Origin of the sequence: Thioclava sp. F36-6, from assembly GCF_002020305.1 — a bacterium.
Taxonomy (GTDB): Bacteria; Pseudomonadota; Alphaproteobacteria; order Rhodobacterales; family Rhodobacteraceae; genus Thioclava; species Thioclava sediminum.
On the sequence record NZ_MPZX01000001.1, the window covers coordinates 1250924 to 1308366 of the forward strand.

Here is a 57443-nt window from a genome sequence, read left to right on the forward strand (position 1 = left end):
GGCGAGCCTCCTTTTGCCCTAGCGTAAGGCCAAAAAGCGATTCCGGTCCATGCCCTTGCGCCCCACGTGGCCTTCCCTTCGCGGCGCTTTGGGGCTATCAGCCGGGCCGAAGGAGAGCCCCCAGATGACCAAGTTCAGCTTCACCCTCAAGGCTACCGATGGTGCTGCGCGCACCGGGACGATCTCGACGCCCCGCGGCGAGATCCGCACGCCGGCCTTCATGCCCGTGGGCACCGCCGCGACCGTGAAGGCGATGATGCCCGAAAGCGTCGCCGCGACCGGCGCGGATATCCTGCTGGGCAATACCTATCACCTGATGCTGCGCCCCGGCGCGGAGCGGGTGGCGCGTCTGGGCGGGCTCCACAAGTTCATGAACTGGGACAAGCCGATCCTGACCGACTCGGGTGGCTTTCAGGTGATGAGCCTCGCGAGCCTGCGCAAGCTGACCGAGGAAGGCGTGACCTTTGCCTCCCATGTCGACGGCTCGAAACATATGCTCTCGCCCGAACGCTCGATGGAGATCCAGAAGTTGCTGGGTTCGGATATCGTGATGTGCTTCGACGAGTGCCCGGCGCTGCCCGCGACCGAGGAAGAAGTGGCGAAGTCCATGCGCCTCTCGATGCGATGGGCGCAACGCTCGCGCGATGCCTTCGGCGACCGTCCCGGCCATGCGCTGTTCGGCATCCAGCAGGGCGGCGTGACGCGTGAGCTTCGCGAGGAAAGTGCCGAGAAACTCAAGGAAATCGGCTTCGAGGGCTATGCGGTCGGCGGCCTCGCCGTGGGCGAGGGGCAAGAGGCGATGTTCGGCGTGCTCGACTACGCGCCGGGCATGCTGCCGCAGGACAAACCGCGCTACCTGATGGGCGTCGGCAAGCCCGACGATATCGTGGGCGCGGTCGAGCGCGGCATCGACATGATGGATTGCGTGCTGCCGTCGCGCTCGGGGCGCACGGGTCAAGCCTGGACCCGCCGCGGTCAGGTGAACATCAAGAACGCCCGCCATGCCGATGATCCGCGCCCGCTGGACGAGGCCTGCACCTGTCCGGCCTGCCAAAACTACTCGCGCGCCTATCTGCACCACGTCTTCCGCTCCGGCGAGATGATCTCGGGGATGCTGCTGACCTGGCACAACCTGCATTACTATCAAGAGCTGATGGCGGGCCTGCGCGCGGCGATCGACGAGGGCGCGCTGGCGCGCTTCGTCTCGGAGTTCCACGAGACCCGCGCAATGGGCGATATCGAGCCGCTCTGACCCCCGCTCAGTGCGAGATCACGATCACCGCGGCGTAATGCGTCGCGGCCGCGGCCAGCACATGGCCGTGCCAGATCGCGCGCGAGAAGGGGATGCGCTCGGTCTGGTAGAAGATCACGCCGACCGTATAGGTCAGCCCGCCCACGACCAGCAGGATCAGCGCGGGCAGTGGAAGGGACACGATCAACGGCCACATCGCGATCATCCCGAGCCAGCCCATCGCCAGATAGAGCCAGAACCCCGTGCGCTCCGCACGGTGGAAGAATCCGAGCTTCATCACGATGCCGAAGGTCGCAAGCGCCCAGACCGTCGCGGTCAGCGCCCAGCCTGCGACGCCGCCAAGGCCGATGAGCGCCATCGGCGTGTAAGTTCCCGCAATCAGAAGATAAATCGCGGCGTGATCGAAGCGCCGAAGCACCGCGCGCGTCGGCGCATGCAGGGTGAGGTTATAGGCGGCCGAGAGCGAGAAAGAGGCGATCAGCCCCACCGAATAGACCGCAAGGGGCCAGACCCGGCCTTCCGGAGCCGCCAACGATGCCCAGACGATCAGCGCGCTGACGCCTGCCACGGCGAAAACGACGCCCAGCACATGGACGACGCCATCGGCGACATGTTCGCGAAAGCTATGGCTCAATTGGTGGCGCGTCATCGTGGTGATCCCCTCAGTCATGCCTTTAAGATAGCAACGATGAGGCGATCTCCCAAGTCGCGGCGGAAAAAACGCTGGGTCACAAGGGGGCTCTGCCCCCGGGCGCTGCCGCGCGCCCCCCGGGATATTTGAAAAGAGCGAAGACAGGACAGACGCCCATCTTCGCTCTTGAGAAATATCCCGGGGGTGAGGGCGAAGCCCGAGGGGGCAGAGCCCCCTGACCCAGATTAGATACCGTCGCCGACGAAGGCCTTCTCGACCACATATTCGCGCGGCTCGGAATTCGCGCCTTCGCGCAGCCCGAACCCTTCGAGCACCGCCATCACGTCCTTGTTGAAGGCGAGCGAACCGCAGACCATCGCGCGGTCGGTCTCGGGGTTCATCGGCTCGAGGCCGAGATCCTTGAACACCTTGCCGTTCTCAAGATTGTCGGTGATCCGGCCCATATGGGGGGATTCCTCACGGGTCGTGGTCGGGTAGTATTTCAGCTTGCCGTCCACCATCTCGCCGATCAGCGGGTCATTGATCAGGTTCTCGACCAGCTGGCGGCCATATTCCAGTTCCTCGACCGTCCGGCAGGTATGCATCATGATGACCTCGTCGAACTTGTCGTAGGTCTCGGGGTCGCGCATCAGCGAGGCGAACGGTGCGATTCCGGTGCCGGTGGCGAGGAACCACACCCGCTTGCCCGGCAGCAGCGCGTCGTGGACCAGCGTGCCCACGGGCTTCGGGCGCAGGATGATCTGGTCGCCCACATTGATATGCTGCAGCTTCGAGGTCAGCGGGCCGTCCGGCACCTTGATCGAGTAGAATTCCAGCTCCTCATCCCAGTTCGGCGAGGCGATGGAATAGGCGCGCAACAGCGGTTTACCATTGTCGCCCATTAGCCCGATCATCACGAACTCGCCCGAGCGGAAACGCAGGGATTGCGGGCGGCTCACGCGGAAGGAAAACAGCCGGTCCGTCCAATGGGTCACTTCGGTCACGGTCTGCGCGTCGGGCAGGGTCTTCACCTTGGGGATCTCGGTCACGGCGCTCTCGTTCATTGTCACATCTCTCTCGGGCCGGGGCAGGCGCCTCGGTCTGGCAAATATACAGATCGGATACAGCTTGCGTGAGCGCTGGCCCTTGATCTGGCTCAATTGCCGGTTTCGTTATGGTCTATCGGATATCGCGGACGGGTGAAAGCCTCAGCCGGCGAGCCGCGCGCGGTAGTCATGCGCGGCCCAATCGGCGCGGAACAGCCATTGCGCCTGTGGCTGGCGCTCGGCCAGTTCCGGCGGAATCTCGACCTCGTCGAAGCCCACGCGCCGCGCCATCGCATATTGATCCGCGATCAGCGGGCCCGCTGCGCGCAGACGCCCGGTATAGCCGAGCGCGCGGATGCGGCGCGCCAGCGAGAAGCCGCGCCCGTCCGAGAAGGTCGGGAACAGGACGCGGATCATCTCGGCGCCTTCGATCAGCGCAGGCAGGTAGCCCGCATCGGTCTCCGGCGCGATGTCGAGGCTCGCCCCGGTGAAGTCGTCATTGTGGAAGCCGTCGTCGCGAACGATCACGCTCATGCCACATTCTCCTTGTTCTCAATCACTTGGCCTTCACTGTTCACACGGACGGCCTTGCCGCCGATGAAGTGGATGCCGCATTCGGTCTTGGCAGCGCCGCGCCAGCGGCCCGCACGTTCGTCTTCGCCCGGTTTCACAGGCGAGGTGCAGGGTGCGCAGCCGATCGAAGGGTAGCCTTGCGCCACCAGCGGATGGCGAGGCAGGCGGTTCTCGACCATGTAATCCTGCACGTCCTGCTTGTCCCAATGGGCGAGCGGGTTGATCTTCATCCGGCTGTCGGTCTCGATCTCGAAGAAATCGAGCGCCGCGCGCTGGCCGCCCTGAAAGCGTTTGCGCCCGGTGATCCACGCGTCATAGCCCGACAGCGCATTTTCCAGCGGCACCGTCTTGCGCAGGGTGCAGCAGGCGTCGGTGCTGTACTGGTGCAGCGTGCCGTCCGGGTCGTCGCGGGCAATCGCGGCCTCATCGGCCTGGATCACCTGCACATTGGTCAGGCCCAGCTTGGCCGCGACGTCGCGCTGATAGGCGAGCGTCTCGGGAAACAGCATCTGCGTGTCGATGAACAGCACCGGCGTGCCGGGCGCGATCACCGAAACCATGTGCAGCAACACCACCGATTCCGCCCCGAAGGAGGAGACCAGCGCGACATTGCCCACATCCGGGTCACGCAACGCCCGCTCCATCACCGCGGTCGCGGCGTGGTGGCGGTAGCGTTCGTTCAGCCCGGCGACGCGGGGGGCGATATCCGTTCCATCACTGAGCGGCATGGCGTTGAGCCTCTGCATAGAGCGCTTCCTTGAACGGGGCGGGGCCGAGGCGGCGCAGCGCGTCGAGGAAGCTCTCGGTGGCGCTTTCACGCACCTCGAGATAGGCGCGCAGCAGACGCTCCAGCGCGGGGATCACCTCCGTATAGGCAAAGCCGGGGCCGGCACGTTCGCCCAGTGCCATCGTCTCGGTCGCGTCGCCGCCCAGCGTGATCTGGTAGTTCTCCACGCCCGCACGGTCGAGGCCGAGAATGCCGATATGGCCCAGATGGTGGTGACCGCAGGCGTTGATGCAGCCCGAGATCTTGATCTTGAGCGCACCGATCTCCTGCTCCAGCCCGAGATCGCGGAAATGGGTCGAAATCTGCTGCGCCAGCGGGATCGAGCGGGCCGTGGCCAGCGCGCAGTAATCCATGCCGGGGCAGGCGATGATATCCGAGGTCAGCCCGATATTCGCCGTGGCGAGGCCGCCCTTGCGCAGAGCTTCGAACAGCGCGGGCAAATCGGCCTTCGCGATATGCGGCAGGATCACGTTCTGCTCGTGGCTGATGCGCAGCTCCGACTGGCCGTAGCGTTCGGCCAGATCGGCGAGCAGGCGCATCTGGTCGGACGTGGCATCGCCCGGAGGCGCGCCGTGATCCTTGAGGCTGACCGTGACCACCGCGTAATCGGGGTTGTGATGGGGCGAGACCGAGCGCGCGGCCCAATCGCGCAGAAGCGCGTCGACACTCCGGGCGGTCTCGAAGCTCTCGCTCTCCCGCACAGGCAGCGCGGGCGGGGCGAATTGTGCCTTGAGATCGGCGAGGATCGCCTGATCTGCGCCCTTGAAGGCTGCGCGCCGGGCCGGGAATTCAGCCTCGACCATCTCGGAAAACGTATCAATTCCAAGCTCGTGCACGGTGATCTTGATGCGCGCTTTATACTTGTTGTCGCGCCGTCCGGCGAGGTTCCACGCCGCCACGATCGATTCCAGATAGGGCAGCAGATCGACCGCGGGCAGGAAGCTGCGGATTTCCTTGCCGATCATCGGGGTGCGGCCGAGACCGCCGCCCACGAAGACCTGGAACCCGATCTCGCTATCACGCTCGACCAGTTGCAGCCCCACGTCATGGGCGCGGATCGCGGCGCGGTCGGCCTGAGCGCCGTTGATCGCGATCTTGAACTTGCGCGGCAGGAACTGGAATTCCGGATGGTCGGTGGACCACTGACGGATCAGTTCCGCGTAAGGGCGCGGATCGGCGATCTCATCGGCGGCGGCACCTGCGAAGGCATCCGTCGTCGTGTTGCGGATCGCGTTGCCCGAGGTCTGGATCGCGTGCATGCCAACATCGGCGAGCGCGTCGATCATATCCGGCACATCGATCAGCTTCGGCCAGTTGAACTGGATATTCTGACGCGTGGTGAAATGCCCGTAGCCGCGATCCCAAGCATCGGCGATCTTGGCGAGCTGGCGCATCTGCCGGGCTTCGATCGTGCCATAAGGGATCGCCACGCGCAGCATGTACGCGTGCAGCTGCAGATAGAGCCCGTTCATCAGGCGCAGCGGCTTGAACTCGTCCTCGGTCAGGCTGCCGTCGAGGCGGCGCGCGACCTGATGGCGAAACTGCTCGGCGCGCGCGCGGACGGCGGCGCGGTCGAAATCGCTGGGTTGGAACATGGATCAGCTCCCGGGTAGCTCGATGGAGGGACCAGAGGCGCGGAAGGCCTCGCGGAAATGCGCGGGCTCGGGGCCGTCAGGACCGAGCGTGGCGGGCGCGAGATAGGCGCCCACGACTTTCTCGGGCTGAGCATTGGCCAGATCGAGCCACATGTCCGCGATAACCGGATCGTCGAGGAAAGCCGCGTCTTTCAGGCGCAGTACCCATTGGCCCGCGTCATTCATGTAGACGACATGGCCTTCGCGCAGGTCATTGGCACTGATCACGCCGGGGTTGAATTTCTTGCTCATAGCACGGCCTCCTTGAGGGCGGTGCGGGCGTCGCGCGGGGCGAGCCCGAGAAGGATCACGGCGGGGCCTTTGGCCTCCGCAGTCACGGTGGGCAGGGTGGCGAGCGTCGCGGGGCGGATCACCTGATCGGCGCGCGAGGCGTTCTCGACCACACAGGCGGGGGTCGCGGGGGAGGCGCCGTGCATCATCAGGCGTCCTTGCACGTAGCGCGCAGCACGCTTGCCCATATAGATCGCAGCGACCGCGCCGGGGCGGGCCAGCGCCGACCAATCCTGTTCTGCCAGCCCGTCTGCGTCATGCCCAGTGAGCAGGCGCAGCTCGCGATTGCGGCCACGTTCGGTCAGGCTCTGGCCAAGCGAGGCGGCCGCGGCGGAAGCAGCGGTGATGCCCGGCAGTACGCGATAGGCGATCCCAGCCGCGTCGAGCGCGTCCAGTTCCTCGCCCAGCCGACCGAACACGCCCGGATCGCCCGATTTCAGGCGCAGCACGCGCTGGCCTTCCTGCGCGAGGCGGACGATCAGGGACGAGATGTCGCCTTGCTTCATCGAGGGGCCGAAACCGGTCTTGCCGGTCTCGATCAGCTGTGCCTGCGGACCTGCGAGCGCGAGCACCTCGGCGCTCACCAGCGTGTCGTGCAGGATCACGTTGGCGCACATCATCTCGCGCAGCACCGCAACGGTCAGCAGGTCCGGGTCGCCCGGACCGGCGCCAGCAAGGGTCACCTGGGTCTGAGTTTCGAGAGTTTCCATGTCACGCTCCTCGTCTGCGTCTTGAGTGTGAATATAGGAAATTGTTCTGGTTTTTGGCTATATGCCCTTGCCAATAAGGACGTTCGTTCCTTATGGATTTGGAGGGAGTGACAATCTCCTGTCTATCGAAGGGAAATCGGAATGACGGTTCAGATCGACGAGTTGGATCGGAAAATCCTTGCGGAGCTTCAGGACGATGCGAGTCAGTCGCTCGACGAAATCGCGCGAAAAACAGGGTCTTCCAAGACCCCGGTCTGGAACCGGATTCGTAAATTGCGCGCGGCGGGGGTGATCGGGAAGCAGACCGCGATCCTCGATCCCGAGGCGCTTGGCTTCGATGCCTGCTTCTTCGTGTTGATCCGCACGTCGGAGCATGAGGCCGAGTGGCAGGACAAGTTCCTCGCCACTCTGCGCGCGCGCCCCGAAGTGATGGAGGCGCACCGTCTGGCGGGCGATATCGACTACATCCTGAAAGTGCGGGTCGAGAATGCGCGCGCCTATGATCGCTTCTATCAGGCGCTGATCTCGGAAGTGAAAATCCACAACGTGACCGCGCTTCTCTCGATGGAGGAGCTGAAATCCACCACCGCGCTGCCGCTTTGAAGGCTCAGCGCTTGGTATAGGTGACCTGCAGCTTCTCCAGCCCGTGGAAGTGATAGAGATCCGCGTAATAGGGGCGGCGCGGCAGATCGAGCCCCTGTAGCCGCTCCATCAGCATCGGCAGGGCGAGTTTCAGCTCCAGACGCGCCAGCGGCGCGCCGATGCAGAAATGCGCCCCCGCGCCGAAGCCGAAATTCGTGCGCACGGGGCGCGACGGATCGAAGACGCTCGCATCGTCCCAAGCCGACGGATCGCGGTTCGCACCGGCGAGCAACAGCCCGATCCGCTCGCCCTTGCGCAGCACCTGTCCCTGAAACTCCATGTCCTCATAGAGCCAGCGCGTGAACAGATGCAGCGGAGGATCGAAGCGCAGTAGCTCCTCGATCGTGCCGTCGATCCGCGCGGGCTCCAGCCAATGCGGTGCGACGGTCTGCTCGATCAGGGTTTTCACGCTGTTGCCGATCTGGTGGACGGTCGCCTCATGGCCCGCGTTCAACAGCAGGATCACGGTGGAGATCAGCTCGTCGCGGGTCAGATGGGTGCCTTCTTCCTCGACCGCGATCAGCTCCGAGATCAGATCTTCCCCGGGCGCTTTGCGGCGGGTCTCGATCAGATCGCCCAGATAGGCCGCGAAGTCCGCCGAAGCGCGCGCCGCGTCTTCCTCACGGCTGATGTCGCGGCGCGCCTGATACATCTGCACCATCGCGTTCGACCACGCCAAGAGCTTGTCCGCATCGCTTTCGGGCACGCCCAGAAGCCGTGCGATCACGATCACCGGCAGGGGCTTGGCGAAATGCTCTAGCATGTCGCAGCCACCCTCGGGCATCTCGTCGATCAGCCGATGGCAGAGCACCGTGATCTCGTCCTCCATGCCCGCGATCCGGCGCGGGGTGAAGGCCTTCGTCACCAGCTTGCGCAGCCGGGTGTGGGTCGGCGCCTCCAGTTCCAACATCGAATGACGCTCGATTGCGTAGAAGGGTTCGAGATGTTTCGGGATGTCCACCGCCTGCTCGGGCGGGGCCTCGCGCCCCAGCCGCCGGTCCCGCAGCGCCGCGCCGACGATCGCAGCGCGCGCGGTGACGCGAAACCCGTATTCGGGCCATTGCACGAAGGGGCCGCCTTGCCGCACCCGATCATAGAACGGGTAGGGGTTCTGGACGAATTCTGGATCGAGCGGGGATTGGGAAAGGGTCTGCATCGGCGCTCCGGTTACTCGGGGCCAGATTGGCCGCAACGCGCCCGGGGATGCAAGACCAAGCGAACGCTCCGCCTTGCATTGCCGCGCGGTAGGCCGCAAGGAAAGGGGCGGGAGAGTGCTGATGCTGGGCCGTGTCGCCATATTGCTGATCTGGATCGCGCTGACGCTCGCCGCCTCTATCGGGGTCTGGCGGGTCTCGGCGCGCGAGGGTCTGGCGCGGATCGAAGCGCAGGGACAGTCCGATCTGCGGCTGGCCTCGGATCGTCTGGTGGCAGCACTTTTGCAGTTTCGCGAAGTGGCGGTGCTGGCGGCCGATCATCCCGACGTCGTGGCGCTGGCGGCGCGTTTCGCCGAAGGGGGCAAGGCGGTCGGCACATGGCGCGATGCGGCGGTGAGCCTGACGCTTCAGCGCCTCGCCGATCATGCGGGCGCGCGCGACATCTGGCTCATCGCGCCGGGGGGCACTGTGCTCGCGGGCCCGGCGGATAGCCCTGACCGGGTCACAATGAACCGGGCGCTGTCGCGGGCGGCGCAAGGGGCGACCGGGTCGGAGCATTTCGTGGATCCCGATACCGGCGATCGGCTGTTCGTCTTCGCAGCCCCGGTCTTTGCCTCGGGCGGCAATGTTGCGGGGATCGTGCTGCTGCGGCTGAATGCCGAGGATGTCGAGGCCGAGGGGCGCGGCAACCCGGTGCCGGTCTGGTTCACCGATGATAGCGGCGTGAGTTTCCTGACCAACCGCACCGATCTGGTGCTGCTGTCCGAGCCCGGGGCAAAGCCCGACCCCGCGACCTATCCAGCGGGGTCGCTCGCCGGGGTGCTGCACCTGCGCGAACGCAACCTTGCGGGTCATCGTCTGGTGTCGGGGGATGGCTCGCTTTCCGGTCCCGCACTGGACGTCTCGCGCGCCTTGCCGGTGATCGAAATGGAGGGCCATGCCCTCGCTGCCGCCGATCCGGTGCTGCGCGCGGCGCGGCTCGCTGCGCTTTCGACCGCGGCCGGGTTTCTCGCGGTAGGGGCGGTGATGTTCGCCCTGTGGGAGCGCAGGCAGGCCCTATCCGAGGCCAATGCCGCGCTCGAAGTCCGCGTCGCCGAACGCACGGCGGAGCTGTCGACCGCGAACGAGGAGCTGCGCCGCACGCAGGCCGAACTCGTGCAGGCGGGCAAGCTCTCGGCGCTGGGACAGATGTCGGCGGGGATCAGTCACGAGCTGAACCAGCCGCTGATGGCGATCTCGTCTTATGCCGAGAATGCCGAACTGCTGCTCGATCGCGGTCGGACCGAGGAGGCGGGCGAGACGCTGGGCAAGATCGGGGCGATGGCGCATCGCATGGCGCGCATCATCCGCAACCTGCGGGCATTCGCACGACAGGAAAGCGAACCCGCGACCCGCGTCGGGCTGGCTGCGGTGGTGGAGAGCGCGCTGGAGATGCTCGACGAGCGACTGCGGCGCGCGGGCGTCACCGTGGACTGGCAGCGCCCCGACTTCCCCGCCATCGTGATGGGCGGCGAGGTGCGGCTGAGTCAGGTCGTCATCAACCTGATCTCGAACGCGATCGAGGCGATGGAAGGCCAGTCTGAGCGCCGCCTGACGATCCGCATGGCGCGCGCGGACGGGATGATCCGCCTCAGCCTGCGCGATACCGGGCCGGGTATCGCCGATCCGGACCGCATCTTCGATCCGTTCTACTCGACCAAGGAGGCGGGATCGGCGGAGGGGCTTGGCCTCGGCCTCTCGATCTCTTACGGGCTGGTGCAAGGGTTCGGCGGCACCCTGCGGGGCGAGAATGTGCCCGGCGGCGGGGCGCGTTTCACCATCGAGCTGCGCGAAGCCACGGCCCAACCCAAACCGATCGAGGTGGAGACATGATGCGCCGGGTTCTCTTTGTCGATGACGACCGCGCGGTGCGCGAGGCGCTGGGCCAGACGCTGGAACTGGCGGGGCTGAAGCCGACGCTCGCGGGCAGCTATATCGAGGCGAAGGACCATATCTCGACCGAGTTCGAGGGGATCGTCGTCACCGATATCCGGATGCCGGGCAAGGACGGGTTCGCGCTGCTGGACCTCGTGCAAAAGGCCGATGCGGAACTGCCCGTGGTGCTGCTGACCGGCGAGGCCGATGTGCCGATGGCGGTGCGTGCGATGGCGGCGGGTGCCTTCGATTTTCTGGAAAAACCCTGCACGGGGAAAGACTTGCTGGCCGTGGTCGAGAAGGCGCTGGAAACCCGTGCGCGGGTGATGGAGGCGCGCTTCTCGCGGGCAGCGGGCAAGCGCGGCGACGCGGCGGCGCGGATTTTGGTCGGTAGCTCTCCGGTGGCGGAGGGCCTGCGCGAAGCCGCCCGTCGCGCCGCGCGCTCGGGCGCCGAGGTGCTGATCACCGGCGCGCCGGGGGCGGGAAACTCCAAGCTCGCCGAGGTGATCCATCTGCTGTCCACCAATGCACGGCGTCCCTTCGTGAAGCTCGCGGCGGCGGGCCTCGACGTCGCGGCGCTGGAGGCGGGCTTTGCGCAGGCCGAGGGCGGGACGCTCTACCTTGACGAAGTGGCCGACCTGCCGCGCCCCGCGCAGTTCGCGCTGATCGAACTCTTGGAGACACGGCCCGCCACGCGCCTGATCGCGGGCACCTATCGCGACCTGCCGGGCGAGGCGCGGGCAGGGCGCTTCCACCCCGATCTCTACTGGCGGCTGGAGGCGTTGAAAGTGCGCATCCCCTCGCTGTCCGAGCGCCCCGAGGATATCCCCGCGCTGTTTCGCCATTACGTCGCCACCGCCTGCGAACAGGCCAATCTGCGCGCCCCCGAAATCCCGCCCGAGATGACGGCGCAACTGATGGCGCGCGACTGGCCGGGCAATGCCCGCGCGCTGATGTCCGAGGCGATGCGCTTCGCGATGGGCCTTGAGGCAGGGGAGCCTCCCGAGGAGCTCGGCCTCTCCGAGCGCATGGCGGCGGTCGAGAAGTCGCTGCTGGCCGAGGCGCTGACCCGCGCGGGCGGCAATGCGACCGAGGCGGCCTCCGCGCTGAAACTGCCGCGCAAGACCTTCTACGACAAGCTCGCGCGCCACGGGCTGCGGCCCGAGGAGTATCGCGACTAGCGGCGGGCGAGGATTCGCACGAAGCCGCATCTATCTGTGCGGGATTTCGCACACACCTCCGCGCGTCCTAATGCGGCGTTCCTTCTAAGATTCTGATTTTTTTCATATAATCCCTTCATCACAAGAGTTTCACGAAACAGTTGATCGGATCTCTCGGCGGCTTTCTGCTGACCCCAATGCCGGGGAGGACCGGCGTGACATGAATTCCGGGAGGACATTATGAAGAAATTTACCGCCGCCGTTTCGGCGCTCGCTCTCATGGCTTCGGCCTCGGTCGCAATGGCCGATCCGACGGGCTGCGACGAAGGCGAGATGGTCATCAAGTTCAGCCACGTCACCAACACCGACAAGCATCCGAAAGGGATCGCGGCGGCCCTGTTCGCCAAGCGCGTGAACGAGCAGATGGACGGCAAGGCCTGCGTTGAGGTCTACCCGAACTCGACCCTCTACAACGATGATCAGGTGCTCGAGGCGATGCTGCAGGGCGACGTGCAGATGGCCGCGCCGAGCCTCTCGAAATTCGAGACCTTCACCAAGAAATACCGCATCTTCGATCTGCCCTTCATGTTCAAGAACATGGCCGCCGTCGACGAATTCCAGAATTCCGACATCGGCCAGAACATGAAAGAGGCGATGGTGCGTCGCGGTCTGCTGGGCCTCGATTTCTGGCATAACGGCCTCAAGCAGTTCTCGGCCAACAAGCCGCTGCTGGTGCCGGGCGACGCCAAGGGTCTGAAGTTCCGCGTGCAGCCCTCCGACGTGCTGATCGCGCAGATGGAAGCGCTCGACGCCTCGCCGCAGCCGATGGCCTTCTCGGAAGTCTACGGCGCGCTGCAGACCGGCGTTGTCGACGGGCAGGAGAACACCTGGTCGAACATCTACGGTCAGAAGTTCTACGAAGTTCAGGACGGCATCACCGAGACCAACCACGGTCTGCTCGACTACATGGTCGTGACCTCGGTCGATTGGTGGGACAGCCTCGACCCGGCGATGCGCGATCAGATCAAGTCGATCCTCGACGAGGTCACCAAAGAGCGTAACGCCGCGATCAATCAGGTGAACGAGGAAAACCGTCAGGCGATCCTCGATGCCGGCGCGACGATCCGCGAACTGACGCCCGAGCAGCGCCAGCAATGGGTCGATGCGATGAAACCGGTCTGGGACCAGTTCAAGGATGACGTCGGTCAGGAAAACATCGACGCAGCGCAGGCGATCAACGCCAAGCACTGATCCGGAACGGACGGGCGACAGCCCCCACCTGTCGCCCGATCTCACGGTGCGCGCGGCCCCCTACATCACCCGCGCGCGCCCCTTTCACCTCTCGACCTGAGGCAGGAGTGAGCCATGAGCCAGCGCTATGAGCCGCGCAACGGGTTTTCGCGGGCGATCCACAATCTGGAGGAGACGCTGATCGCGTTGATCCTCGGCACGATGACAGTGATCACCTTCGTCAATGTCGTGCTGCGCTACGTCTTCAACTCCTCGCTGATCTGGGGGCTGGAGACGACGTTGATCCTCTTCGCCTGGCTGGTTCTGCTGGGCATGAGCTACGCGGTGAAAGTGACCGCGCATCTCGGCGTCGACGCGATCATCAACATGCTGCGCCCGGGACCGCGTAAGGCCATGAGCCTCGTCGCGGCGGGCCTGTGCATTCTCTACGCGGTGCTGCTGCTGAAAGGCGCATGGGATTACTGGGCGCCCTTCGCCGGCTTCGAGCAGACCTCGGGCCGCTGGTTCCCGACGGGCTTTCAGGACACCCGCGACCGCGCCTTCTACGAGACGGATCAGGTGCCGATCGCGCATTGGCTCGCCGTCTGGCTGGGGGATCGGTTCAACATGGGCGAGGCCTATGACAAGCTGCCGCGCTTCATCCCTTACCTGATCCTGCCGATCGGCGTGACGCTTCTGCTGATCCGCTTCGTGCAGGCGGCAATCGGGGTTGCCGTGGGCAAGCGTTCGGCGCTGATCGTGAGCCACGAAGCCGAAGACCAAGTGGCCGACGTGGCCCATATCAACAAGGGTGACTGAGGCATGGATATCCTGTTCCTTTTCGTGATGGTGATCGGCTTCATGCTGATCGGCGTGCCGATCGCGGTCTCTCTGGGTCTCGCGTCGACGCTGTTTCTGCTGATCTTCTCGGACGCCTCGCTCGCCTCCATCGCGCAGTCGCTCTATGACGCGATGGACAACCACGCGACGCTGCTGGCGATCCCGTTCTTCATCCTCGCCTCGAGCTTCATGTCGACGGGCGGCGTGGCGCAGCGCATCATCCGCTTCGCCATCGCCGTAGTGGGCCACCTGCCGGGCGGTCTGGCCATCGCGGGCGTCTTCGCCTGTATGCTGTTTGCGGCGCTCTCGGGCTCGTCGCCCGCGACCGTGGTCGCCATCGGCTCCATCGTCATCGCGGCGATGCGGCAGGTGGGCTACTCGAAGGATTTCGCCGCCGGCGTGATCTGTAACGCGGGCACCTTGGGCATTCTGATCCCGCCGTCGATCGTGATGGTGGTCTATGCCTCGGCGACCGACGTGTCGGTGGGCCGGATGTTCCTCGCGGGCGTCATTCCGGGCCTGATGGCCGGCGTGATGCTGATGGCGACGATTCTGTTCTTCGCGATCAAGCGCAACCTGCCGAAAGGCGAGTGGCAAGGCTGGGGCGAAGTCGCCGCAAGCTTCGTCGACGCGTTCTGGGGTCTGATGCTGATCGCGATCATCATGGTCGGCCTCTACGGCATCCCCGGCATCACCGGGGGCATCTTTACCCCCACCGAGGCCGCTGCCGTCGCCGCCGTCTATGCGTGGTTCGTTGCGAACTTCATCTATCGCGACATGGGCCCGCTCGATGAGGGCGAGCAGAAAACTTCGCTTCTGAAGAAGCCGCAGGCAATCTTCACCGCGATCTGGCACAAGGGCACGCGCGACACGCTGTTCGAGGCGGGCAAGCTGACGATCACGCTGATGTTCATCATCGCCAACGCGCTGATCCTCAAGCACGTGCTGACCGACGAGCAGATCCCGCAGAAGATCACCGAGGCCCTCCTCGGCGCAGGCCTGGGCAAGATCATGTTCCTCGTGATCGTCAACATCATCCTGCTGATCGGCGGTCAGTTCATGGAGCCCTCGGGCCTGATCCTGATCGTCGCGCCGCTGGTGTTCCCGATCGCGATCGAGCTGGGCGTCGATCCGATCCATCTCGGCATCATCATGGTGGTGAACATGGAGATCGGGATGATCACGCCACCGGTGGGTTTGAACCTCTTCGTGACCTCCGGCGTGGCGGGGATGCCGATCATGCGGGTCGTGAAAGCGGCCGCGCCCTTCCTCGCCGTGCTCTTTGTCTTCCTGATCCTTGTCACCTATGTGCCATTCCTGTCGACTTGGCTGCCGACGATGGCGATGGGGCCGGAGACGGTCGTGAAATAAACCGCGCGGGGCAGGGGCCGAACCCGGTCTCATGCCCCGCCATTCTGACCTGGCGCGCCCGTGGCACCCCCACGCGGCGCGCTTTTCTATGGGGGCAGGTCTAGGGGGGGCTCTGCCCCCCGCGCTGCGCGCGCCCCCCGGGATATTTCCGCCAAGCCGAAAGAATATCCCGTGTTTTCGGCTTGGCGGAAATATCCCGGGGTGAATTCGCGCATGCGAAGAGGGGCAGCGCCCCTTTTGCCCGCCTCGGGACATGGCACCGGCGCAAAATAAAAGGGCGACCCGATCGGCCGCCCCTCCTGCTCTGGCTATCGCCTGATTTTATTTCTGTTCCGACCCCGAAGGCGCCGGCGCTGCGGCGGCGGTCTCGGAGGCCGGGGGCGCGAGTTTCCGCGTGCCCTGACCGGTTTGCAGCGGGTCGTCCTGACGCTGCACCGAACCTTCGAAATGCGCACCGCTCTCGATTGCGATGGTCTTGTGGATGATGTCGCCTTCGACGCGTGCGGTCGAGGTCAGGCGCACCTTCAGGCCGCGCACACGGCCCACGACGCGGCCATTGACCACGACGTCGTCTGCCATGATCTCACCCTTGATCGTGGCGCTTTCGCCGACGGTCAGCAGATGGGCGCGGATGTCGCCTTCGACGGTGCCTTCGATCTGGATGTCGCCGGTCGTCTTGACGTTGCCGGTGATGGTCAGGTCCGAGGAGAGAACCGAGGGCGCGGGCTTCGAGCGCGGCGCCGCGCTCGGCGTGTAGTCGCTCGAGCTGGACGTCGGGCGGCTCGGAGCGGTCGAGCTCTCACCGGTTTTGGGCTTGTCGCCGTCGGCCTTGGGGCCCGGTTCATGGATTTTCGATTTAGAAAACATTCTTACCAGCCTTGATGAAGGTCATCGGGTTAATTGGCTTGCCTCCGAGCCGGATCTCGTAGTGCAGATGCGGTCCCGTGGAGTGTCCGGTATTGCCCATATCAGCAATCCACTCGCCTTGCGACACTTTTTGCCCGACTTTCACGTGGAATTTGTTGAGGTGGCCGTAGCGGGTGGTGATGCCGAACTCGTGGCGGATCTTGACGATATTGCCGTAGCCGCGTTCGCGCTCGGCGGCGATCACGACGCCATCGGCAGGAGCATAGACCTTGGTGCCGATCGGGGCGGCCATATCGACGCCCTCATGCATCCGGCCCCAGCGCCAGCCGAAGGGCGACGAGAAGCGGAAATGCGCCTTCACGGGCATCGAGAAGGGCAGCTTGTCGACGGCGATGCGATACATGTTCATCTCGTCGAGCTTGCGCAGGATGTTCTCGGCGCGCGCGGTGTCGCCATCGAGATCGGCCGTGCCCTTGGTCGAGAGCGAGATCGGCGAGAGCGGCCCGCCGGTGCCCGAATAGCCCCGTTTGATTTCCTTGAGCACGTGATCGGGGTCCATGCCGGCCTGTTTGAAGACCTTGTCGAGCGGCTCCATCGAGATTTTCACCGCCCCTTCGAGCGTGGTGAAGATTTCGTCGTTGCGCTGTTCGAGGAGACGCTTCTGCAGCGCGATCTTGTCCATCTGCAGTTGCGCGGTCTTGGCGTCGGCATTTGCGGTGTCGCGTTCCTTCGCGGTCTCGCCGAGCGCGGTGGACAGCATGTCGACCGTCTTCTCCATGTCCTCGGCGCGGGCGATCGGCGTAGGACCCGCATCGGGGCCTTTGCCCTCGGCCTTGGCCAACGCGAGCCGGGCGGTGTCGCGCTCGTCCATGGTGCGGCGCAGGGTGGCCTGGATCACGCCGATCCCGGTCTCCAGCTCGCGCTTGCGTTCTTCCGAGGCGAGCAGCGTGGATTGCATCTTCGAAACCTGCTCGAGGGCGGTCTGGAAACGGTCCTGCGCGGCGAGGGCTTCGGCGGCGCGGGCGTCGCGCTCTTGCGAGAGCGCGTCGAGGCGGCGCTCGAAGGCGAGTTTCGCGACCTTGTCGTTCTGCTCGGCCCCGCCGGAGGAAATTCCGTCGATGAAGAGCATCGAGGTCGCGGCCATCGACCACACGAATACGCCTGCGCCGATCGCCAGTACACTCGCTTGGGTGAGGGGGCGCAGTCGGACGAACCGCGTGGCGCTGTCTGATTTCAGAAACAGCCGCTGTTCGGGCAGGATGCGCTCGAGACGGGTGTTCAGGCGGTCGAGAATGCGTCTAGGCAAGCCGGTCGGTCCTGTGTTTGTTGCGGATCAAGCGCGGCCACGGGGCCGCACGTCACTTGCGGCGGCGCACCCGTCCTGCTTGTGGATAAGTCCTCCGCCCTTGGCCAAAGGGATTACCAAGGGGGGCAGGTCCCGGCAACCTCTTTCCCCCTCGCATTTGGTCACGGTTCCCTCGCGCGCGCGGTATGAGCGGTTTTCTGCCCAAAAGAGAGGGTGGCCCGGCGGTTTCGTCCCAGCTGGTCATCTGGGCGTCACGTTGGTGTGATCCGCACTTGCCGATGGGCGCGCGCCGCACGACGCCCCCGCGGTGCGAAATCTGTCGCCCGCCGGGGTGCCATGCGGGGCGCTGCGCCCGAGGGGCGGCTCAGCCCAGGTCGCGGGCGGCTTCGAGCACCTCTTCGGCGTGGCCTTTGACTTTCACTTTCGGCCAAACCCGCGCGACGTTGCCGTCCGCGCCGATCAGGAAAGTCGCGCGAACAATGCCCCAGAAGGTTTTGCCATACATCGATTTTTCGGCCCAGACGCCATAGCTTTCGCAGGTCTCGCCACCATCATCCGAGGCGAGATAGATGCCCAGATCATGCTTGGCGCAGAAATTCTCGTGCTTCTTCAGGCTGTCTTTCGAAATGCCGATGACGACGACGCCGGCCTCGGCGAAATCCGGGGCGAGGCGGGTGAAATCCAGCGCCTCGGTGGTGCAGCCGGGCGTGTTGTCCTTGGGGTAGAAATACAGCACGACCGGACGGCCCGCAAAGGCCGACAGCGTCAGATTTCCGTCATCCGTGATCGGATTTCCGAGCGTTTCGAAGCTCTTGCCCCCCGTAGCGGGAAGGGTGAACTCCGGCGCTTTTTCGCCTGTCTCGATCATTGGGGAACCTCCTTGCAGTTTCGGGGCTTACTTTCCACGCCCGCTTGCGCGAGACTTAACCACGAGGCAGGAGACCCGGGCAAGACCGCGCGCGGTGGGCCCGGCATAAGAGACGGGGTCGGCACGCGCCGCCGCCGAGGGAGAAAAAGGCCCGATCCAACGGGCGCAAGACGAACGGTATGGAGAGACAGCGTCCCGATAGTCGCGAAACGTCCGGCGCGCCCAAAAGGGCGAGCGATGCGTCGTTGAGCGATGCCGAGACGCCCAAATCCGAAGCCGAGACCCAGCCCGGAGCAGCGCCCCCGGTGAGCCGCGGCCGCCGTGCCCGCACCGGTCTGCTTCTTGTTCTCAGTTTCCTGTTTCTTGGGGTCGTGGCTGCTGGCGCCTTTCTTGTCATCACGCATCGCGCGGTCGCCGTGCCGCAATGGATCGTCGCGCGCATCGAGACCCGCGCCAATGACGCCTTGCAAGGCCAGATGCGGGTCCGGCTGTCCGGCGGGATCGATCTTTACATCGACGATGGCATCCGTCCCCGGATCCGGCTGAACACTGTGCGGCTGGAGCGGCCCTCGGGTCTGCCGATCGCGGTCCTGCCGGAATTGCGCATGACGCTCTGGGCGGAGCCTTTGCTGCGCGGGCGGATAGAGCCGCGCTCGTTTCGGTTGCGCGGGGCGAGCCTGTCGCTGCATCGTCTGCCCGACGGCAATCTGGATCTCGATTTCGGCGGCGGCAATCGCTTCGCCAATATCGACTTGAATAACGCCTCCGATCTCATTGAGACATTTGAGAAAACCCTGGAAGTTCCGGCGCTGTCCCGGCTGCAGCAGATCAGCGCGGAAGACCTGCAAATCCGGCTGATGGACGAGCGGCTCGACCGGCTCTGGAAGGTCACCGATGGCCGCTTCAAGCTGACTCAAAGCGACAGTGAAATCTCGGTCGCGCTGGGGTTCGATTTGGGCAGCGGGCAGACGAAACCGGCGCAGGTCGCGCTGTCGATGACCACGCAGAAAGCCAGCCGTGAAGCCAGTTTCGGGGCCGCGGTGACTGCGCTTCCGGCGCGCGATCTGGCGGTTCAGGCCCCGGCGCTCGCGGCGCTCGGCGTGCTCGATGCGCCGATCTCGGGGGCGCTGCGCTCGGGGCTCAACGACAAGGGCGAACTGACCGGGATGAACGCGATGCTCGAAATCGGGCGCGGCGCGATCCGGCCCAATGAGGGCGTGAACCCGATCCCGATCGAGAACGGCAAGCTTTATCTCAACTACGATCCGAAACGGCAGCGCGTCGAGGTCTCGACGCTTTCGCTCAACAGCCGAGCGCTGCGCCTGAAGGCGGCGGGTCACACCTATCTGCGCGATCTCGAAGGCGGGGTGCCGCAGAAGATCGTCGGCCAGATCGCGATTTCCGATCTCCAGCTCGATCCGGCGGGGCTGTTCGAGAGCCCGGTGCAATTCGCGCAAGGGGCGGTCGATTTTCGGCTGAATCTCGATCCGTTCCGCATCGATATCGGCCAGCTCGAACTCAACGATCAGGGCGACACGACGATCTCGGCGCGCGGCAAGGTCAGCGCCGAGAAGGACGGCTGGAAAGTCGCGCTCGATGCCGGGATCGACCAGATCGACCAGACCAAGCTGCTCGCGCTCTGGCCGCCGGCGGTGGTGCCGAAGACCCGCGAATGGCTCGAGAAGAACGTGACCACGGGCCAGCTGCGCAATGCCCGCGTGGCGCTGCGGCTCGTGCCGGGCGCGCAGCCGAAACTGGCGCTTGGCTACGAGTTCCGGGGCGCGGATGTGCGGATCATCAAAACGCTGCCGCCCGTGCAGCAGGGCCGAGGTTTCGCCACGATCATCGACACGCGGCAGGCGCTCAAGGTCGAGGAGGGACATGTGACCGCGCCGTCGGGCGGGCGGATCGAGGTGACGGGCTCGTCGCTCATCGTGCCCGATATCCGCATCAAGCCCGCTCCGGCGAAGGTCACGCTGATGACGCGCTCGCCGATCCCGGCGGCCCTGTCGCTGCTCGATCAGCCGCCATTCGAATTCCTCAGCAAGGCGGGCATGAGCACCGATGTGGCGCAGGGCTGGGCCGAGGCGCGCTCGGTGATCCGCTTGCCGCTGAAGCCCAATGTGCCGCAGGATGAGATCGATTTCGACGTGACCGCCCGGCTGACCGAGGTGAAAAGCGACACGCTGGTTCCCGACCGGTCGCTGCGGTCCGATTTGTTGACGCTGAAGGCTGATCCCCAAGGGATGACGATCTCGGGCAAGGGCACTCTGTCCGGTGTCGGGTTCGATGCCGCCTGGACGCAGAAATTCGGGCCCGAGAACAAGGGGCGTTCTGAGGTCGCGGGCACGGTCGATGTCAGCCCCGATGGGCTCGACCGGCTGGGGATTGCGCTGCCCAACGGCATGGTGCGCGGTTCGGGTAAGGGCCGTATCGCGCTCGAGCTGCGCAAGGATCAACCGACGCGGTTCACCTTCGCGAGCGCGTTGCAGGGGATCCGCCTGTCGATCCCGGAAATCGGCTGGAGCAAAGCGCCGGGCAGTGCGGGCGATCTGAAAATGTCCGGCACGCTTGGCGCGCCGCCGCAGGTCGACAGCCTGTCGCTGAGTGCTGCGGGGCTGAAGACGCAGGGCGACATCACCTTGAACAAGGGCGGCGGGCTGAACCGGGCGCGGTTCTCGAGCCTGAGCGTCGGCAACTGGTTCACCGGCAGCGTCGATCTGATCGGTCAGGGCAAGGCGCGCCCGCCGAAAGTGAATGTCACCTCGGGCAGGCTGGACCTCGCTAAGGCGGATTTGGGCGGTGGTGCGGGTGCTAGCGCGGGCGGTGCCGGCACGGCGATCAGCGCGGCCCTCGACCGGGTGCAGATCACGGATGGCATCGCGCTGACGGGCTTCCGGGGCGATTTCAACACGCGGGGCGGTCTCTCGGGACGGTTCCAGGGGCAGTTGAACGGCAGCGCGCCGATCGACGGCACGGTGATCCCGGCCGCAGGCGGGCGCGTCTCGGTGCGCGCGCAAACCCGCGACGCAGGCCGCGCGCTGGCGGCAACCGGGATCTTCACCAAGGCCCGCGGCGGGCAGGGCACACTGGTGCTGACGCCACTGGGACAGAAAAGCTATGACGGCAAGCTCTCGGTCGCAAACCTGCGGGTGAAGGACGCGCCGGTTCTGGCCTCGCTGCTGTCCGCGGCCTCGGGCGTGGGGCTGCTGGAGCAGCTCAGCGGTGATGGCATCCTGTTCAGCTCGGTCGATGGCGCCTTCCGCTTGACGCCCAACGGGGTGAGTGTCACACGGGGCGCCGCCGTGGGGGCCTCTATGGGGGTGACGATGACGGGCAACTATTACCCGCAATCGAAGACACTGAACATGAAGGGCGTGATCTCGCCTTTCTATCTCGTGAACGGGATCGGTCAGGTCATCTCCAAGCAAGGCGAGGGGCTCTTCGGGTTCAACTACTCGCTGCGCGGAAGCTCCGATGCGCCGAAGGTCTCGATCAATCCGCTCTCGGTGCTCGCGCCGGGCGGTCTGCGCGAGTTGTTCCGGGCGGGGCCGCCCAAGGTGCTGAGCGAATAAGGCTGACGATGAAGCTAGACGATTTCGATTTCGAGCTCCCCGAGGGGTTGATTGCGACGCGGCCCGCGCGCCCGCGCGATGCGGCGCGGCTGCTGCTGGCCGAGGGCGATGCGATCCATGACCGCCATGTGCGCGACCTGATCGACATCTTCCGCCCCGGCGACCGGCTGGTGCTCAACAACACCAAGGTGATCCCGGCGCGGCTGGCGGGCACGCGGACCCGGCAAAGCGCGCAGGGCGAGGTGGTCGCAAAGGTCGAGGTGACGCTTCTGGAGCCCGCACCGGGCAGCGAATGGTCGGCGCTGGCCAAGCCGTTGCGCAAGGTGAAGGAAGGCGAGGAGATCGTCTTCTCCGACGCGCTCTCGGCCAAGGTCGAGGCGATCGAGGACGGCCAGCTGCGGCTCAGCTTCAACCTGTCGGGCGAGGATTTCGACGCGGCACTGGCTGAGGCGGGCGCGATGCCGCTGCCGCCCTATATCGCGGCGCTGCGCGCGCCCGATGACGAAGACAAACGCGACTATCAGACCGTCTTCGCACGCCATTCCGGCGCGGTCGCGGCGCCCACGGCTAGCCTGCATTTCACCCGCGAGCTGCTGGAGGCGCTGGCCGCCAAGGGCGTGGAGTTCACCGAAGTCACGCTCCATGTCGGCGCGGGCACCTTCCTGCCTGTGAAGGTCGAGGACGTCACCACCCACAAGATGCATGCCGAATGGGGCGAGGTGAGCGAACAGGCGGCGACCGAGGTCAACGCGACCAAACAGGCGGGCGGGCGCGTCATCCCCGTGGGCACCACCGCGCTGCGCCTGATCGAAAGCGCCGCGCGTGCCGAGGGTGGGGCGAAAGGCCATATCGTGCCCTTCCGCGACGCCACCGACATCTTCATCTATCCCGGCTTCGAGTTCCGCATCACCGATGCGCTGATGACGAATTTCCACCTGCCGAAATCGACGCTGCTGATGCTGGTCTCGGCTTTGATGGGCCAGGACCGTATACGCGAAATTTACGATCATGCGGTTAAGACGGGCTATCGTTTCTTCTCTTACGGCGATGCGTCGCTTCTAATTCCGTAGAGTCGCTTTCAGGGCTTGGAAATGTCTCCGCTGCGGACTAGATGCCGCGACACGACGCAATCCAAATCAGTCCCCGGGAGTCCAAGACATGTTGTTAGTGCTGCGCCAGACATGGCCGCTATTGCTGGGCATCATGCTCTTGATGGTCGGCAACGGGATGCAGGGCACGCTGCTTGGTATCCGCGGCAAGATCGAGGGTATCGACACTTTCTACATGTCGCTCGTCATGTCGGCCTATTTCGCGGGCTTCCTGTTCGGGTCGCGCATGGTGCCGGAGATGATCGCGCGCGTCGGTCACGTGCGGGTCTTCGCGGCGCTCGGCTCGCTGATCTCGGCGATTCTCGTCCTTTATGCCGCCTTTCCGAATTGGCCCTCCTGGGTGGCGTTGCGCGTGCTGATCGGCTTCTCCTTCTCGGGCGTGTATATCACGGCGGAAAGCTGGCTGAACGCGGGTTCCACCAACGAGACGCGCGGGCAGGCGCTGTCGCTCTACATGATCATGCAGATGTTCGGCATCGTGACGGCGCAGGCGCTGCTGAACGTGGGCGACCCGGCGGGCTATCTCCTCTTCGTGATCCCCTCGGTGCTGGTGTCGCTGTCCTTCACGCCGATCCTGCTCGCGGCCTCGCCTGCACCCAGCTTCGAGACGATCCAGCGCATGACCTTCAGGCGGCTCTGGGAAGCCTCGCCGCTGGGCATGGTGGGGATCTTCCTGCTGGGCGGCATCATCTCGGCGATGTTCGGCATGGCCTCGGTCTGGGGCACCGCCGAAGGGCTCAACGTGAAGCAGATTTCGGCCTTCGTGGCGGCGATCTACGTGGGCGGCCTCTTTCTGCAATATCCGATTGGCTGGGCCTCCGACCGGATGGACCGGCGCCGCGTGATCATGGGCGCGGCGCTTGTAGGTGCGGTAGTGACCTTCGCGATCTTCGCGACGAACCCGCCCTTCTGGGTGCTGCTGATCGGGGCGGCGCTGATCGGCGGTGTGGCCAACCCGCTCTATTCACTGCTGATCGCCTATACGAATGACTATCTCGATTATTCCGATATGGCGTCCGCTTCGGCGGGGCTGATGTTCATCAACGGGCTCGGTGCGGTGGCGGGGCCGCTGGTGACCGGTTGGCTCATGAGCGTCATGGGACCGGGCGGGTTCTTCCTCTATATCGGGGTGCTCTGTGCCGGGATCGCGGGCTATGCCGCGTGGCGGATGACGCGCCGCGAAGCGCCTTCGGCGGACGAGACCGGCTCCTACACGCTGCTCTCGCCGACGGCGACGGCGGTTGCGGTCGAGGCCCGTCTCGAAGTCGCTCAGGAAGAAGCGGAAGCGGAGGCCGAAGCCGAGGCAGATGCGGACGAGCCGTCCGAGGCCGACAAGCGCACCGAGACCACCGGCTGACGCAAGCCCCCTTTGCCTGCCCCTGCGCTTGCCCTACCATGATCTGAAGATCAGGCGGGGCAGGCACGGCAGGGGAGGGCCGTTACCATGGATCGCATCAACGAGATTATACGCTTCTGGCGTATCGAGGTCGGCGAGAAATACTGGTATCAGTCGAGCGAGCAGATCGACGCCGCGATCCGGCGTCGCTATGCGCCGCTCTGGCAGGTGGGCGCGCAAGGCGCGCTGAGCGAATGGGAGCGTAACGCCGAGGGCGCGCTGGCGCTTTTGCTGCTGCTCGACCAGTTCCCGCGCAACATGTTCCGCGAAGACCCGCGCGCCTTCCAGACCGACCCGATGGCGCGCCGCCATGCCGATCGCGCGATCGCCGAAGGGTTCGACCTGAAGATCGGCCCGCCGCTGCAGCAATTCTTCTACCTGCCTTTCATGCATTCCGAGGAGCTATCCGATCAGGATCGCGCCGTGTCGCTATTCGCCGAGCGATGGCGCTCGGAAGACAACCTGCGCCATGCGCGCGCGCATCGTTCAGTGATCGAACGGTTCGGGCGCTTCCCTTGGCGCAATTCCGCGCTAGATCGCGAAACGACGCCCGAGGAACAGGCATTTATGGAACAGGGCGGCTACCGCAAAGCGCTTGCGGATGCGGATGAGTTGAAGCTGTCCGTAAAATAGTTTAATGCCAAACCAGTTTCTGACCGGAGGGAAGACATGGCATCGAAAAGCTACGACATGATTGTGATCGGGGCAGGGCCGGGGGGCTATGTCAGCGCCATCCGGGGCGCACAGTTGGGCCTTAAGGTCGCGATCGTGGAGCGCGAGCATCTGGGCGGCATCTGCCTGAACTGGGGCTGTATCCCCACGAAAGCGCTCTTGCGCTCGGCCGAGGTGTTCCACCTGATGGAGCGCGCGAAGGATTTCGGTCTCAGCGCCGAGAAGTTCGGCTATGACCTCGACGCGGTGGTGAAGCGCTCGCGCGGGGTGGCAAAGCAGCTCGCTTCCGGCGTCGGCCATCTGCTGAAGAAGAACAAGGTCGATGTCGTGATGGGCGCGGCGAAGCTTGCCGGCAAGGGCAAGGTTTCGGTGAAAACCGACAAGGGTAGCGAGGAACTGACCGCCAAGAATATCGTGCTGGCCACCGGCGCGCGGGCGCGCAACCTGCCGGGGCTCGAGGCCGACGGCAAGCGCGTCTGGTCCTACAAGCACGCGCTCAACCCGCCGCACGAGCCGAAGAAGCTGCTGGTCATCGGCTCCGGCGCGATCGGCATCGAATTCGCCAGCTTCTTCAATACGCTGGGCGCCGAGACGACGGTCGTCGAGGTGATGGATCGCGTGCTGCCCGTCGAAGACGAGGAAATCTCGAAATTCGCCAAGAAGCAGTTCGAGAAGCAGGGCATGACGATCCGCGAGAAGACCACCGTGACCAAGCTCGACCGCAAGGCCGACAAGGTCATCGCGACGCTCGACAAGGGCGGCAAGACCGAGACGCTGGAGGTCGACACGGTGATCTCCGCGGTCGGTATCGTCGGCAATGTCGAGGATCTGGGCCTTGAAGAAGCGGGCGTGAAGGTCGACCGCACCCATGTCGTGACCGACGAATACTGCCGCACCGGCGTCGACGGGCTCTATGCCATCGGCGATATCGCGGGCGCACCGTGGCTCGCGCACAAGGCGAGCCATGAGGGCGTGATGGTGGCCGAGCTGATCGCGGGCAAGCACGCCCATCCGGTCAAGCCGGGCTCGATCGCGGGCTGCACCTATTGCCAGCCGCAGGTCGCCTCGGTCGGCATGACCGAAGCGAAGGCGAAAGAGGCGGGCTACGACATCAAGGTCGGCCGCTTCCCCTTCATCGGCAACGGCAAGGCGATTGCCTTGGGCGAGAGCGAAGGTCTGGTGAAGACCGTGTTCGACGCGAAGACCGGCGAATTGCTGGGCGCGCATATGGTCGGCGCGGAAGTGACCGAGCTGATCCAGGGCTATGTCGTGGGGCGTCAGCTCGAGACCACCGAGGAAGACCTGATGAACACCGTCTTCCCGCACCCGACCCTGTCGGAGATGATGCACGAGTCGGTGCTCGACGCTTACGGGCGCGCGATCCACTTCTGATCGAATGTGCCGAGAGATACGAAAGGCCGGGGGAGACCCCGGCCTTTTTGTTTTGGTGGTAAGGGACGCGCCCGAGCCTCGGGTGGGCGCTGCGCGTCGCCTGTGGCCGGGCGGTTTATCCCGCAAGCCCGCAAGTCGGATGTGCCCGCGCTGCCACCGCCAATGCGCCCTCCCGGGGGGAGGGTCGGGCGCGGCCCGGGGCTGGTCGCCCCGTGCCGGTTATGACCAAGGCCCGTTCTTGCCCTTCCGCCGCACCTTCGGCATGGAGCGCGCGCCGCTCCAATCGCCCGTGGCGGGAGCAGGGGTCGCGCGTTCCCGGCGCGCACCCGTACCGCCCGCCATCTGGCGCAGCGCGGCCACGCGGTTCTCGGTCGAGGGGTGGGTAGCGAACAGGTTATCCGCGCCATGCCCGCTCAGCGGGTTGATGATGAACATATGCGCGGTCGCGGGATTGCGCTCGGCGGCGACATTCTCGACCCGGCGCGCGCCCGCCTCGATCCGCTGCAGCGCCGAGGCCAGCCAGAGCGGATTGCCGCAGATCGCAGCGCCTTCCTTGTCGGCCGCATATTCGCGGGTGCGCGAGATCGCCATCTGCACCAGCGCCGCCGCCATCGGGGCGAGGAGCATCATCGCCAGCGTCCCCATGATCCCCATCCGCTCGCGCGAGCCGCCGAAGAACAGGGCGAAATTCGCCAGCATCGAAATAGCACCGGCGAAGCTTGCCGTCACTGTCATTATCGCGGTGTCGCGGTGCTTGATATGGGCCAGCTCGTGGGCGATTACGCCGGACAGCTCCTCGCGCGACAGGCTCTGCATCAACCCGGCGGTCACCGCGACGGCGGCATTCTCGGGGTTGCGGCCTGTGGCGAAAGCGTTGGGCTGCGGGGTGTCGATCAGGTAGACGGCGGGCATCGGCAGATCGGCATTCTTCGCCAGTTGGCCCACCAGCGCGTTCAGCCCCGCGCGGTCGCCCGGCGCCACCAGATGCGCGTTATGCATCCGCAGGACCATCTTGTCCGAATTCCACCACGAATAGACATTCATCCCGGCGGCGAAGATCAGCGCGATCACCATGCCGGTGGCGCCCCCCATCAGGTAGCCCAACCCCATGAACAGCGCCGTCATCGCCGCCATCAGCATCGCAGTCTTGGCATATCCCATCGTGATCATCTCCACGCGAAAACACTCGGTCTCGATATAGGCACGCGCCGCGCTCACGCAATTCCGCGGGGCGTGCAAAACAAAAGGGGCCCCGGCGGGACCCCTTCAAAATCATGCGATGCAGCGCGCGATCAGCGTTCGATCTCGCCGCCGCCTGCGTGCCAGTCGCCCAGACCGCCGATGTTGTAGACATGCTCGTAGCCAAGCTGGGCGAGCATCTGCGCCGCACCGGCCGAACGCGCGCCTGAGGCGCAATACAGAGCGACCGGCTTCGACGTGTCCAGCTTGGGATGCTTCTCGGGGCTCGACGGATCGGCCTTCATGCGGATCGTCGCGAGCGGGATATGCAGCGCGCCCTTGGCCTTGCCCGAGCTTTTGACTTCCATGCCCTCGCGCACGTCGACGACGGTCAGTTCGCCGGCTTTCGCCTTGGCCACGGCGTCTTTCGCCGAGATTTTTTCCACGCGGCCACCGCCGGAAGGACGAAGGAAGTTCAGCATCTCAATACCTCTTGCGTTCGCTGGACCCGAAAGATCCGTTTCCCGCCTCATGTGGCAAATGCCGGGAGGCTTTCAAGAGCATTAGCGCGGAACGGAGCGAAAATACATTCAAGAAATGGAATTTAATGCCGATCTGCCACGATTTTGATCGTGCTGCGAGGCGGGCAGGCGGCGCGCGCAAAGCGCGTGACATCCGCGCAGAGTCAAAAGTTCACATTTCGTTCGCAGATTTGGATTGGAGACTCGCACGGAAACACCTATCTAGGGCTGGTGATAAAGGGGGCGTGGATGGCTGAACTGAAGTTCATCGAAGTGCGCGGCGCGCGCGAGCACAATCTCAAGGGCGTGGATGTCGATATTCCGCGCGACCAGTTCGTGGTGATCACGGGGCTATCCGGCTCCGGGAAATCTTCGCTGGCCTTCGATACGATCTATGCCGAAGGGCAGCGCCGCTATGTCGAAAGTCTGAGCGCCTATGCGCGCCAGTTCCTCGATATGATGGGCAAACCCGACGTCGATCACATCTCGGGCCTCTCGCCCGCGATCTCGATCGAGCAGAAGACCACGTCGAAGAACCCGCGCTCCACCGTCGGCACCGTGACCGAAATCTACGACTACCTGCGTCTGCTCTACGCCCGCGCGGGCACGCCCTATTCGCCTGCCACCGGTGAGCCGATCGAGGCGCAGCAGGTGCAGGACATGGTCGATATCGTGATGCAGATGGAAGAGGGCACGCGCGGCTATCTGCTCGCCCCCATCGTGCGCGACCGCAAAGGCGAATATCGCAAGGAATTCATCGAACTGCGCAAGCAGGGCTTCCAGCGCGTAAAGGTCAATGGCGAATTCTACGAGCTGGAAGAGCCGCCGACGCTCGATAAGAAATTCCGCCACAACATCGACGTGGTCGTGGACCGTGTCGTCGTGCGCGAAGGGATGGAGACGCGGCTGGCGGACAGCTTCCGCACCGCGCTCGACCTCGCCGACGGCATCGCGATCTTCGAGAGCGCGCCCCGCGAAGGCGAGGGCGAGCCGGAACGCACGACGTTTTCGGAAAACTTCGCCTGCCCGGTTTCGGGCTTCACCATTCCCGAGATCGAGCCGCGCCTGTTCTCGTTCAACGCGCCGTTCGGGGCCTGTCCGGTCTGTGATGGCCTCGGCGTCGAGCTGTTCTTCGACGAGCGCCTGATGGTGCCCGATGTGACGCTCTCGGTGCAGGGCGGGGCGCTGGCGCCGTGGGCACGGACGAAATCGCCCTATTACACCCAGACGATCGAGGCGCTGTCGAAACATTACGGCTTCGATCCGAAAAAGCCGTGGAAGGACCTGCCGGAGAATGTGCAGGAGTTGTTCCTGCGTGGCTCGGGCGATCAGGAGATCAAGTTCCGCTTCGACGAGGGCGGCCGCGTCTACGAGGTCAGCCGCACTTTCGAGGGGATCATCCCAAATATGGAGCGCCGCTACCGCGAGACCGATAGCGCGTGGTCGCGCGAAGAGATGGAGCGCTATCAGAACAATCGCCCCTGCCACGCCTGCGGCGGCTATCGCCTGCGGCCCGAAGCGCTCGCCGTGAAGATCGGCGACAAGCATGTGGGGCATGTGGTCGAGATGTCGATCAGGGAGGCCCATGACTGGGTCGCCACCGTGCCGGGTAGCCTGTCGAACCAGAAGAACGAGATCGCGACGGCGATCCTCAAGGAAATCCGCGAGCGCCTCGGCTTCCTCGTGAATGTGGGCCTCGATTACCTGACGATGAGCCGCGCGGCAGGGACGCTGTCGGGCGGCGAGAGCCAGCGGATCAGGTTGGCGTCGCAGATCGGCTCGGGGCTGACGGGCGTGCTCTATGTGCTCGACGAGCCCTCAATCGGTCTGCACCAGCGCGACAATGATCGCCTTCTCCAGACGCTGAAAAACCTGCGCGATCAGGGCAATACTGTGATCGTGGTCGAGCATGACGAGGATGCGATCCGCCATGCCGATTACGTCTTCGATATCGGCCCCGGCGCGGGCGTCCATGGCGGTCAGGTGATCGCGCGCGGCACGCCCGACGAGATCGCCGCCGATGCGGCCTCGCTGACGGGGCAATACCTGTCCGGCAAGCGCGAGATCGCGGTGCCGACGGAACGGCGCAAGGGCAACAAGAAGAAGCTCAAGGTGGTGGGCGCGACGGGGAACAACCTCAAGAACGTCACGGCCGAGTTCCCGCTGGGCAAGTTCGTCTGCGTCACCGGCGTCTCGGGCGGGGGCAAGTCCACGCTCACCATCGAGACGCTGTTCAAGACCGCCTCGATGCGGCTCAACGGCGCGCGTCAGACGCCCGCGCCCTGCGACACGATCAAGGGGCTGGAGCATCTCGACAAGGTCATCGACATCGACCAGCGCCCCATTGGGCGCACGCCGCGCTCGAACCCGGCGACCTATACCGGGGCCTTCACCCCGATCCGCGACTGGTTCGCCGGTCTGCCCGAGGCGAAGGCGCGTGGCTACAAGCCGGGGCGCTTCTCGTTCAACGTGAAGGGCGGGCGCTGCGAGGCCTGTCAGGGCGATGGTGTGATCAAGATCGAGATGCACTTCCTGCCCGACGTCTATGTCGAATGCGAGACCTGCAAGGGCAAGCGCTACAACCGCGAGACGCTGGAGATCCAGTACAAGGGCAAGTCCATCGCGGATGTGCTCGACATGACGGTCGAGGATGCGCAGGAGTTCTTCAAGGCGGTGCCCTCGATCCGCGAGAAGATGGACGCGCTGATGGAGGTGGGCCTTGGCTACATCAAGGTCGGCCAGCAGGCCACGACCCTGTCGGGCGGCGAGGCGCAGCGGGTGAAACTGTCCAAGGAACTGTCGAAACGCGCCACAGGTCGCACTTTGTACATTCTGGACGAGCCGACGACCGGTCTGCACTTCGAAGATGTTCGAAAACTGCTAGAGGTGCTGCACAGTCTCGTGGAGCAGGGCAACACAGTCGTGGTGATCGAGCACAATCTCGACGTCATCAAGACTGCCGATCATATCATCGATATCGGTCCTGAGGGCGGCGATGGCGGCGGTGAGATCGTGGCGGTCGGCACCCCCGAGCAGGTGGCCGAAAATCCGCGCAGCCATACCGGCCATTACCTCGCGCAGATGCTGGGAGTGAAGGTCGCGGCGGAGTGATCCGCCGCGGTCGGGGCGCAGGCGCGTCGGCTCAGCGCCGCGCGGTGCGGCCGATGACTTCCATGACCTTGTGGTCCTCCGCACCCACTTTGTAGATCACGCCGCGTACTCTGTAGTAGCGCCAGGCGCCGGTCACGATCGGCAGGTCGTAGCGGCGCAGGTTCAGGATCATCGAGTGCTGATAGACCGGGAAGTCGTCGCCGACGCTGAACTCGGGCTCCATCTGGCCTTGCAGCACCCAGCGCGCCGTTCCGTTGGTCGTGGCGACCTTGCAGAACGTGTCGCCCGTCGTGAGCGTCTTGCACTCCGGTGCGGCTTTTGCGGCGGTCTTGGTCTCGGCTGTGGCATTGCCCATGTCGATCTTGCCGCCGCGCATCACTTGGACCCCTTGCGCCGATCCTTCGGCAGAGGCGAGGGCGGGCAGGGCGCAGGTCAGCGCGATCAGGGCGAGCGGGCGTGTCACGATCCTCATCACGAAAGCCTAGCCACGCAGATGCCATCGGGCAATGAAATTGAGAATCGACGCATGTTTCTGTCCTCCAAGCTTTTGAGGACAAGAAAAAACGGGCGGAGTGGTTCCGCCCGTTCGTAACTTTCCGTCTGGACTGTGGCTCAGAAGCCGACGACGTCCGAAGCTTTGCCGATCTGGGCGATCACTTCGCCGTTCTCGGGGCTGACTTCGTAGATGTAGCCAAACGAGCGCCAGTAGGTCGCGTCAGCCTTCAGGCCGAATGCGTCGGGCTGACGGAGGCGAACGTGGCTCTCGGTGATCTGCTGGCCAACCTGCCACAGAAGGTCGTTACGAACCGAGGGCTTTTCAGCATTTGCCTGGTTTGCGACCGAGACGCTCGAAGCGAGTTTCGAACCTGCGGCGCTCATCGGACCATCTGCGAGAGCTGCCATCGGGGTAAGGGCTGCACCGATCACCGCGATCAGCGCGATACGGGGAAGATAAGTCATGCGCGTTTCCTTTCGTCTTGGTGGACCAAATGCCGCATTGCGGCGAAAAGGTCCATTGCAGATTCCGCATTACCGCTATGCACGCGTTTGTGTGCGATTGTGTGCCGGCGGTTTTGCTAGGGCGCTGAAAATGCTTAAATAAATTCTAATGGTGGTTTCAGAAAATATGAAAGACCCGCGCAAACACGCGCGGGTCTTCACTTTTCGTAACGTCATTTTGAACGTCGTTTCTGCGTTTGCGCGGTCAGTTCCCGAGGATCGAACGCGCGAGTCCGATCAATGCGAGCACTTCGCCGGTCTGACGGTCGACCTGATAGACGTATCCGTTCGAACGCCAGTAGGTCCGATTGTCGTTTAACCCGTAGCGATTCGGGTCGCGGATCAGGACGTAGTCACCAATGATCCGGTCGCCGCGACGCCAGCGGTGGTCGGCGTCTCGCCATGCGTCATCGCGCTCGTCGTCATGGCGATAGCTCTTCTTGGCGAGGCCCGGCGGGCGGCAGCCATTGTTTTTCTTGGCCAGCCCCGGCGGGCAGCCCTTGTAATTGCGCTCCGCGTGGCCGCGGTCGTTCTTCCACTTGCCGTGGCCATGCCCGTCGGCAAGGGCCGCACCGGGCAGAAGGCTCGCCCCGAGGGCGGCGGCGAGGGTAAGCTGGGTCAGGCGTTTCATGTGACCTCTCCTTTCCATAAGCGCCTCAGGCGCGTCTCGGGATATAAATGACCATACCTGCCGAGCCGTTCCATTGCGGAATCGAAACATACCTTCTCACAAGCAAGACCCCGCCGAAGACACACAGTCCTTCGGCGGGGTCCGGCTCGCCCAAGGGCGAACTTAGGTCGTAGGGGTCACTTCTTGCAGGTGTTGACGCCCAGCATCGAATAAAGCGGGCAGGTGCCCAGCAACCCGGTCGCAAGCGGGATCAACCCGATCCAGTACAGCCAGTGATAGGGGCTGGGCGGGGTGACGAAGAAGCCGATGATCAGGGCCAGCCCGATCACGATGCGCAGAGTGCGGTCGATGCCGCCGACATTGTTCTTGAACATGCAAAGCCCTTTCGGTGGTGCAGTTTCCTTTGATCTTGATACTGTTACGCAAGCTCAAGCGGCAAGGATTAACTGCGGGAGGCGCGGTGACGCGCCTCCGCTCAGCTGCGCGAGCGCTTCTCGAAACGCGGCAACATGGCCGAGAAATCGCGCCCCTTGCCGCCTTCGGCTTCCACGAAAGCCGCGTAGAGCGCGGAGGCGAGCTTGCCCATCGGCGTGTCGGCATCGGCGCTCTCGGCGGCCTGCTGGCTCAGCCGCAGGTCCTTGAGCATCAGCTCGGCCGCGAAGCCCGGCTTGTAGTCGTTGTCGGCAGGCGATTGCGGCCCAACCCCCGGCGCGGGGCAATAGGTGTTCATCGACCAGCTCTGACCGGAAGAGGTCGAGACCACGTCGAACATCTTCTCGCGGTCGAGGCCCAGCTTGTCGGCCAGCGCGAAGGCTTCGCAGGTCGCGATCATCGTCACGCCGAGGATCATGTTGTTGCAGATCTTGGCCGACTGGCCCGCGCCCGCTTCACCGCAATGCACGGCCTTCTGGCCCATCACGTCGAAGAGCGGCTTCACGATCTCGAAGCTTTTCGCGTCACCGCCCACCATGAAGGTCAGCGTGCCGTTGGTCGCGCCACCCACGCCGCCGGAGACCGGCGCGTCGAGCGCACCGAGGCCGCGATCCGCCGCCATCGCCGCGACCGCTTTCGCGCTATCCACGTCGACGGTTGAGCAATCGCACAGCACCGCATCTTCCTGCATCGCCGGGATTACTTCCTTGGCGACGTCGCGCAGGATCTGGCCGTTGGGCAGCATGGTGATGACAACCTCGGCCTCCTGCGCCGCGGCGGCTGCGGTCGTCGCCTGACCCACGCCCTCGGGCGGCGGGGCGGTGAGGTCGAAGCCGATCACTTTGTGACCCGCGGCGACCAGATTGGCCGCCATCGGCCCACCCATGTTTCCAAGCCCGATAAATGCGATTTTCATGGTGTCTCCTCCCAGATGGCCCATTCGGGGCCGAGCGGCTCCAGCATCTGCGCGACCGCCTCTTCCGGCAGCGCATCCAGAGCGTATTTCCATTGCGGATTGCGATCCTTGTCGATGATCTGCGCCCGCACGCCCTCGAGAAAATCACCTAGTTCCGCCGCACGCCAGGTAAAGCGGAACTCATGGGTGAGGGCGGCGCGGATGGTGTTCTCGGCGCGGGTCATGCGGATCAGGCGCAGCGTCGCTTCCATCGAGAGCGCGGAGTTGCGCAGCACCGTCTTGTAGGTCTTCTCGGCGAACTCGCTGCCCGAAGTCTCGAGCTTGGCGACGATCGCGGCGAGGTTTTCGGCCCAGAAAATCCGGTCGATCTCGGGGCGTAGGGCCTCCAGCTTGCCGGGCTCGGGCGAGGTACGCGGATGGGGCAGGATGTCGATATTGCCGGTCTCGATGAGTCGGGTCTTCAAATCGTCCCAATCGGCCTCGGGCACGAACATATCGGCGAACCCCGCGTACAGCGCGTCTGTCGCGTTCATCCGCGCCCCGGTCAGCCCGAGATATTCGCCCACATGGCCCGGCGCGTGCGCCAGTAGCAGCGTGCCCCCCACGTCCGGGATCAGCCCGATCCCGCTTTCGGGCATCGCCACCTGCGTGCTTTCCCCCACGATCCGGTGGCTCGCGTGACCGCCGACGCCGACGCCGCCGCCCATCACGAAGCCCTGCATGAAGGCGACGATGGGCTTGGGATATTCCGCGATCTTGGCGTTCATCCGGTATTCGTCGCGCCAGAAATCGCGCCCGGGCGCGTAATCGCCCGCGATTCCGGCCCGGTAGACGGCGGCAATGTCGCCGCCCGAGCAGAAGGCGCGATCGCCCACCGCGTCGATCACGACAAGATCGACCTCCGGGTCGTCGCGCCATCGATCGAGGGCCGCCTCGATCGCCATGGCCATGTCGTGATCGAGCGCGTTGAGCGCCTTGGGTCGATTGAAGGTCAGCCGTCCGGCGCGACCTTCTTTTCGTGCGATCATCGTTTCTTCGGTCATCCACGCTCCGCCAGCATCGCGCGACTGATGATCAGCCGCATGATTTCATTCGTGCCTTCAAGGATCTGGTGCACGCGCAGGTCGCGCACGAGCTTCTCGATCCCGTAATCGGCAAGATAGCCGTAACCACCATGCAATTGCAGGCATTGGTTTGCCACATCGAATGAGGCATCCGTCACATAGAGTTTAGCCATGGCGCAGAACTTCGTCGCATCATGGGTCTTGTTGTCGAGCTTCCATGCGGCCTGACGCAGGAAAGTGCGCGCGGATTCGAGTTTCACCTCCATCTCGGCGAGGCGGAATTGCAGCGCCTGGAACTGATCGAGCGATTTGCCGAAGGCTTTGCGCTCGCCCATATAGGCCAGCGTCTTGGTCAGCGCGGCCTGCGCGCCGCCCAGGGCGGAGGCCGCGATGTTCAGGCGCCCGCCATCGAGCCCGGCCATCGCATAAGTGAAACCTTTGCCCTCTTCGCCCAGCAGATTCTCCGCCGGAATGTGGCAATCGTCGAATTGCACCTGCGCGGTCGGCTGGGCTTTCCAGCCCATCTTGCGCTCCAGACCGCCGAAGCTGAGCCCCTTTGCGCCGTCCTCGACGACCACGGTGGAGATGCCCTTGGGCCCCGGATCGCCGGTGCGGACCATCGTCACATAGACATCCGAATAACCGCCGCCCGAGATGAACGCCTTGGTGCCGTTGAGCACCCAGCCCTCGTTCGAACGCTCGGCCTTGGTGCGTAATGCCGCCGCGTCCGAGCCCGAGCCCGGCTCGGTCAGGCAGTAGGAGAAGACCTTCTTCATGCTGACCAGATCGGGCAGCCAGCGCGCCTTGTCCTCGTCCGAGCCGAACTTGTCGATCATGCCGCCGCACATGTTGTGGATCGACAGGAACGAGCCCACTGCCGGGCAGGACATCGCCAGCGCCTCGAAGACGAGCGTCGCATCGAGGCGCGACAGGCCCGATCCGCCGTAGTCTTCGGAGACGTAAATGCCGCCCAGACCCAGCTCGGCCACTTTCGGCCAGAGCTCTTTCGGGATCGTGCCCGCCTCTTCCCACGCCTCGGCATGGGGGGCGATCTCGTCTTGCCCGAAGGCGTAAGCCATATCGAAAATGGCCTGCTGTTCCTCGCTGAGCGCGTAATCCATGAAACTCCTCCCCGAGCTCACTTTCGGCAAAGGCTCGACCTCAACCGGATGAATTGAACACCCGTTTAATTTCGAATCCTTGCGAGAGTTTTGCAAGGGGAGAGCTGGGAAGGAAGGGGGCGGGCGCTCAACCCGCCAGATAATCCGCGATCACTGAGTGCGAGCCGCGCGCCCAGACGTCGTTCAGAAGTGCTGTGAATTTCGCCACGACCTCGGCATTCTCGGCCAGATCGCCGTAAATCTCCGACATTTCCAGCCACGCGGCGGGACGTTCTTTCGCCAGCTTCGACTGCGCGACGAGGTGATCCCAGTTCGGATCGTTCGGCGCAATCTCCGCCCCGGTCTCGCTGGTGCCGTAGCAATAGCGGCACCACAGCGCGCTTTCGAGGATCAGCCCGGTGCAATCGCGACCTTGTGCGACGCAGTCGTTGATCGAAGTGATGATGAACTTCGGCTGCCGGTTCGACCCATCGAGGCACAGGCGGCGGATCGTGTCGGCCACTTCCGGGTTCGAGAAGCGATTGAGGATCAGCTGCTTGTAATCGTTCAGATCTGTCTCCGGCACCGGCGGCACGATGGGCAGAATCTCGGTCGTCTCGATCTTGTCGAGATAGGCGCGAATCTGATCGTCGGCCATGGCCTCATGCGCGTATTCGATGTCGCGCAGACCGGCGGCATAGGCGATGATCGCGTGCCCGCCGTTGAGGATCCGGATTTTCATCGTCTCGAACCGGTCGACCGCATCGGTGAAGGTCACGCCGACCTTCTCCAGCGCCGGGCGGCCTGCAGGGAAATTGTCCTCCATCACCCATTGCCGGAAGGGCTCGCAGGTGACGGGAGCGGCGTCCTCGATCCCGAAGCTTTCGGCCAATGCGCGTTCGCGCGGGCCGGTGGCCGGGGTGATCCGATCCACCATCGAGTTCGGGAAGGCGACATTGGCCTTGATCCATGCGCTCAGTTCCGGATCGGACAGCTCCGCCAGCCCGCAAACCGCATCGCGCGTGACATGGCCGTTATGGGGGACGTTGTCGCAGCACATCACGGTGAAGGGCGGCACACCCGAGGCACGGCGCGCTTTCAGCGCCGCGATGATCGCGCCGAAGGCGGTCTCGGGGGCGTCGGGATTGGCCGCATCGGCCTGAATGTCGGGATGGGTCGGGCTGAACGTCCCGGTCTTGGGGTCGATGTAATAGCCGCCCTCGGTCACCGTGAGCGAGACGATCCGCACGCTGGGCTGCGACATCGCCGCGATCAGCGGCGCATTGCCCGAGGCGACCTCGGCGAAGCCGACCATCGAGCCGATCACGCGGGCCGATTTCGCCGCCGGGTCCAGCTCGATCACACTATACAGACCGTCCTGTGCCAGCACCGCCTCGCGCATCTTCGCATCGCCCGCGCGAACGCCCGCGCCCATGAGCGCCCAGTCATGACCTTCGCCAAGCTCGAACAGATCGTCGAGATAGACTGCCTGATGCGCCCGGTGGAAATTGCCGCAGCCGATATGAACGATGCCGGGGGTGAGCGCTGCACGGTCGTAACCGGGGCGCGCCACGTCTGCGGGAAGCTCGGAGAGGGTGTCGTTGGAAAGTGTCATATCAGCTCATCCAGTTTCCGCCGTCGACATTGTAGGTCTGGGCGACGATGTATTCGGCCTCGTCCGAGGCGAGGAAAACGGCCATGCCGGCCAGGTCGGCAGCCGTTCCCATGCGACCGAAGGGGACGGACTCGCCCACCTCTTTCTTCTTCTGGCCCAAGGGTTTGTTCTCGTATTTCGCGAAGAAGGCATCGACGCCGTCCCAATGCTCGCCATCGACCACGCCGGGTGCGATCGCGTTCACGTTGATGCCGTGTTCGATCAGGTTCAGACCCGCCGATTGGGTGAGGCTGATGACAGCGGCCTTGGAGGCGCAATAGACCGCCACCAGAGCCTCGCCACGCCGCCCGGCCTGAGACGCCATGTTGATGATCTTGCCGCCACGGGCTTGCGCGATCATCTCTTTCGCCGCCGCCTGCATCATGAACAGCGTGCCTTCGACATTGATCTTGAAGACGCGGGCGTAATCCTCGTGGGTGATCTCCACGAGGGGGGCGGCGGTGAAGATCGCGGCGTTGTTGATCAGGATGTCGATCCCGCCCGAGGCGCGCATCTTCTCCATCGCGGCGTCGATGCTCGCCGGGTCGGTCACGTCGAGCTTCAGTGCGACCGCGCCGATCTCGGCTGCGGTGTCTTCGGCCCGCGCGATGTCGATATCGCCGATCACGACCTCGGCCCCTTCCGCGATGTATTTCTCCGCGAAGGCGCGGCCGATCCCGCGCGCGGCGCCGGTGATCAGGGCGCGTTTGCCTTTCAGTCGCATCAGATTGCCTGCCCTTGCGCGTCGAATTTGTGAAGCTGGCTCAGATCGGGCGTCAGATAGACCGTGTCGCCCGCGTGCAGGCCGATCTCGCCGCCGCCGCGCACGTTGATCAGGCCATACTCGGTGTCGACATGCAGGAAGGTGTCCGATCCCAGATGCTCGGAGACGCCGACAGTGCCTTTCCACGCGCCTTCCGTGGTCGAGACCTCGATATGTTCGGGGCGGATGCCGATGCTGTCGGCCCCGTATTTCGCGGCCTCGTCGCCTTCGATGAAGTTCATCTTGGGCGAGCCGATGAAGCCCGCGACGAACTTGTTGCGCGGGGTGCGATAGAGCTCGAGCGGCGAGCCGACCTGTTCGATGCGGCCAGCCTGCAGCACGACGATCTTGTCGGCCATGGTCATTGCCTCGACCTGATCGTGCGTCACATAGACCATCGTGGTCTTGAGCTTCTGGTGCAGCTCGGAAATCTCAAGACGCATGTTCACGCGCAGCGCCGCATCAAGGTTCGACAGCGGTTCGTCGAAGAGGAACGCCGCCGGTTCACGCACGATGGCACGACCGATCGCGACCCGCTGACGCTGACCGCCCGAGAGCTGGCCGGGACGGCGGTCGAGATAGTCGGTCAGGTTGAGAATGCGCGCGGCATTGTCGACTTTCTCCTTCGCCGCCGCCGGGTCGAGCTTCGCCATCTTCAGCGGGAAGGCGATGTTCTTGCGCACCGACATATGCGGGTAGAGCGCGTAGCTTTGGAACACCATCGCCAGACCGCGTTTGGCGGGGGGCAGTTCGGCCGACGGTTGACCGTTGATCTCAATCTCGCCGCCGGAGACATCTTCCAGACCCGCGATCAGGCGCAGAAGGGTGGATTTACCGCAGCCCGAGGGGCCGACGAAGACGACGAACTCGCCATCGTTGATTTCCAGATCGAGCGGGGGGATGACCTCGACATCGCCGAAGGCCTTGCGGACGCCCTTGAGGGTTATTTGTCCCATGGGTTTAGCTCCTTATTTCACGGCGCCGAAGGTCAGGCCACGTACCAACTGTTTCTGGCTGAACCAGCCGAGGATCAGGATCGGTGCGATAGCCAGCGTCGAGGCGGCAGAGAGTTTCGCGTAGAACAGCCCTTCGGGGCTGGAATAGGCGGCAATGAAAGCGGTGAGGGGGGCGGCTTTCGCCGCCGTCAGGTTCAGGGTCCAGAACGCTTCGTTCCAGGCGAGGATCACGTTCAGCAGAAGCGTCGAGGCGATACCGGGCACAGCCATCGGGGTGAGCACGTAGAGGATTTCGCCCCCCAGCGTCGCCCCGTCCATGCGCGCGGCTTCGAGGATGTCCTTCGGGATCTCCTTGAAATAGGTGAAGAGCATCCAGATCACGATCGGCAGGTTCATCAGGCAGAGCACGATGACCAGACCTGTCCGGGTATCCAGAAGCCCCCAGTCGCGGAACATCAGGTAGATCGGGACGAGCACGCCCACCGCGGGCATCATCTTCGTGGACAGCATCCACATCAGCACGTCCTTGGTGCGCTTGCCCGGGACGAAGGCCATGGCCCAGGCCGAGGGGATCGCGATGACCAGCGCCAGCAGGGTGGAGCCGAACGAGATAACCACCGAGTTCATGAAGTGGCGGAAGTAGTTCGACCGTTCCTGCACGACATTGTAGCTGTCGAAGGTCCAGGCCGAGGTCAGCACGTCCCACGGGGCCTTGATCGCGTTGCCCTCGGTCTTGAACGACAGGATGATCGTCCAGAGGATCGGGAAGAAGATCACGAAGGCCAGCGCCCATGCGATCACGGTCATGATCACGCGGCGGCGGTTGGAGATTTTGCGCGCCATTGGATTACGCCTCCAGGTTCTTGCCGATCATCCGCATCAGGAAGATCGCGACAATATTTGCGAGGATCACGGCGACCACACCGCCAGCGGCGCCTCCGCCCACGTCGAATTGCAGCAGCGACTGGACATAGACGAGGTAGGTGAGGGTGGTGGACGCGTTGCCCGGGCCGCCATTCGTGGTCACGAGGATTTCCGCGAAGGTGGACAGCAGGAAGATCGTTTGAATGAGGATCACGACGGTCGCGGCGCGCGCGAGGTGCGGCAGCATGATGTAGAAGAACCGCGACAGCGCACCGGCGCCGTCCATCTCGGCGGCCTCCAGCTGCTCGGAATCGAGCGATTGCAGCGCGGTCAGCAGGATCAGCGTCGCGAAGGGCAGCCACTGCCATGCCACGATAATGGTGATCGAGAGCATCGGCGCATGGGCGAGAAAGTCGTAAGGTTGCAGCCCTATCGCCTTGGCGAGATAGGCAAAAATGCCGTTCACCGGATTATAGAGCATGTTCTTCCACACCAGCGCGGACACGGTCGGCATGACGAAGAAGGGCGCAATCACGAGGACTCGCACGATGCCTTGGCCGAAGATCGGCTGATCGAGCAGCAGCGCGAGCAGGATGCCACCGAAGACGGTGATCAGAAGCACGCCCCCCACCAGTACCAGCGTGTTGATCAACGCGGTGAAGAAGGCGGGATCGGTCAGGAAGTAATAGTAATTGTCCCAGCCAACGAAACCGCCCTGACCGGGCATCAACAGGTTGTAGCGCTGGAACGAGAACCAGATCGTCATGCCCAATGGCACTGCCATCCAAAGAAACAGCAAGATGACGGATGGCGAAATCATAAGGCGCGCGGCAGAGCGCGAGGCTTGCGTGGACATCGGTCCGGCTCCGGTTATCGGGAGTTGCAAAAAGAGGCACGGGGCGGTCAGACCCAAAATGACCGCCCCGGCCAGGGAGGGGCCAGGTTACTTGATGTAACCGGCCTTCTTCATCTCACGCTCGGTCAGGCTTTGTGCGTTTTGCAGCGCCTGATCGGCCGAGACTTGCCCTGCGAGAGCCGCCGAGAACTGCTGGCCGACAGCGGTGCCGAGGGCCTGGAATTCGGGGATCGCGACGAACTGGACGCCGGTGTACGGCACGTCGTTCACCGAAGGATGCTGCGGGTCAGCCGCGTCGATCGACTTGATGGTCAGATCGGCGAAGGGGGCCGCTTCTTTATACTTCGGGTTGTCGTAGAGCGAGGTACGGGTGCCCGGGGGAACGTTCGCCCAACCTTCTTTCTCCGCCACGAGCTCGGTGTAGTGCTTCGAGGTCGCCCATTCGATGAAGGTCTTGGCGGCGTCTTCCTTCTGGGTACCAGCCGGGATCGCCAGCGACCACGCCCAGAGCCAGTTCGCGTTCTTGTCGACGCCTTCCTTGTGCGGAGCCATCGCGAAGCCGACCTTGTCAGCCACGGTCGAGTCCTGCGGGTTGGTCACGAAGGAGGCTGCAACGGTCGCATCCATCCACATGCCGCACTTGCCCTGCTGGAACAGCGCCAGGTTCTCGTTGAAGCCGTTCGACGAGGCACCGGGCGGGCCGTAGTTGTTCATCAGGTCGAGATAGGTGGTCAGGGTCTCTTTCCACGCTTCGCCGTCGAATTGCGGTTTCCAGTCCATGTCGAACCACTGGCCGCCCATCGAGTTGTTCATGGCGCTCAGGAAGGCCATGTTCTCGCCCCAGCCGGCCTTGCCGCGCAGACAGATGCCGTAGACTTCATTGTCCTTGTCGGTCATCGCTTTGGCGGCTTTTTCGATGTCGGCCCAGGTCGGCTTCTCGGGCATTTCCATCCCGGCCTTTTCCATCAGATCCTTGCGATACATCACGAAGGAGCTTTCGCCGTAGAAGGGCGCGGCATAGAGCTTGCCGTCGACCGTCAGGCCCGAGCGGATCGCGGGCAGCAGGTCGTTCACGTCATAGCTGTCGGGCATGCCGTCGAGCGGCACGAGCCAGCCCTGCTTGCCCCAGATCGGAACCTCGTAGGTGCCGATGGTGAGCACGTCGAACTGACCGCCCTTGGTAGCGATGTCGGTGGTGACCTTCTGGCGCAGGACGTTCTCTTCCAGCGTGACCCATTCGACTTTGATGTCGGGATGCTCGGCGTAGAAGTCGTCCATCAGGCCCTGCATGCGGACCATGTCGCCGTTGTTCACGGTTGCGACGGTGATGGTGGTCTCGGCAGCCGCGGCAGTCGCAAGCGCGCCAAGAGCACAGGCGCCCATGAGCGCCCGGATCGTGTAAGTCATAGATTTCCTCCCTTGAGCTTTGAGCATATGCCCAAACTGTGAGAAAATATTCACAAACACGACCTAAACTGTCAATCGAGAATTCCTGCGATGTCTTGATTAATTGTTAACGCTGACAGTAACGCCTTGTTTCGGCGTCAGTCTTCCAACAGGGCCTGGGCCGTCGGCTCATCGGTCACGAGCCCGTTGAGAAGCCCGCCTGCGAGGGCTGCACGAATCGCGACCAGTTTCGATGGGCCGGCTGCGATGCCGATCACCGGCGCCTCGCGCTTGGGCTCGATCCGGAACGAGCCGAAACGCGTCGTGGTGGGAGTGGTGATGTAATTGCCCTGCGCGTCATAGAACGAGCCCACGAGCTCGCCCACGCCACCCGCGGCACGCAGCTCCTCCAACTCGGCCAGGGTGACGAAGCCGTCCTTGTAGACCGGTGCGTCCTCGCCCAACTGACCGACGCCCACGAAGGTCGCATCCGCCGCCGCGGCAAGCCGCTGCACCGCCTGCACCGGCTTGAGCTTGTCAAACATGGCGCGCTCTTCCACCGTCTCCGAGATCACCGGCACCAGCATCGGGTAATGCGGCAGGCGCAGCTTGTCGGCCATACGCATGATGACGTCATAGAACGAAGCCGAGCCATCGGGCGCGATGTTACCGATCAGCGAGACGATCTTATGCGCGGTCGCGGGGCGCTGCATCACCTCGTTCACCATCGCCGAGAGCGAGCGCCCGGTGCCGAAGGCGATCACCTGCGGCTCGGAGCGTGCGAGGATGCGTTCGAGAAGCGTGGCCGCGAAGGCCGCAGTGGCCACAGAGGGATCGCCCCGTTCGCCCAGCGAGGGCGCGACGCGCGCCGTCTGCAGCCCGAAGCGCCGGATCAGCGCCGCTTCCAGTTCCAGACAGGCCCCGATCTTGTGCTCGATGCGCACCCGCACCAGCCCCTCGGAGACCGCGCGGCTCACCAGCCGCTGCGCGCGCTGGCGCGAGACGCCCAGCTCGGCGGCGATCTGGTCCTGCGTCATTCCGCCGACATAATAGAGCCATCCGGCCCGTGCCGCCTCGTCATCGCGCGAGGTTTCGGCGTCACTCATACGGTTCACGAATCTTTCTCCCTAGTCGGCTCATTCTGGAAGAACTCGGTGAAATGCGCAAATTCGCGATGCGGCTGCGCGTCCTCGGGCGGGGTCAGATCGCGCCCGGCCAGATGGCTGCCGCCGGTGAAGCGCCACACTTCCATTCCCGCCGCAAGCCCGGCGCGGATGCCGTTGAGGCTGTCCTCGATTACCAGCGTGCGGGCAGGGGCCGCGCCCATCGTCTTGGCCGCATGGAGGAACAGATCGGGGGCGGGTTTGCCATGCGCGACCTCGCTTGCCGTGAACAACCGGTCGCCCACCAGCTTGCGCAGCCCCGCGATTTCCAGCGAGCGTTCCGCGCGCGGCTGGCTCGACGAGGTGGCCACGCACCACGGCACGTCCAGCCTCTCCATCACATCGGCCACGCCCGGCATCACCTGCAACTCGCGCTCGAACGCGTCCAGAAGCCGCGCGCGATACTGCGCCTCGAATTCCTCCGGCAGATCGAGCCCGAATTCGTAGCGGATCTGCTTCATCACGGTGGGGTAGGACCGTCCGAGGAAATGCCGCGCGACATAGTCGAGGTCGATCGACACCCGCAGCTTGGCCAGCTCGTCGATCAGCATCTGCGCCGAGATGATCTCGGAATCGATCAGCACCCCGTCGCAGTCGAAAATCACCAGCTCGGTCATGGTTCCTCCCCCTGTCCTTCGCGCAGCGATAGCGCGCGAAAGCGTGGATGGCCAGAGCCGGGAGGGGGCTGTCAGGCTGTGGCGCCTTGCGCACCGATCCCGGTCACGCGCAGCACGATCGCGCCCGCGCCGAACAGGAAGATTGCCATCATGCCGAGCCAGCCGACCCAGGGGATAATGCAGATGAGCGCGCCGATCACGGCGCCGCCGAAGGCGGCGAGCGCGCATTCTCCATTGGTGACGGGATGGCCGCGCCCGATCAGATCATGCGCCCAGGCGCCGATGACCCAGATGCCCACGATATAGCCGCCGAAGCCCAGCACCAGCACCCCGAGCAGCGAGAACGGAATAAGCACGATGCCGATCACCGTCATCGCGAGCAGCAGGATCGACCCGACCAGCGCCGAAAGCCCGATGAAGCCTGCAAGCCCTGCGCGCAACGGATGGGCGAGGCTGCGTTGGCGCATCCTGTCCATGAAGCCCGGCGCGAAGACGGCAAGAAGTGTGGTCACGATCCCGACCACGAGCACGCCGCCCAGCCAGTCGCGGGTCTCGATGAGGTAATTGCGCTCCGGGGCTGCGCGCGTCTTCGCCTGCTCGAACTCCTTCGCCTCATGGATGCTGACCCGATCGGCCGGGGCGACGCTGGTAGGCACGCTCACGTCGCCGGGCGTGTCGGTGTAGACTTGGACCTTGCCTGTGACCGTCGCGCCATCGCCCCAGGTGACGGTCTTTGTCCCCAGCACCAGATCGCCCGAGATCTCGGTGTCGATCTGCGCGTCGTCGGCGCCGATGATCACGCTGCCCGCGACCGGCGCCTCTAGCCGGACCTGCTGGCCCATCGCGCGCAGGTTGCCCGAGATCGGCCCCTTGATGGTGAGCGCCTGACCCGCAAGCGTGGCGGAGCCCGCCACCGGGGCGTCGAGGTCGATATCCTGTCCCGCCGCGTAGAGATCACCGCCCACCCGCGCGCCAATCACGATATTCTGGCCCGCGAGATGCGCCGCGCCGGTGATCGGGCTGCCCAATGTCACATGCTGACCGGCGGCGAAGAGGTCGTGGATGTTCTCGCCCGTGGCACTCACGGTGCGGCCCGCGAGATAGGCGTCGCCGCCGAAGCGCCAGTCTTGAGTTTCCTCAGCCGTTGCGACCGAGGCGGCCAGCGCGACAGCGAGGCAGGCGAGGGATTTGACGAGGAAATTGCGCAACATGACCGGGGCCCTCCAGTGAAATTGACGTGGGGAAGTATAGCGCCATTCGTTCGCGGCCCCGTGACATAGCTCAATGCGCGCATGAAAACCTGCGATTTTCGCATGTGAAAAGGGGCGCCCCTTTCGGAGCGCCCCTTCCCATTAGATCCCTGAAGCGGGAACGGCTGATTACATCATGCCGCCCATGCCGCCCATGCCGCCCATGTCGGGGGCACCGCCAGCGCCTTTCGGCTCCGGCTTCTCGGCGATCATCGCTTCGGTGGTGATCAGCAGGCCAGCAACCGAAGCCGCGTCTTCGAGCGCGGTGCGGGTCACTTTCGCCGGGTCGATCACGCCGAACTCGAACATGTTGCCATATTCTTCGGTCTGCGCGTTGAAGCCGAAGTTCAGGTCGTCGCTCTCGCGGACCTTGCCGGCCACGACAGCACCGTCCACACCGGCGTTCTCGGCGATCTGACGCAGCGGCGCTTCGAGAGCGCGCTTGACGATCGCGATACCGGCTTCTTGGTCGGAGTTCGCACCGGTGAGACCGGCGAGCACTTTCGCGCCCTGCACGAGGCTGACGCCACCGCCGACGACGATGCCTTCCTGAACGGCCGCACGGGTCGCGTTCAGAGCGTCGTCCACACGGTCCTTGCGCTCTTTCACTTCGACTTCGGTCATGCCGCCGACGCGGATGACAGCAACGCCACCGGCCAGTTTCGCGACGCGCTCTTGCAGCTTCTCGCGGTCGTAGTCCGAGGTGGTTTCCTCGATCTGGGTGCGGATCTGGCTGACGCGCGCTTCGATCTCGGCCTTGTCACCAGCGCCTTCGACGATGGTGGTGTCGTCCTTGGTGATGGTCACCTTCTTGGCGGTGCCCAGCATGTCCATGCCGACGTTCTCGAGCTTCATGCCGAGGTCTTCCGAGATCACCTGGCCGCCGGTGAGGACAGCGATGTCCTGCAGCATGGCCTTGCGGCGGTCGCCGAAGCCCGGTGCTTTCACGGCTGCGATCTTCAGGCCGCCGCGCAGCTTGTTGACCACGAGGGTCGCGAGCGCTTCGCCTTCGACGTCTTCACCGATGATGAGGAGCGGCTTTTGCGACTGGATGACCTGCTCGAGGAGCGGGACCATCGGCTGCAGCGACGAGAGCTTCTTCTCGTGGAGCAGGATGTAGCAGTCTTCGAGTTCCGCGACCATCTTGTCGGGGTTGGTCACGAAGTAGGGCGACAGGTAGCCACGGTCGAACTGCATGCCTTCGACGACTTCGACTTCGGTCTCCATGCCGCGGGCTTCTTCCACGGTGATGACGCCGTCATTGCCGACTTTCTGCATCGCGTTGGCGATCATCTTGCCGATGGCTTCTTCGCCGTTCGCCGAGATGGTGCCGACCTGAGCGACTTCGTCCGAGTCCTTGACCGGGCGAGCAGCGCTCTTGATCGCGTCGACGACTTTCGAGGTCGCGAGGTCGATGCCGCGCTTGAGGTCCATCGGGTTCATGCCCGCGGCCACAGCTTTCAGGCCGTCCTTGACGATCGCCTGAGCGAGCACGGTGGCGGTGGTGGTGCCGTCGCCAGCCTCGTCATTGGTACGCGAGGCGACTTCTTTCACCATTTGCGCGCCCATGTTCTCGAACTTGTCCGAAAGTTCGATCTCTTTGGCGACCGACACACCGTCCTTGGTGATGCGCGGCGAGCCGAACGACTTTTCGATCACGACGTTGCGGCCTTTCGGGCCCAGCGTGACCTTCACCGCGTCGGCGAGGATGTTGACGCCGTCGAGCATACGATCGCGGGCGTCGGTGGAGAATTTCACGTCCTTGGCTGCCATGTTTGTTGGCTCCTTGACTGAGTTGTTCTTGGGAAATCAGGGGGTCTCGGTAAGGGCAGGGCGCCTTACGAGATGATGCCCATGATGTCGCTTTCTTTCATGATGAGCAGCTCTTCGCCGTCGAGGGTCACTTCCGTGCCCGACCACTTGCCGAAGAGAACGCGGTCGCCAGCTTTGACGCCCGGTGCGATCAGCTCGCCCGATTCCTTGCGCGCGCCGTCACCCACTGCAACGACTTCACCCTCTGCGGGCTTTTCTTTCGCGCTGTCGGGGATGATCAGGCCACCCTTGGTTTTTTCTTCGCTCTCCACGCGCTTGACCAGCACACGGTCATGAAGCGGTTTGAATGCCATCTGGGTCACTCCCTAAAGGTTCCAGGTTCGAAAACTTTTAGCACTCGTCACTGGTGAGTGCTAACGATGGCGGAGTTAGTCATTGGGGTGGGCGGGTGTCAATAACCGGATGACGAATTTTTTGCGTCAATTCGAGCGATCCGGGCGCGGCGATTTCGCCTCTATGCGGAATGCAGATCGCGTGGCACTCTCGCCGTCATGAAACTCGCCACGTTCCTTCGGCCGCTGCTGGCCCCCGCGCTCTCGCTCTGCCTTGCACTGCCCGCTTGGGCCGAGTGTCGCGGCAAGAATATTTTCGATGCGCTGCCCGCAGCTGAGCAGGCGGCGCTGACCGCCGAGGCCGATTCCGCGCCCTTCTCTCGCGGATTGCTGTTCTCTGCAACCAAAGGCGAAGAAAAGATCACGCTGGCTGGCACTTACCACCTTCCCGATCCGCGCCATGACACGCTCGTCAGCGCGCTCTCGAAGGCGCTCGACGATGCGTCGCGGCTTCTGGTGGAGGCCGGTCCGGACGAGCAGGGGAAGCTGGAATATGCGATCAAGACCGACCCGACGCTGATGTTCTCGACCGGCAAGACGCTGCCGCAGATGATGTCGGAGCAGGACTGGAACATGACCAAGGCGGCGCTGGCCGCCCACGGGATGCCCGCCTTCCTCGCGGCCAAGATGCGGCCCGCTTTCGTGGCGATGACGCTCTCGCTTCCGCCTTGTGCGACGGCCGAGCTTGCGAAGGGGCAGGGTGGTCTGGACCTGCAGGTGATGACCGCGGCCGAGGCCGATGGCGTGCCGGTCGAGGCGCTCGAGCCGTGGGATACCGTCTTCAAGCTCTTCAACGGGATCACCGAGGCCGAAGCGCTGGAGATGCTGCGCGCGGCGGTGATCGGCGCGCCCCTGGCCGACGATATGGGCGTGACGATGGGCGATCTCTATTTCCGGGGCGAGCCGCGTCTGATCTGGGAACTGGCGCGCTATCAGGCGGTCGCGGCGGGCATGGATGCCGACGAGGTCGAGCGCCAGATGAAGCTTTCCGAGGACCTTTTGATGGTGGCGCGCAACCAGAACTGGCTGCCCGAGATCGAGGCAGCGGCAGAGGATGGCCCGGTCGTCGTGGCGGTGGGCGCGCTGCATCTGTCCGGCGAAGAGGGGCTGTTGCGTCTGCTCGAAAAGGACGGCTGGACGATCAAGCGGCTCGATAGCTGATCAGTTGAAATGCCGCCTTTGCGGGGCGCCCGCCCAAGGTTCGGCCGCGCCCCTTTCCGCATTGCCAGACCCCTAGGTGACAAGCCCATACACAGCGCCTATAACCTGCGCCGACAGATGATTATCCGAGAGGATCTCCCCATGACGATCAAGGTTTTTGGCCATAAGGCTCCCGACACCGACTCCACCGGCTCGCCCATCGCCTGGGCGTGGTATCTCAATGATGTCAAAGGCACTCCGGCCAAGCCCTGCCTGCTGGGTGAGCCCAATACCGAGGCCGCTTTCGTCATCGAGCATTGGGGTCTCGACAAGCCCGAGATCATCTCTGACGTGGAAGAAGGCGAGGACGTGGTCGTCGTCGACACCAACAACCCCGCCGAGCTGCCGAGCGGCATCAACGCGGCCAACGTCATCCAGATCATCGACCACCACAAGCTGACCGGCGGGATCGAGACCAAAGGCCCGATCGACATCACGATGCGCCCGCTCGCCTGCACCGCGACCATCCTCTACGATCTGATGGGCGACGACGTGGCCAAGGCCCCGCGCGGCATCAAGGGCGCGATGCTCAGCTGCATCCTGTCGGACACGCTGGAATTCCGCTCGCCCACGACCACCGATCACGACCGGGCCGTCTGTGACGCGCTGGCATCGGATCTGGGCATCGACATGCACGAGTTGGCCGAGAAAATGTTCGAGGCGAAATCGGACGTCTCCGCCTTCACCGATGCGGAACTGCTGCGGATGGATTCCAAGGAATACCCGGTCGACGGCACGAGCTTCCGCGTCTCCGTGCTGGAGACCACCGCGCCGAAGATGGTGCTGGACCGGAAGGCCTCGCTGATGGCCTCGATGGAAGAGGTCGCGAAGGAAGACGGCGTCGATCAGGTGCTGCTGTTCGTGATCGACATTCTGAAGGAAGAGGCGACGCTGCTGGTGCCGAACGATCTGGTGAAGGGCGTGGCTGAGAAGAGCTTCGACACCACGGTCGAGGGCGACACGGTGGTGCTGCCGGGCGTGATGAGCCGGAAAAAGCAGATCATTCCGTCGCTCAAGGTTTGAGCCTTTCGGGATTGGAATTGGGTAAGGGGCGTCTGGTCGGACGCCCCTTTTTCGTTTGGTCGGGTAGAAGGGCGCTCGCCGGTCCGTGGGGTGGCGTGGCCTGAGTTTTGAACGAAGGCGCTTTATGCCTGCCAAGCCTCCCACAGTATGAACGATGTGTGCGGGTGGCAATGCGCCAGCCCGTCGGGACGGACCGGCGCGCGCCCTGCGCCTTCGGCGCGTTCCGCGCGCCATCGCAAAGCCCCCGAGGCTCGGGCGCTGCCCTCAGCCCCTCACGCCTCCATGGTCCCCGTTTCCACAAACCGCTGGTGCCAGCTCAGCGCCTCGCCCAGCAGGTTCGGGGCGTGATTGGCGAAGCTGCCTTTCTTCGCGCGCTCGAAATAGTCGCGCAGCATCGGGCGATAGGCGGGATGGGCGCAGGTCTCGATGATCGTATCGGCACGCTGCTTCGGAGACAGCCCCCGCAGATCGGCCAGACCCTGCTCGGTCACGATCACCTGCACGTCCTGCGCGATGTGATCGACATGGGCGGCCATCGGCACGATCGCGGAAATCTTGCCGCCCTTCGCCACCGAGGGCGTCATGAAGATCGAGACATAGCCGTTGCGCGCGAAATCGCCCGAGCCGCCGATGCCGTTCTGGATCTTCGAGCCCATCACATGGGTCGAGTTCACGTTGCCATAGATATCCGCCTCGATCAGCCCGTTCATCGCGATACAGCCCAGACGGCGCACCAGCTCGGGATGGTTCGAGATTTCCTGCGGACGCAGGATCAGCTTGTCGCGGAAATAGGCGGCGTTGTCGTTGAAATACTGGGCTTTCTCGGGCGAGAGCGAAAACGCCGTGGCCGAGGCCATGCGCAGTTTGCCCGCCTCGATCATGTCGAGCATCCCGTCCTGAATTACCTCGGTGAAGGCGGTCATCTGGTCGAAGGGCGCCTCGATCAGCCCGGCCATCACGGCATTGGGCACATTGCCCACGCCCGATTGCAGCGGCAAGAGCCCGCGCGGCAGGCGGCCCTGTTTCACCTCGTTGCCGAGGAAGTCGAGGATATGGCCCGCAATCGCCTCGGCCACCGCATCGGGCGGGCTGAAGGGCGCGTTGCGGTCGGGCGCGTCGGTCTCGACCACGGCCACGACTTTCTCGGGGTCGACCTCGAAATAGGTTTGCCCGATCCGGTCGTCGGGTTTCACCAGCGGGATCGGCACGCGGTTCGGGGGCAGGGCGGTGCCGTAATAGATGTCATGCATCCCCTCCAGCAGCGGCGATTGCCAGCGGTTCACTTCGAGGATGATCTTGTCGGCACAATCGAGCCAGGTCTTGTTGTTGCCGACCGAGCTCGACGGGATCAGCTTGCCGTCCTCGGTGATGCCTGAGATTTCGATCACCGCCGTATCCAGCTTGCCCATGAACCCCATCCACGCCATCGGCGCGACCTGGCTCAGGTGCATGTCGAAATATTTCATCTGACCCGCATTGATCCGCTCGCGCGCGATCGGGTCGGAATTGTAGGGCAGGCGGAATTCGATCCCGTCGGCCTTCGCCAGGGCACCGTCCAGCTCGGGGCCCGTCGAGGCGCCTGACCAGATCTTGACCTTGAAGGGACGGCCCGCCGCGTGCTCGGCCTCGATCCGCGCGGCCAGCGCCATCGGCACCGCCTTGGGATAGCCCGAGCCGGTGAAGCCCGACATGCCGATGGTCGCGCCATTGTCGATCAGCTCTGCGGCCTCTTCGGCCGACATGACCTTGGCGGCGAGCCCGGCATGGGCTTTGCGGATCGTATGGTTCATGGACAAGCGCCTCCTTCGCGATGGTTCGGTCGCGATGGCGCGGAACGGGGCTCCTCTCTGCCCCGCATGGCCGCGCGACCTCGTGTTCCGCTGACGAGGAACGCGAGGATGCGCGGGATGTCCATGTTTGGCAGGTATGCGCCGAGTGCATAACAAATGTCACAAAGCGCATGGCATATCGATCTCAGCGCCAAGGGCGCAGAGATCAGGCTTCGGCAAAACCCATGGAAATCAGGGCATTGGCGAAATCGTCATTGGTGAAGGGCTTTATCAGCATCTTGCCTTCGGGAAACCCGTCCATCATCACGGATTGTTCATCATATCCGGTCGAGTAGAGGATCGGCACCGCACGTTCGCGCAGCGCCTTGGCGGCTTCCAGCGAGGTTTCGTCGCCAAGATTGATGTCGAGCAGCGCCATCGAGATGTCATTGCCGCCAGCGATATGGAGCAATGCTTCTTCGACAGTGCCGAAGATGACCACATCGCGCGCGCCGAATTCGCTCAGCATCGCGGCCGCATCATAGGCCACGATCATCGCGTCTTCGAGCACCAGCGCGGTGCCGTCGATCCGAGGGGGGGAACAAAGAGTCACGAGGACCGCCTAGCCGCGAGGCGGGCACCGCTTACGCGGATCTCGCTTCGTTCGTGTTGGAAAATCCGGGGCATCAGCTTCCTGTCCTTGCAGATTACTGCATTTGGAGGGGGGATAGGATCGGGATCGATCCGACGTCAGTATAACGCTTTTAGGCTTCAGCCCGATTGTCGGTGCGCTGAGAGGCCTCTTGGTCCTTAGTGCACCTCGTAATCTCCGGGGTCATTTAACTATGACATACTGCTGCAAAGCGTCTAGCTGGCATGAATCCCACAGGGCTGCCTGTTACACAAGCGATCGTGAACATGCGGGGCGCAGATAGTGAGGGAAATAAGGGGAAATACGGAATCCACCCACGAAATTTGAAAGGAACCTGCCACGGTCCTTCGCGTTGCCTTATGACGTAAAAGTGAGCCAAGGCATGACACGCAACTTTAGAAATTGTCCCTTCGTCGATAATCCCGCCTTCATGGCGCCCGATGCGCACGAGGAAGCAATCGCCGAAGCCGCCCGCGCGGGCGAGCTACGGATGCCCGCAGGGCAGACCGTCGTGATGGAAGGCAACGAGCCGCAACGCTTCTTCACGTTGATCGAAGGCCAGGCCATGCGTTACCGGATGCTGGAAGACGGTCGGCGCCAAGTGCTCAATTTCCTCTTTCCCGGCGATCTGATCGGCCTCGACGCGATCATGATGGGCATGGCCTCGCACACGACCGAGGCGCTGACTCCGGTAAAGCTCAGCGTTTTCGACCGTAAACAAGTGTGGGAGCTTTTCTCGAAGATGCCGCAGCGTGCGATGATGCTGACATGGCAGGTCGCGCGCGAGGAGCATTTCCTGAGCGAGGCGCTGGTGACGGTCGGGCAGCGCTCTGCACGTGAAGCGCTCGCATGGGCCTTCGTCACTCTGTTCGAGCGCGGATCGCAGACCGGGCTGGTGCGCGACGGCAAGATGCCGTTCCCGGTGCGGCAGCAGGATCTCGCGGATGCGCTCGGGCTATCGCTCGTTCACACCAACAAGACACTTGCCCGTCTGAGGTCCGAGGGGCTCGTAAGATGGGCGCAGGGGATTCTCGAATTGCCCGATCTCGAACGGCTTGCCGATATAGGAGTCGTCGAGCTCGGGGCCGGGCCACCGCGCTACTATTTATAGTCGCGCAGGAGAGTGGCGGAATTCCTCAGTAACGCTGTCGTCTGACAGTGATTCCTAAAGCTTTTCATATAAGCGAAAAGCGTTTTTCCGCCGGGTGACGCCGAGGAATATCCAAAAAAACCTGCATCAATGTCCTATGACGTAGCGCGCTCAGCGCTTTCGCGGCAGATGCTGGTTTCTTCGCAGAAATCAACAAAACGGAACCGAGCAAGCTTGGAAAACCTGTCTCGAAAACCTGACCTCGCCTATCTGGCGGAGCTGTCCCAATCGCAACGCGCCATTCCCGCGGGGGCGGCGCTTTTGCCCGAGTCCACGCCATTGATCGTGCGGGTCGAGCGCGGGATCGCCATGCGCTATACGCTGCTCGAAGACGGGCGCAGGCAAGTCGAAGCGCTGGTCTATCCGGGCGATCTCTGCGGGCTGACGAGCGTGCTCTACGGTCCGGGGGCGAGCTATTACGAGGCGCTCACGCCGATGATGCTGTCGAGCTTCGATCCCGCCGATCTGCATCAGCCTCTGCCAGATGGTCCCGACCGCACCACGACGCTCGTGTGGCTGATGACGCGTGAACTGACGCGGCTGTCGGGCTGGCTGGCCTCGGTCGGGCAGCGCAACGCCAATGAGGGGATCGCGTGGTTCGTGATGCACGCATGGGAGCGTGCCGAGTCGGTCGGGTTGATCGAGAAGGACAGCGCGCCGTTCCCCTTCGCCCAACAGGTCGTGGCGGACTCGCTTGGGCTGTCGCTCGTGCATACGAACAAGACGATCCGCCGCCTGCGCGATCAGGGCCTGTTCCGGATTGCCGGCGGGCGTGTGCGGATCTCGTCGCTCCCGGCGCTGCGCCGAGCCGCGGCGCTCTGACTGCTCCTTTCCGGTAACCCTTTCTGACAGCGCGCCGCGGGGTTTCCGCGGCGTTGGTTTGTCATGCGCCGGGGGAGGGCGCTGCCCGTTCCCGCCAACGTGGGGCGAGGCGGGAGCCTGAGCGGATAACACCCCTCACGCACCGCGTGACCTCAAGCGTCCGTGATCGGCTAAGTTGCTCATTTTGCTCACGGATCGCTCACCGCCCCATCACAAGCGCGAGAGATGAGCCCGTTTACCCCTGTATTCGGGTGCGCCCGTTCAAGACCAACCCCCTTTATTTATTGGTTATTTTTTCGTGCGTCGCAGGTGTGTGATGACATTTGTGCATGATTTTCAGTCGGTTACGCTCGTTCCTGCGACAATTTGTCAACACCGATTGACCTCGCGGGCGCTGCCCTAGAGTGGGAGGCATCGCGCGGGACGGGAGCCCTCGCGGCCTCCCCCGAGAGACCCCTATGCCCCCGCGCCAAGAAGAGGGAATAGGAAAGGTATTTCCGTGTTGTTTGAAAAAATCTACAAGCGGCCCAGCCGCCTCGCTGCCCCGGTCCTGTTGACCGTTGCGGCTGCATGGCTGTCAGGTTGCGCGGAGAACGGGGTGATGACCCCGCTCGGCCCGGTGGCGGCCGGAGAACGCGCTCACCTGATCAGCTTCTTCCTTTGGATGCTGCCCATTTCCCTGCCGATCCTGATCGGCACGCCGTGGATTGCGATGCGCTATCGCCGTCAGGGTGGGAAAGGCAAATATGACCCGACCTGGTCGCACTCGGTTGCCGCCGAAGTCGTGATCTGGGGCGGTGCCACGCTCACCTTCCTTATCGTCGGCTGGCTCACCTGGGGCCACGTGATGGGCGAAGACCCCTACAAGGCAACGGGCAAAGAGCCGATGCATGTGAAGGTCATCGGGTCCGAATGGAAATGGATGTTCATCTATCCCGGCAAGGTCGCCGCCGTGAACCGGTTGGTCCTGCCCGAGAACACCCCCGTCGAGTTCGACCTGACCGCAACCGGCGCGATGCAGAGCTTCTGGATCCCGCGTCTCGCAGGTCAGATCTATGCGATGCCCGGCATGAAGACGAAGATGAACCTGACCACCTCGGAAGATCCGTCGCAGACCTATGGCTTCAACAGCCAGTTCAACGGCGCGGCTTTCCCGCTCAACAAGTTTGAGGTCGACGTGGTGAGCCAGGATCAGTTCGACGCGTTCCTGCAAGAGCCCAAGCACCCCTTCGCCCAGCTCGAGAAGGCGTTCAAGAAGACCGCGACCTGGTCGGGCCCCGAGCTCTTCGAGCCGCCGGAAGCCGGCTATTGGGACAAGGTGGCGATGAACCCTGACATGCTGACCGACGGTGGCGCAGCAATCCTTCCTGACCATGCACCCGAGCAGAAGAAGATCGACGACGCGATCCGCGAAGAGCTGCATGTCTCGCAAAACCAACATCAAGGGGACGCTCAATGAGTATTCTTGGTAGTCTCGACTGGAACGATATCTTCATCGTTCCCTTCTTCACGGATCCGTCTCTGTCCACCGGGATCGCAGCAGGCGCGGGCGGCATCGTCGTCCTCGGCGCGCTCGCGGTCATGGTGCTCCTGACCGTCAAAGGTTGGTGGAAACCGCTCTGGTCGAACTGGATCACCACGCTCGATCACAAGAAGATCGGTGTCATCTACATCGTTCTGGCGCTGATCATGCTGATCCGCGGCGTTCTCGAGGCGGTCGTGATGCGCGCCCAGCAGGTTTCGCCCGCACCGGGCTTCCTGTCGGTCGAACACCACGCCGAGCTGTTCTCGACCCACGGCACGATCATGATCTTCTTCGTGGCGATGCCCTTCCTGACCGGCGTCATCAACGTCGTCATGCCGCTCCAGATCGGTGCGCGCGACATGGAGTTCCCCTTCATGAACGCGGTCTCGCTCTGGCTGTCGATCGGCGGCGCGGCACTCGTGATGGCCTCGCTCGTCGTCGGTCACTTCGAGACCGGCGGTTGGACCGCTTACCCGCCTTATACGGGCATCAAGCTGTCGCCCAACGAGGGCGTGGATTACTGGATCTGGTCGCTGGGCCTGACTTCGGTTGGCTCGACGCTTTCGGGCATCAACTTCCTCGTGACGATCTACAAGCAGCGTGCCCCCGGCATGAAGCTGTTCGACATGTCGATCTTCGCCTGGGCGACGCTCTGCACCGCAATCCTGATGATCTTCGCGATGATGCCGCTGACCGTGGCCTCGCTGATGCTGGCGCTTGACCGTCAGGCAGGCTTCCACTTCTTCACCGCCACCCAAGGCGGGAACATGATGAACTTCGCCAACATGTTCTGGCTGTTCGGTCACCCGGAAGTCTACATCCTGATCCTGCCGGCCTTCGGCGTGTTCTCGGAAGTCATCCCGACCTTCTCGGGCAAGAAGATCTACGGCTACACCTCGCTCGTCTGGGCCACCATTGCCATCGCAGTGCTGTCCTTCACCGTCTGGGTGCACCACTTCTTCACCATGGGTCAGACCGCCCACCTCAACGCCATCTTCGGCATCGCGACGATGACGATCGGTGTGCCGACCGGTGTGAAGGTCTTCAACTGGATGCTGACCATGTGGCGCGGCAAGCTGCGGTTCTCGACCGCGATGCTGTTCTCCACCGGCTTCATCTTCACCTTCGTGATCGGCGGGATCACGGGCGTCATGCTCGCCAACCCGACGATCGACTTCGCGACCCACAACTCGCTGTTCCTGGTGGCGCACTTCCACAACATGCTCATCCCGGGCCTGCTGTTCGGTATGTTCGC

52 protein-coding genes (1 of these 52 cut by a window edge) are annotated in these 57443 nt (G+C 64.0%); 19 read left to right on the forward strand and 33 right to left on the reverse strand.

Annotated features, from left to right (window positions below):
* Positions 1–124: 124 nt before the first annotated feature.
* The gene (gene tgt / locus BMI88_RS05775) at positions 125–1252 is read left to right on the forward strand and encodes a tRNA guanosine(34) transglycosylase Tgt (protein WP_078519331.1); all 1128 of its coding nucleotides are present in this window, start codon (positions 125–127) and stop codon (positions 1250–1252) included.
* A gap of 7 nt (positions 1253–1259) precedes the next feature.
* Here the strand turns inward: tgt and BMI88_RS05780 are convergent, their stop codons facing one another.
* From BMI88_RS05780 to cobA, 7 genes are all read right to left on the reverse strand, one after another.
* Positions 1260–1901 carry a hemolysin III family protein gene (locus BMI88_RS05780; RefSeq protein ID WP_078547304.1) on the reverse strand — a complete coding sequence of 214 codons (642 nt, stop codon included), beginning with the start codon at positions 1899–1901 and terminating at the stop codon, positions 1260–1262.
* Positions 1902–2128: 227 nt separating this feature from the next.
* The gene (locus BMI88_RS05785; RefSeq protein WP_078546759.1) at positions 2129–2947 is read right to left on the reverse strand and encodes a ferredoxin--NADP reductase; all 819 of its coding nucleotides are present in this window, start codon (positions 2945–2947) and stop codon (positions 2129–2131) included.
* Positions 2948–3091: 144 nt separating this feature from the next.
* Positions 3092–3463 carry a DUF934 domain-containing protein gene (locus BMI88_RS05790; protein WP_078546761.1) on the reverse strand — a complete coding sequence of 124 codons (372 nt, stop codon included), beginning with the start codon at positions 3461–3463 and terminating at the stop codon, positions 3092–3094.
* On the reverse strand, positions 3460–4230 hold the full coding sequence (locus tag BMI88_RS05795; protein WP_078539441.1) for a phosphoadenylyl-sulfate reductase: 771 nt from the start codon (positions 4228–4230) through the stop codon (positions 3460–3462). The genes BMI88_RS05790 and BMI88_RS05795 overlap by 4 nt, the downstream gene beginning before the upstream one ends.
* A complete protein-coding gene (locus BMI88_RS05800) occupies positions 4217–5884 on the reverse strand; it encodes a nitrite/sulfite reductase (protein ID WP_078546763.1) in 1668 nt (555 codons plus the stop codon). Before BMI88_RS05800 ends, BMI88_RS05795 begins: the two co-directional genes overlap by 14 nt.
* A 3-nt stretch (positions 5885–5887) precedes the next feature.
* Positions 5888–6175 (reverse strand): DUF2849 domain-containing protein, encoded by a 288-nt coding sequence (locus BMI88_RS05805; protein ID WP_078546765.1) that lies wholly within the window; start codon positions 6173–6175, stop codon positions 5888–5890.
* Complete coding sequence (cobA, locus tag BMI88_RS05810; protein WP_078546767.1) at positions 6172–6924, reverse strand: uroporphyrinogen-III C-methyltransferase; 753 nt, start codon at positions 6922–6924, stop codon at positions 6172–6174. Before cobA ends, BMI88_RS05805 begins: the two co-directional genes overlap by 4 nt.
* A 141-nt stretch (positions 6925–7065) precedes the next feature.
* On the opposite strand from cobA, the gene BMI88_RS05815 reads away from it, so the two are divergent.
* Positions 7066–7527, forward strand: coding sequence for an Lrp/AsnC family transcriptional regulator (locus BMI88_RS05815; protein ID WP_078546769.1), 462 nt, complete (start codon positions 7066–7068; stop codon positions 7525–7527).
* A 4-nt stretch (positions 7528–7531) separates the two neighbouring features.
* On the opposite strand, the gene BMI88_RS05820 is transcribed toward BMI88_RS05815, so the two are convergent.
* On the reverse strand, positions 7532–8722 hold the full coding sequence (locus tag BMI88_RS05820) for a cytochrome P450 (RefSeq protein WP_078546771.1): 1191 nt from the start codon (positions 8720–8722) through the stop codon (positions 7532–7534).
* A 121-nt stretch (positions 8723–8843) separates the two neighbouring features.
* Between BMI88_RS05820 and BMI88_RS05825 the strand changes: the two genes are divergently transcribed.
* From BMI88_RS05825 to BMI88_RS05845, 5 genes are all read left to right on the forward strand, one after another.
* Positions 8844–10592 (forward strand): ATP-binding protein, encoded by a 1749-nt coding sequence (locus BMI88_RS05825; protein ID WP_078546773.1) that lies wholly within the window; start codon positions 8844–8846, stop codon positions 10590–10592.
* On the forward strand, positions 10589–11815 hold the full coding sequence (locus tag BMI88_RS05830) for a sigma-54 dependent transcriptional regulator (protein WP_078546775.1): 1227 nt from the start codon (positions 10589–10591) through the stop codon (positions 11813–11815). Before BMI88_RS05825 ends, BMI88_RS05830 begins: the two co-directional genes overlap by 4 nt.
* A 219-nt stretch (positions 11816–12034) precedes the next feature.
* Positions 12035–13045 carry a TRAP transporter substrate-binding protein gene (locus tag BMI88_RS05835; protein WP_078546777.1) on the forward strand — a complete coding sequence of 337 codons (1011 nt, stop codon included), beginning with the start codon at positions 12035–12037 and terminating at the stop codon, positions 13043–13045.
* A gap of 114 nt (positions 13046–13159) precedes the next feature.
* Positions 13160–13843, forward strand: coding sequence for a TRAP transporter small permease (locus tag BMI88_RS05840; RefSeq protein ID WP_078546779.1), 684 nt, complete (start codon positions 13160–13162; stop codon positions 13841–13843).
* Positions 13844–13846: 3 nt separating this feature from the next.
* Positions 13847–15235, forward strand: coding sequence for a TRAP transporter large permease subunit (locus tag BMI88_RS05845; RefSeq protein WP_078519319.1), 1389 nt, complete (start codon positions 13847–13849; stop codon positions 15233–15235).
* Between the two features lie 321 nt (positions 15236–15556).
* Here BMI88_RS05845 and BMI88_RS05850 read toward each other — a convergent pair whose 3' ends face one another.
* From BMI88_RS05850 to BMI88_RS05860, 3 genes are all read right to left on the reverse strand, one after another.
* A complete protein-coding gene (locus tag BMI88_RS05850) occupies positions 15557–16102 on the reverse strand; it encodes a polymer-forming cytoskeletal protein (protein ID WP_078546781.1) in 546 nt (181 codons plus the stop codon).
* On the reverse strand, positions 16092–17408 hold the full coding sequence (locus BMI88_RS05855; protein ID WP_078519317.1) for a M23 family metallopeptidase: 1317 nt from the start codon (positions 17406–17408) through the stop codon (positions 16092–16094). Before BMI88_RS05855 ends, BMI88_RS05850 begins: the two co-directional genes overlap by 11 nt.
* Positions 17409–17772: 364 nt before the next feature.
* Entirely contained in the window at positions 17773–18276 is a 504-nt protein-coding gene (locus tag BMI88_RS05860) for a peroxiredoxin (RefSeq protein ID WP_078546783.1), read from the reverse strand.
* Positions 18277–18521: 245 nt separating this feature from the next.
* Between BMI88_RS05860 and BMI88_RS05865 the strand changes: the two genes are divergently transcribed.
* The 5 genes from BMI88_RS05865 (at position 18522) to lpdA (ending at position 26420) form a co-directional block, all read left to right on the forward strand.
* Positions 18522–21851 (forward strand): AsmA-like C-terminal region-containing protein, encoded by a 3330-nt coding sequence (locus BMI88_RS05865; RefSeq protein ID WP_168173948.1) that lies wholly within the window; start codon positions 18522–18524, stop codon positions 21849–21851.
* A gap of 8 nt (positions 21852–21859) precedes the next feature.
* Positions 21860–22921 (forward strand): tRNA preQ1(34) S-adenosylmethionine ribosyltransferase-isomerase QueA, encoded by a 1062-nt coding sequence (gene queA / locus BMI88_RS05870; protein ID WP_078546787.1) that lies wholly within the window; start codon positions 21860–21862, stop codon positions 22919–22921.
* A gap of 88 nt (positions 22922–23009) precedes the next feature.
* Positions 23010–24317: an MFS transporter gene (locus BMI88_RS05875; RefSeq protein WP_078546789.1), complete on the forward strand. Its 1308-nt coding sequence runs from the start codon at positions 23010–23012 to the stop codon at positions 24315–24317.
* Between the two features lie 87 nt (positions 24318–24404).
* Positions 24405–24989: a DUF924 family protein gene (locus BMI88_RS05880; RefSeq protein WP_078546791.1), complete on the forward strand. Its 585-nt coding sequence runs from the start codon at positions 24405–24407 to the stop codon at positions 24987–24989.
* Between the two features lie 36 nt (positions 24990–25025).
* The gene (gene lpdA, locus BMI88_RS05885) at positions 25026–26420 is read left to right on the forward strand and encodes a dihydrolipoyl dehydrogenase (RefSeq protein WP_078546793.1); all 1395 of its coding nucleotides are present in this window, start codon (positions 25026–25028) and stop codon (positions 26418–26420) included.
* Positions 26421–26639: 219 nt separating this feature from the next.
* Here the strand turns inward: lpdA and htpX are convergent, their stop codons facing one another.
* Positions 26640–27581: a zinc metalloprotease HtpX gene (gene htpX, locus BMI88_RS05890; RefSeq protein WP_078547306.1), complete on the reverse strand. Its 942-nt coding sequence runs from the start codon at positions 27579–27581 to the stop codon at positions 26640–26642.
* Positions 27582–27712: 131 nt separating this feature from the next.
* On the reverse strand, positions 27713–28081 hold the full coding sequence (locus BMI88_RS05895; RefSeq protein ID WP_078546795.1) for a rhodanese-like domain-containing protein: 369 nt from the start codon (positions 28079–28081) through the stop codon (positions 27713–27715).
* Positions 28082–28369: 288 nt separating this feature from the next.
* On the opposite strand from BMI88_RS05895, the gene uvrA reads away from it, so the two are divergent.
* Entirely contained in the window at positions 28370–31231 is a 2862-nt protein-coding gene (uvrA, locus tag BMI88_RS05900; RefSeq protein WP_078546797.1) for an excinuclease ABC subunit UvrA, read from the forward strand.
* Positions 31232–31262: 31 nt separating this feature from the next.
* Here uvrA and BMI88_RS05905 read toward each other — a convergent pair whose 3' ends face one another.
* From BMI88_RS05905 to groES, 18 genes are all read right to left on the reverse strand, one after another.
* Entirely contained in the window at positions 31263–31703 is a 441-nt protein-coding gene (locus BMI88_RS05905; RefSeq protein ID WP_083075254.1) for a hypothetical protein, read from the reverse strand.
* A gap of 140 nt (positions 31704–31843) precedes the next feature.
* Complete coding sequence (locus BMI88_RS05910) at positions 31844–32191, reverse strand: hypothetical protein (protein ID WP_078519307.1); 348 nt, start codon at positions 32189–32191, stop codon at positions 31844–31846.
* Positions 32192–32435: 244 nt separating this feature from the next.
* The gene (locus BMI88_RS05915; RefSeq protein ID WP_078519306.1) at positions 32436–32861 is read right to left on the reverse strand and encodes a hypothetical protein; all 426 of its coding nucleotides are present in this window, start codon (positions 32859–32861) and stop codon (positions 32436–32438) included.
* Positions 32862–33037: 176 nt separating this feature from the next.
* On the reverse strand, positions 33038–33235 hold the full coding sequence (locus tag BMI88_RS05920) for a DUF2892 domain-containing protein (RefSeq protein ID WP_078539421.1): 198 nt from the start codon (positions 33233–33235) through the stop codon (positions 33038–33040).
* Positions 33236–33336: 101 nt separating this feature from the next.
* Positions 33337–34209 (reverse strand): 3-hydroxyisobutyrate dehydrogenase, encoded by an 873-nt coding sequence (mmsB, locus tag BMI88_RS05925; RefSeq protein WP_078546801.1) that lies wholly within the window; start codon positions 34207–34209, stop codon positions 33337–33339.
* Positions 34206–35252 (reverse strand): enoyl-CoA hydratase/isomerase family protein, encoded by a 1047-nt coding sequence (locus BMI88_RS05930; protein WP_078546803.1) that lies wholly within the window; start codon positions 35250–35252, stop codon positions 34206–34208. Before BMI88_RS05930 ends, mmsB begins: the two co-directional genes overlap by 4 nt.
* On the reverse strand, positions 35249–36394 hold the full coding sequence (locus BMI88_RS05935) for an acyl-CoA dehydrogenase family protein (RefSeq protein ID WP_078546805.1): 1146 nt from the start codon (positions 36392–36394) through the stop codon (positions 35249–35251). Before BMI88_RS05935 ends, BMI88_RS05930 begins: the two co-directional genes overlap by 4 nt.
* Before the next feature lie 127 nt (positions 36395–36521).
* Complete coding sequence (locus BMI88_RS05940; RefSeq protein WP_078546807.1) at positions 36522–37988, reverse strand: mannitol dehydrogenase family protein; 1467 nt, start codon at positions 37986–37988, stop codon at positions 36522–36524.
* Between the two features lies 1 nt (position 37989).
* Positions 37990–38754, reverse strand: a complete 765-nt coding sequence (locus BMI88_RS05945) for an L-iditol 2-dehydrogenase (RefSeq protein ID WP_078547308.1) — start codon at positions 38752–38754, stop codon at positions 37990–37992.
* Complete coding sequence (locus BMI88_RS05950; RefSeq protein WP_078546809.1) at positions 38751–39746, reverse strand: ABC transporter ATP-binding protein; 996 nt, start codon at positions 39744–39746, stop codon at positions 38751–38753. The genes BMI88_RS05945 and BMI88_RS05950 overlap by 4 nt, the downstream gene beginning before the upstream one ends.
* A 12-nt stretch (positions 39747–39758) precedes the next feature.
* The gene (locus BMI88_RS05955; RefSeq protein ID WP_078546811.1) at positions 39759–40589 is read right to left on the reverse strand and encodes a carbohydrate ABC transporter permease; all 831 of its coding nucleotides are present in this window, start codon (positions 40587–40589) and stop codon (positions 39759–39761) included.
* Between the two features lie 4 nt (positions 40590–40593).
* Positions 40594–41466, reverse strand: coding sequence for a sugar ABC transporter permease (locus BMI88_RS05960; RefSeq protein ID WP_078546814.1), 873 nt, complete (start codon positions 41464–41466; stop codon positions 40594–40596).
* 87 nt (positions 41467–41553) lie between these two features.
* Positions 41554–42873: a sugar ABC transporter substrate-binding protein gene (locus tag BMI88_RS05965; RefSeq protein WP_078546816.1), complete on the reverse strand. Its 1320-nt coding sequence runs from the start codon at positions 42871–42873 to the stop codon at positions 41554–41556.
* Positions 42874–43010: 137 nt separating this feature from the next.
* Positions 43011–43958, reverse strand: a complete 948-nt coding sequence (locus BMI88_RS05970; RefSeq protein ID WP_078546818.1) for a sugar-binding domain-containing protein — start codon at positions 43956–43958, stop codon at positions 43011–43013.
* A 5-nt stretch (positions 43959–43963) separates the two neighbouring features.
* On the reverse strand, positions 43964–44632 hold the full coding sequence (locus BMI88_RS05975) for an HAD family hydrolase (RefSeq protein ID WP_078546820.1): 669 nt from the start codon (positions 44630–44632) through the stop codon (positions 43964–43966).
* A gap of 71 nt (positions 44633–44703) precedes the next feature.
* Positions 44704–45843, reverse strand: coding sequence for a hypothetical protein (locus BMI88_RS05980; RefSeq protein ID WP_078546822.1), 1140 nt, complete (start codon positions 45841–45843; stop codon positions 44704–44706).
* Between the two features lie 168 nt (positions 45844–46011).
* A complete protein-coding gene (gene groL / locus BMI88_RS05985; RefSeq protein WP_078519292.1) occupies positions 46012–47655 on the reverse strand; it encodes a chaperonin GroEL in 1644 nt (547 codons plus the stop codon).
* Between the two features lie 65 nt (positions 47656–47720).
* Complete coding sequence (gene groES, locus BMI88_RS05990) at positions 47721–48008, reverse strand: co-chaperone GroES (RefSeq protein ID WP_075774612.1); 288 nt, start codon at positions 48006–48008, stop codon at positions 47721–47723.
* Positions 48009–48206: 198 nt separating this feature from the next.
* On the opposite strand from groES, the gene BMI88_RS05995 reads away from it, so the two are divergent.
* The gene (locus BMI88_RS05995; RefSeq protein WP_078546825.1) at positions 48207–49208 is read left to right on the forward strand and encodes a TraB/GumN family protein; all 1002 of its coding nucleotides are present in this window, start codon (positions 48207–48209) and stop codon (positions 49206–49208) included.
* 141 nt (positions 49209–49349) lie between these two features.
* Positions 49350–50270 (forward strand): manganese-dependent inorganic pyrophosphatase, encoded by a 921-nt coding sequence (locus BMI88_RS06000; protein ID WP_078546827.1) that lies wholly within the window; start codon positions 49350–49352, stop codon positions 50268–50270.
* A 272-nt stretch (positions 50271–50542) separates the two neighbouring features.
* Here BMI88_RS06000 and BMI88_RS06005 read toward each other — a convergent pair whose 3' ends face one another.
* Positions 50543–52060 carry an acetyl-CoA hydrolase/transferase family protein gene (locus BMI88_RS06005; protein WP_078546829.1) on the reverse strand — a complete coding sequence of 506 codons (1518 nt, stop codon included), beginning with the start codon at positions 52058–52060 and terminating at the stop codon, positions 50543–50545.
* A 205-nt stretch (positions 52061–52265) separates the two neighbouring features.
* Positions 52266–52652, reverse strand: coding sequence for a response regulator (locus BMI88_RS06010; protein ID WP_083075284.1), 387 nt, complete (start codon positions 52650–52652; stop codon positions 52266–52268).
* Positions 52653–53073: 421 nt separating this feature from the next.
* Between BMI88_RS06010 and BMI88_RS06015 the strand changes: the two genes are divergently transcribed.
* From BMI88_RS06015 to BMI88_RS06030, 4 genes are all read left to right on the forward strand, one after another.
* Entirely contained in the window at positions 53074–53802 is a 729-nt protein-coding gene (locus BMI88_RS06015) for a Crp/Fnr family transcriptional regulator (RefSeq protein ID WP_078546833.1), read from the forward strand.
* 213 nt (positions 53803–54015) lie between these two features.
* Positions 54016–54663, forward strand: a complete 648-nt coding sequence (locus tag BMI88_RS06020; RefSeq protein ID WP_168173949.1) for a Crp/Fnr family transcriptional regulator — start codon at positions 54016–54018, stop codon at positions 54661–54663.
* A gap of 499 nt (positions 54664–55162) precedes the next feature.
* On the forward strand, positions 55163–56122 hold the full coding sequence (locus BMI88_RS06025) for a cytochrome ubiquinol oxidase subunit II (protein WP_146673481.1): 960 nt from the start codon (positions 55163–55165) through the stop codon (positions 56120–56122).
* Positions 56119–57443, forward strand: the 5' portion of a protein-coding gene (locus tag BMI88_RS06030; RefSeq protein WP_078539403.1) for a cbb3-type cytochrome c oxidase subunit I. The gene runs 739 nt beyond the window's last position; the window shows 1325 of its 2064 coding nt (coding positions 1–1325); it begins with the start codon at positions 56119–56121; its stop codon lies off the right edge, out of view. The genes BMI88_RS06025 and BMI88_RS06030 overlap by 4 nt, the downstream gene beginning before the upstream one ends.

Coding starts and splice junctions, on each gene's coding strand:
- tgt (WP_078519331.1), top strand. CDS start 125: ATGACCAAGTTCAGCTTCACCCTCAAGGCTACCGATGGTGCTGCGCGC.
- BMI88_RS05780 (WP_078547304.1), bottom strand. CDS start 1,901: ATGACGCGCCACCAATTGAGCCATAGCTTTCGCGAACATGTCGCCGAT.
- BMI88_RS05785 (WP_078546759.1), bottom strand. CDS start 2,947: ATGAACGAGAGCGCCGTGACCGAGATCCCCAAGGTGAAGACCCTGCCC.
- BMI88_RS05790 (WP_078546761.1), bottom strand. CDS start 3,463: ATGAGCGTGATCGTTCGCGACGACGGCTTCCACAATGACGACTTCACC.
- BMI88_RS05795 (WP_078539441.1), bottom strand. CDS start 4,230: ATGCCGCTCAGTGATGGAACGGATATCGCCCCCCGCGTCGCCGGGCTG.
- BMI88_RS05800 (WP_078546763.1), bottom strand. CDS start 5,884: ATGTTCCAACCCAGCGATTTCGACCGCGCCGCCGTCCGCGCGCGCGCC.
- BMI88_RS05805 (WP_078546765.1), bottom strand. CDS start 6,175: ATGAGCAAGAAATTCAACCCCGGCGTGATCAGTGCCAATGACCTGCGC.
- cobA (WP_078546767.1), bottom strand. CDS start 6,924: ATGGAAACTCTCGAAACTCAGACCCAGGTGACCCTTGCTGGCGCCGGT.
- BMI88_RS05815 (WP_078546769.1), top strand. CDS start 7,066: ATGACGGTTCAGATCGACGAGTTGGATCGGAAAATCCTTGCGGAGCTT.
- BMI88_RS05820 (WP_078546771.1), bottom strand. CDS start 8,722: ATGCAGACCCTTTCCCAATCCCCGCTCGATCCAGAATTCGTCCAGAAC.
- BMI88_RS05825 (WP_078546773.1), top strand. CDS start 8,844: ATGCTGGGCCGTGTCGCCATATTGCTGATCTGGATCGCGCTGACGCTC.
- BMI88_RS05830 (WP_078546775.1), top strand. CDS start 10,589: ATGATGCGCCGGGTTCTCTTTGTCGATGACGACCGCGCGGTGCGCGAG.
- BMI88_RS05835 (WP_078546777.1), top strand. CDS start 12,035: ATGAAGAAATTTACCGCCGCCGTTTCGGCGCTCGCTCTCATGGCTTCG.
- BMI88_RS05840 (WP_078546779.1), top strand. CDS start 13,160: ATGAGCCAGCGCTATGAGCCGCGCAACGGGTTTTCGCGGGCGATCCAC.
- BMI88_RS05845 (WP_078519319.1), top strand. CDS start 13,847: ATGGATATCCTGTTCCTTTTCGTGATGGTGATCGGCTTCATGCTGATC.
- BMI88_RS05850 (WP_078546781.1), bottom strand. CDS start 16,102: ATGTTTTCTAAATCGAAAATCCATGAACCGGGCCCCAAGGCCGACGGC.
- BMI88_RS05860 (WP_078546783.1), bottom strand. CDS start 18,276: ATGATCGAGACAGGCGAAAAAGCGCCGGAGTTCACCCTTCCCGCTACG.
- queA (WP_078546787.1), top strand. CDS start 21,860: ATGAAGCTAGACGATTTCGATTTCGAGCTCCCCGAGGGGTTGATTGCG.
- BMI88_RS05875 (WP_078546789.1), top strand. CDS start 23,010: ATGTTGTTAGTGCTGCGCCAGACATGGCCGCTATTGCTGGGCATCATG.
- BMI88_RS05880 (WP_078546791.1), top strand. CDS start 24,405: ATGGATCGCATCAACGAGATTATACGCTTCTGGCGTATCGAGGTCGGC.
- lpdA (WP_078546793.1), top strand. CDS start 25,026: ATGGCATCGAAAAGCTACGACATGATTGTGATCGGGGCAGGGCCGGGG.
- htpX (WP_078547306.1), bottom strand. CDS start 27,581: ATGGGATATGCCAAGACTGCGATGCTGATGGCGGCGATGACGGCGCTG.
- BMI88_RS05895 (WP_078546795.1), bottom strand. CDS start 28,081: ATGCTGAACTTCCTTCGTCCTTCCGGCGGTGGCCGCGTGGAAAAAATC.
- uvrA (WP_078546797.1), top strand. CDS start 28,370: ATGGCTGAACTGAAGTTCATCGAAGTGCGCGGCGCGCGCGAGCACAAT.
- BMI88_RS05905 (WP_083075254.1), bottom strand. CDS start 31,703: ATGAGGATCGTGACACGCCCGCTCGCCCTGATCGCGCTGACCTGCGCC.
- BMI88_RS05910 (WP_078519307.1), bottom strand. CDS start 32,191: ATGACTTATCTTCCCCGTATCGCGCTGATCGCGGTGATCGGTGCAGCC.
- BMI88_RS05915 (WP_078519306.1), bottom strand. CDS start 32,861: ATGAAACGCCTGACCCAGCTTACCCTCGCCGCCGCCCTCGGGGCGAGC.
- BMI88_RS05920 (WP_078539421.1), bottom strand. CDS start 33,235: ATGTTCAAGAACAATGTCGGCGGCATCGACCGCACTCTGCGCATCGTG.
- mmsB (WP_078546801.1), bottom strand. CDS start 34,209: ATGAAAATCGCATTTATCGGGCTTGGAAACATGGGTGGGCCGATGGCG.
- BMI88_RS05930 (WP_078546803.1), bottom strand. CDS start 35,252: ATGACCGAAGAAACGATGATCGCACGAAAAGAAGGTCGCGCCGGACGG.
- BMI88_RS05935 (WP_078546805.1), bottom strand. CDS start 36,394: ATGGATTACGCGCTCAGCGAGGAACAGCAGGCCATTTTCGATATGGCT.
- BMI88_RS05940 (WP_078546807.1), bottom strand. CDS start 37,988: ATGACACTTTCCAACGACACCCTCTCCGAGCTTCCCGCAGACGTGGCG.
- BMI88_RS05950 (WP_078546809.1), bottom strand. CDS start 39,746: ATGGGACAAATAACCCTCAAGGGCGTCCGCAAGGCCTTCGGCGATGTC.
- BMI88_RS05955 (WP_078546811.1), bottom strand. CDS start 40,589: ATGGCGCGCAAAATCTCCAACCGCCGCCGCGTGATCATGACCGTGATC.
- BMI88_RS05960 (WP_078546814.1), bottom strand. CDS start 41,466: ATGTCCACGCAAGCCTCGCGCTCTGCCGCGCGCCTTATGATTTCGCCA.
- BMI88_RS05965 (WP_078546816.1), bottom strand. CDS start 42,873: ATGACTTACACGATCCGGGCGCTCATGGGCGCCTGTGCTCTTGGCGCG.
- BMI88_RS05970 (WP_078546818.1), bottom strand. CDS start 43,958: ATGAGTGACGCCGAAACCTCGCGCGATGACGAGGCGGCACGGGCCGGA.
- BMI88_RS05975 (WP_078546820.1), bottom strand. CDS start 44,632: ATGACCGAGCTGGTGATTTTCGACTGCGACGGGGTGCTGATCGATTCC.
- BMI88_RS05980 (WP_078546822.1), bottom strand. CDS start 45,843: ATGTTGCGCAATTTCCTCGTCAAATCCCTCGCCTGCCTCGCTGTCGCG.
- groL (WP_078519292.1), bottom strand. CDS start 47,655: ATGGCAGCCAAGGACGTGAAATTCTCCACCGACGCCCGCGATCGTATG.
- groES (WP_075774612.1), bottom strand. CDS start 48,008: ATGGCATTCAAACCGCTTCATGACCGTGTGCTGGTCAAGCGCGTGGAG.
- BMI88_RS05995 (WP_078546825.1), top strand. CDS start 48,207: ATGAAACTCGCCACGTTCCTTCGGCCGCTGCTGGCCCCCGCGCTCTCG.
- BMI88_RS06000 (WP_078546827.1), top strand. CDS start 49,350: ATGACGATCAAGGTTTTTGGCCATAAGGCTCCCGACACCGACTCCACC.
- BMI88_RS06005 (WP_078546829.1), bottom strand. CDS start 52,060: ATGAACCATACGATCCGCAAAGCCCATGCCGGGCTCGCCGCCAAGGTC.
- BMI88_RS06015 (WP_078546833.1), top strand. CDS start 53,074: ATGACACGCAACTTTAGAAATTGTCCCTTCGTCGATAATCCCGCCTTC.